Raw genomic sequence first — 54,972 nt, 5'->3', positions numbered from 1 at the left:
CAGGCACGCACGCGGGACAACGCGGGCGCACCCCACATCGACGTCATGCCGATGACCGTAACCTGTGCAGGGACGCCCGCCACAGGCAAGGGGAGCACGGATGGGGAGCAAGCTGATCATCGACACCGACCCCGGTGTCGACGACGCTTTCGCGATCGCGCTGGCGGCGGTTTCCGCCGACGTCGAACTGCTGGGGGTGACGACGGTCTTCGGCAACGTGCCGCTGACCAGCACCACCGCCAACGCGCGGCGATTGCTCCAGCTGTGCGACCGCCCCGACGTGCCGGTCGCCGCCGGGGCTTCACGGCCGTTGGTGCACCTGAACAAACGCGGTTCGAGCCACGTCCACGGCAACGACGGGCTCTCGGGCCACGCCGCGACGCTGCCCGAGGCGAAGCGGCCGTTGGAGTCGCTGGACGCCGTGGGGCTGATGGTCTCGCTGCTGGAAGCGTCCGACGAACCGGTGACGATCGCGCCGATCGGACCGCTCACCAACATCGCCGCGCTGCTCGCCGCGCACCCCGGCGTCAAGTCGAAGATCTCGCGCATCGTGCTGATGGGCGGCGGCGTCGCGCGCGGCAACAGCACGGCCGTCGCCGAGTTCAACATCTGGGCCGACCCCGAAGCCGCGCGCCGCGTGATCGCCGAGGACGACGTGCCGTGCGTGATGGTCCCCCTCGATCTCACGCACCGCTGCGCCGTGGACAGCGCGTGGCTGGCGAAGCTCGCCTCGTCGGGGCCGCTGGGCCAGACGCTGGAAGGGCTGACGCCCGACTACCTCGCCCACTACCGGCAGGTCCTGGGCTTCGACGGCATCGTGATGCACGACGCGGTGGCCGTCGCGGAGGCGATCAACCCCGGGATTCTGCAGACGGAGACCTACCCGGTGGACATCGACGTGACCGCGGGGCCGGCGCGCGGAATGACGCTCGTCGATCGCCGCGCGGTGCCGATCGATCCGACGGGACGGCCGATCGAGGTCGCTGTCGACACCGACCTCGACGGGCTGCGGGAGTTCGTGCTTTCGAGACTTGCCGGGGGCCGGTGATGGCGGGGTCGCCGGGCGGTTCGCAGCCGTCGCCGCTGGGTGGCGACGGTGAGAACGCGGTGTCGCCGATCAGCGGCGATGGCCAGGTCAGCGGGCCTTCGCCGATTGAAGGCGACAACTCGGCCGGCGCCGAGTCGCCCGTCAATGGCGACCAGATCACCGAGCCGTCGCCACTCAGAGGCGACGACACGGCGAGCACCGAGTTTTCGCCACTCGCTGGCGACGCCCAGGCTGACGTGCCGTTGGATGGCGACGACCAGACCATCGCGGCGTCGCCGATGAAGGGCAACAGCAGGGAACCCGCCGGACTGTCGCCTCTGGATGGCGACGAGAGCGGTGGCGCGTCGCCGCTCGATGGAGAAAAGGCCGGCTTGGAAACGTCGCCAGTCAGCGGCGACGGCCAGGTCGGGCGCGTGTTTTCGGCTCCGGTCGAGCCGCTGCCGCCGTTCTCCTCGGCGATGACGGAGCACCTGTCGCCGCTGAGTGGCGACGGCGAGAAGCCCCAGGTCGGGAAGCGGAAGTCGCGGCGGGGGCGGGCGGCGGTGGTGGTCGCGGCGGTCGTCGTGGCTGTCGCGGCGCTGGTGGTGGCCGTGCAGTTCGCGCCGGGGTCGGAGCAGGTCGCGACCACGGCCGCCGAGCCGTCGTCGTCAGCGCAGGCGCCGGTGCCGTCGGTGGCCGCGTCGAGTGCGGCGGTGCCGACGACGCAGCCGAACGTGCCGCAACCCAGTGAGTTCGACGCGTGGGCGTCGAAGACGAGCCAGTGGCTGGACATCCCGCTTCGGGCGATGACGGGGTACGCGCAGGCGACCGTCACGCTCACCAAGGAACAACCCGCGTGCCACCTGTCGTGGGTGACGCTCGCGGCCGTCGGCAAGGTCGCGAGCGACCACGGGCGGGCGCAGGGCGATCACGTCGGCACCGACGGCGTGCTGACCAAGCCGCTGGGCACCGTCGAGGTCCGCGACTTCTACGGCCGCGTCGTGTCGACGGCCAACGCGTCCGGGCCGATGCAGCTGGCGCCGGCGGTGTGGTCGAAGTGGCAGCGCAGCGCGTCGGGCGGCAAGCCCGATCCGCAGAACATCGACGACGCCGCCCTCACCGCGGGTCGCGCACTGTGCGCGGGTGGCCGCGATTTGGCGACAGACTGGTGGAACGCCGTTTCGTCGCTGCAGGGCGCGCCCGTTTCGCTGCACCGGATCCTGGCGACAGTGAACGTGTACGGCACCGTCGGGCAGAGCGGCCAGGCGCCGAACCCCGCCGTGCTGAGCGCGGTCGACTTCGCGATCGACCAGATCGGTCTTCCCTACGTGTGGGGCGGCAACGGCAGCGGCGACCCCGATCCGGGCTTCGACTGCTCCGGCCTGACGACGGCCGCGTACGGCAGCGCGGGCGTGAAGCTCATGCGCACGGCGGACACGCAGTTCCACAGCGTCGCCCACGTAAGTGAACCCCAGCTGGGCGACCTGATCTTCTACGGTGAACCCACCACGAAGATCCACCACGTCGGCCTCTACATCGGCAACCAGCAGATGATCGACGCCCCGCAGACGGGCCAGGCCGTGCAGGTGCACCCGTACCGCAAGCCCGGCGACGACTACGCCGGCGCGGGGCGGCCGACGGCCTGACGGTCACGGCGCGTCGGACCCCGCGATCCAACCCCAGGTCAGTGCGGACGCGATGGTGATGCCGCCGGCGATGGTGCCCGGCCCGAAAACGGCCGCGGCGGCGTTGCCTGCCGCGTACAGCCCGGGGATGGGCTGACCGGTCCAGTCGAGCACGCGGGCGCGGTGGTCGGTCCGGGCGCCGCCCTTGGTGCCGACGGCGCTCGCATGCACGGGCAGCGCGAAGAACGGCGGCTCGGAAACCGTGCCGAGGTTGGGGTGTGGCGCGGTGGTGTCGCCGAAGGCGCGTTCGTAGGCCGTTTCGCCCCGGTGGAAGTCGTCGTCGCAGCCGGCGTCGACGGCGGCGTTGAAGCGGGCGACGGTGTGCTGCAGCGCAGCGGCGTCGATGCCGATCAGGGCGGCGAGCTTGTCGAGGCTGTCGGCGCTGGGAAGCCAATCCGGCAATGGCTGGTGGGGCGGCACGCCGCCGACGGGGTAGCGGGCGCGGAACTGCGCGTCGCCGATCGCCCAGGCGGGGAGGTTGCGCGGGCGGTGGGTGTTGGCGTCGAGCTCGGCGAAGGAGACGGCGCAGTTGTGGCTGGCCTCGTTGACGAATCGACGGCCGGCGGCGTTCACCCAGATCACGTGCGGCAGGTAGCGCTCGGCCATCACGAGCTGGGCTTGCGGCGTGCCGGCGTCGTCGGGCCAGCGCCGGTCGGGTGCCTGGAACGCGGGCCAGGACCAGTATTCGCCGGTGCGGGACAACTGCGCGCCGGCGTCGGCGGCCAGACGAAGGCCGTCGCCGTGCTGGACGGGCGGGGTGACGGGGTGGCTGAGCGGGCCGGCGAGCAGCTGTGACCGCAGGTCGTTGTCGTGCTCGAACCCGCCGGTCGCGAGCACAACGCGGCGCGCCTGCAGCCGCCACGGGGTGCCGTCCCGTTCGGCCTCGACGCCGGTGATCCGCCCGTCGGTCCGGATCAGCCGTCGTACGCGGCAGCCGCGGACCAGCTCCACGCCCGCGGCCCGGCAGCCGTGCAGCAGCCCGACGACGAGGCCTGCGCCGAGCGCGACCTCCCCCGCGGCGAGCCGCCGCTGCATCAGCTCGAAGGGCGGCTCGCCGCCGGCGAACATGCGGTGCTCGAAGAACTCGTCGTTGGTGAGCACGGCCGCGCCGTACGGCGGGGGCCACAGCAGCTCGTCGGGCGTGCCCAGGCCGTCGGTGGTCAGCGGCTGAGCCTCGAGGTGCCGGGCGGGTTTGCCGCCGGGGAGCTCGGCGAACGTGTCGGGGTAGCCGTGGACCACGGTGAAATGGATCGGGCTGTTTTCCTCGACGAAGCGGACCGCCTCCGGCACGGACCGCACGAAGGTTTCGACCAGCTCCGGATCGCGGCCGGGCGCGGCGGCGCGGCAGTACGCCAGGGCCTCGTCCTCGCTGTCGGCCAAGCCGGCTTCGGCCTGCAGGTGGTTGTTCGGCGCCCAGACCTGGCCGCCGGACACCGCCGTCGACCCGCCCCAGCGCGGCGACGCCTCCAGCACGACCACGTCCTCGCCGCAGCCGGCGGCAGCCAGCGCCACGGCCAGCCCCGCGGCGCCGGAGCCGACGACCACCACGTCCGTCGTGTCTCTCATGGACCACACCTCCCAGGTTTGCGTACTAGTACACAAACCTGGGAGGTGGATGTCAAGCGCGTGGGAGGAGGCCGTCCAGCAGGGCGTCGAGGCCCTCGGCGTAGTTGTCCCAAGCGTGCGGCCATTCGCCGGCCAGGGACGAGATCAACGGCAGCTCCGCAGGGTCGGCGTCGAGGAGCATGGTGCGTTGCACGGGCGGCGCGTCCTGGTCGCGCTCGGCCGCATGCGTCGTCGTCGCGTGGCGAATGGTCAGCACGCCCACCGTGTACTGCCAGACGATCCGATACGCCGCGGCGGCCTGCCGGAGGGCGAGACCGGAGGCGACGAACCCAGCCAGGATCTCCTCCACCAGCCACAGCACGGACGGGCCGGCCAGGTCGCCCTGCGCCAGCACGCCGACCACCCACGGGTGCTCTGCCAGGGCATCGTGCAGCTGTCGCCACAAAACGACCACGCGCCGGCGCGGGTCTTCCGGCAACGTCGGCCGGGGCAGTGTGGCGGCGACGTGGTCGAGCAGGAGCAACAGGAGCTCGTCCTTGTCGCGGACGTGCCGGTAGAGGGCCATCGGGGAGCAGCCGAGCTCACGGGCGACCCGGCGCATGGTCAGCGCGTCGACGCCCTCGGTCGTGACGATCCGGCGGGCCGCCTCGACGATGTCGTCACGCGACCAGCGCGCGGGACGGCCCGGCCGGCCTGGTGCTGTCTCAGCCATGTGCGCAGTCTCGCATCGTTCGATCATCCACCCCGGCTACACACGCGTATAGTCGGCTGTACGTTTGTATAGTGAGGAGGATGCCGTGGCCGAACCCGAGGACTTGACGGCGCGCGCCCGGATCCGCGACGCGGCGATGCAGCTCTTCGGCGAGCACGGGTTCGAGGGCGCGACGATCCGTGGCATCGCTGAGGCGGCGGGAGTGTCGTCGGGCCTGGTGCGACACCACTTCGGGTCCAAGCAGGCGCTGCGCGATGCGTGCGACGCACACCTGGTGAAGCTGATCCACCGCCTCAACGACCAGGCGCTCGCGGGCGCGGGCGGCAACCACGTGGCGGCCGCGCGGATCGCCGTCGGGCCGTACCAGGCGTACCTCTCGCGGGCGTTGGTGGACGGCGGCGCCGCGCCGTTGTTCGACGAGATGGTGCGGTTGGGGGCGCAGTGGCTGGCCGACGTCGATCGGACGCGGCCGGACGCGCCGGACGTCGCGCCCGAAGTGAGGGCGGCGGTGAGCACCGCGATGGCGCTGTCGATCACAGTGCTGCACGAGCACGTGTCGCGCGCGATGGGCGCCGATGTGTTCAGCCCCGAGGGCGACGTGCTGCTCGCACGCGCCCTGATCGACCTTTATTCGCACCCGATGCTCAGCGCCGAGGACGCGCGGAAGGCGCTCGACGGGATCGAGCGGCATCGGTGACTTTGGGAGGAACCTGTCATGCCTCATGCAACCCATCCCCGGATCGCGCCGCTTCCGTTGGAGGAAATGGCGCCGAAGGAGCAGAAGCTCGCGAAACTCGGTGCCGACGAGGTGATCCGGGTGCTCGCGCGGAACCCGTCGTTGATGAAGGCTTCGTCGAGTCTCGGCGAACACCTGCTGTCTCAAGGCAAGCTGCACCCGCGTGTCCGGGAATTGGCGATCTTACGGGTCGCGCTGCGGTGTGAAGCGCCGTACGAATGGGCCAACCACGTGCCCGCCGCGCTCGGCGCCGGCGCGACGGCGGACGAGATCAACGCGTTGTCGGACCCGGCCGCGTCGTGGTCGCCGGAGGACGACGCGGTGCTGCGGGCGGCCGACGAGTTGTGCACCGCGGCGTTCGTCTCGGACGAAACATGGGCGGCGCTCGCGTCGACGCTCGATGAGGCGACGATCCTCGAGGTGCTGTTCCTTGTCGGCTACTACCGGATGATGGCGGGGTTCCTGAACTCCGCGGGGGTCGAGGTGAAGCCGGGGCAGCCGGTGCTGGGCGAGCGTGTGGCGCCGGCGGTCGTCGCGGAGGCGGTCGTGGCCGGCGCGTTGCCGTTCAGCGGCGAAACCGGCGCCGACGGGACGTGGCACATCACCTTCACGCACCCCGCGGGGAGCAAGGAGCTGGTGCTGAACCTCGAAACCGTCGCCGACGGCGTGGCTGGGTCCATCGTGGACACTCAGCTGGGCGTGACGGTCCCCATCGTGTCGGGCAGTGTCGCCGGTGATCGGCTGGAGTTCACCGCCGTGGTGACCGATCCGGCGCGGTTCGACATCGGCGTGGTGGGCACGGTCGACGGTGACGTGTTCACCGGATCGGTGACGATTTCAGGTGGCGGGACATTCCCGTTTTCGGGTGTGCGCGCGAGGTGACGTCGCGAAAATGGCGCGCTTGAGGTGGTGCTCGGCTGCTAGCGTCGGGATCGTTCGTTCCGACTCCCGGATGGAATTCTCACTATGCGCGCCAGCCTTCGTGCCGGCCTGACGACGGCACTCAAGAACCGCGACCGCGTCGCCACCACCGCCCTGCGCTCGGCACTGGCGGCGATCGACAACGCCGAGGCCGTGCCGGTCGATCAGCTGTCCACGGCGACCGGGACGGAACACGTCGTGGGTGCGGCGCTGGGTGTCGGCGCCGCCGAGGCCGAGCGTCGTGATCTGACGGAAGCCGATGTGCGCGCGATCGTCGAGAACGAGGTGCTGGAGCGCACGACTGCCGCGGACGAGTACGAGAGGCTCGGCCGGACCGAGGCCGCGGAGCGGCTGCACGCGGAAGCCGACGTGCTGAGGCAGCACCTGGAGCCGGCCTCCTGAGGTTGGATCCGGCGACGACCGCGGGCCGGAAATCGGCGCTGACCTCGGTGTCGCCGATTTCCGGCAACGACCTCGGCGAGGCGCCAGCCGCTTGCCGGTGACGTCGGATTCCCTTTGGCCATTGCGGAGTTTCGCCAGATCCAAAGCCCGTTCTGCCTGCGGTGATACCGCTTGGACAGCACCGTCGGGAAGCCGGAGCGCCCGGTACCGTGGTGACGTGAGCGGCAACGAGCTGGGAGAATTCCTGCGCGCGCAGCGGGCCCGGCTGGCGCCCGAGGACGCGGGCGTGACCAGTCATCGCCCGAGGAGGGTGAGCGGGCTGCGGCGCGAGGAGGTCGCGGTGCTGGCGGGCGTCAGCGCGGACTACTACGCGCGCCTCGAGCAGGGGCGCGAGCGCAACCCGTCCGGGCCGGTGCTGGACGCGATCGGGCGGGCGCTGCGGCTGAACGCCGATGGCCTCTGGCACGCCTACCGCCTCGCCGGGCTCGTGCCGCGGGTGCCGGAGCACCGGCGCGACGACGTCTCCCCCGAGCTGCTGCGGCTCATGGACACCTTCCCCAACGCGGTCGCATACGTCACCAACCGGCGCCTCGACCTGCTGGCGACCAACGCGCTTGCCGACGCGCTGCTGTCCCCCGTCGGCAAGCCGGCGAACATGGTGCGCACGCTGTTCGACGACCCGGCAGCGCGCGAGCTGTTCGTGGAGTGGGACGACATCGTGGCCAGCGCCGTCGATGCGTTGCGGCTCGCGAGCGGCTACGACCGCGAGGAGGTCGGCGAGCTCGTGGACGAGCTGCTGGCCACGAGCGAGGAATTCGCCGTTCTGTGGCGAAACCACGGTGTGAAGGGGCTCGCGGGTACGCGCAAGACGTTCCACCACCCCGCCGTCGGGCGGATCGTGCTGGACTACCAGACGTTCGACGTGCGCGACGCGTCCGGCCAGTACCTGCTGGTGGGCATCGCGGAGCCGAACAGCGCGAGTGCCGACGCGCTGGCGTTGCTGGGGTCGTTGCACGAGGTGGCCGACCTGCGGCGCTGAGCCCGGCCAGGGTGTGCCACTCCTAGGCAATGGCGTCCTTCCGGAGGCGTTTCGCCGCGGGCAGCCTCGAGGTCACGACGGTCCCCACGACCGCGCAGACCTCACGAGGAGTACGCATGAACGGCAAGATCACGCTGATCACAGGCGCGAGCAGCGGCATCGGGGAGGCCACCGCGCTGCGCCTGGCCGCCGACGGTCACCACGTCGTCCTGGGCGCGCGCCGCACCGACCGGCTCGCGGCGCTCACGGAGAAAGTCCGCGCGAACGGCGGTGATGCCGACTTCCGGCAACTGGACGTGACCAGCCTGGAGAGCGTGCGCGCGTTCGTGGCGGCCGCGCACGAGACCCACGGCCGAGTGGACGTGCTGGTGAACAACGCCGGCGTGATGCCGCTGTCCACTCTGGACAAGCTCCGCGTCGACGACTGGAACCGCATGATCGACGTGAACCTGCGCGGCACGCTGCACGGGATCGCCGCCGTGTTGCCGCTGATGGGCGAAACCGGGGGGCACATCGTGAATGTCGCGTCGACGTCCGGCCTGCGCGTGGACCCGACGGCGGCCGTGTACTGCGCGACGAAGTTCGGGGTGCGGGCGCTTTCCGAAGGCCTGCGCCAGGAGAACACGAACATCCGCGTCACCATCGTCAGCCCGGGCTTCACGCACTCCGAGCTCGCCGACCAGGGCGGCGACCCCGAGACGCAGGCGGCGGCGCGTGCGGCGAGCGAGCAGCTGGGCATCCCGGCTTCGGCCGTTGCGGACGCCATCGCTTACGCCGTGAGCCAGCCGGCGGCGGTGGACGTGAACGAGATCGTGGTTCGGCCGACGGCCCAGACCTGAGCCGTCGCGCGCCCGCTCGGCGCGGCGGGACCCGTCGTGCCATTCGGCGTGGCGGGACCCATCGTGTCCGCTTTCGACACGGTGGGTCCCTTCGCGACACCGGACTCGAAGCCGGGCAGAATCCGGTGCCGCAGAACAGATTCGCGAGTCAGGCAAGCGAGGCGGCCAGCTCCTCCAGCAGGTCCATCTGCTCCTGCATGCCACCCTCCATACCGGACTCGATGATGGCGTCGCGGACTTCCCGGCTGCCAGTCTCCATGAGGATCGACAAGCTGGTGCGGTCGCCCGAGCCGGTGAACGTCGTGGTGGTGATGGCGGCGTCCTCGTCGGACGCGCCGGGGGTTTCGTAGACCTCGCTGCTGACGATGCGTTCGTTCGGGACGATCTCGCGGTACTCGCCGTGGAACGCGACCTCGAAGCCGCCGTTGGCGTCGAGGACGTAGCGCCACCGGCCGCCGACGCGCAGGTCGATCTCGACGGACCGCATGGTGCCGCGGTGACCCGCCCAGAAGCGTTTGACCAGCTCAGGTGTGGTCCACGCGCGGTAGACGAGGTGCCGCGGGGCGGCGAACTCGCGGGTGATCAGGATCTGGTCATCGGCCGGCAGGGTCACCTTCGCCGTGCCCGTTGTCGTCTCGGTCATGGTCGCTCTCCTCGCCCGTGGATCGGTCGTCGGTGCGTTCGAGTTCCTCCAGCACGGAATCCAGCAGCTCGAACCGCTCCTCCCAGGAGCGCTCGAACTGCCGCACCCAGTCGTGGATCGGCTTCAGGGCACGGCCGTTGAGCCGGTACAAGCGCTGACGTCCTTCGTCCCGGACGTCGACCGCGCCCACTTCGCGCAGCACGCGCAGGTGTTTCGACACCTGCGGCTGCCCCATGCCGAGCAGCCGGACGAGGTCGTTCACGGGGTACTCGCCACCGGCGAGCACATCGAGGATCTCCCGTCGCCGCGGTTCGGCCACGGCGTTGAACACGTCGGTCGTCGTCGCTGCTCGTGCCACGCCCACCATCGTATTCCCATATGGGTATGTGTCAAGAGGACGCCGGCCGGGCGCGGACGTGGAACCGCTCGCCCTGTGGCCCGAAAAGGGCGAGAACCTCGCACGGCACGTCGCCGGGGTTGCCGAACCAATGCGGAACGTGCGTGTCGAACTCCACGACTTCACCCGGTTTGAGGATCACGTCGTGCTCGCCGAGGATGAGCCGCAACTGTCCGGAAAGGACATAGGCCCATTCGTACCCCTCGTGCACGCGCGGATCGGGGTCCGTGTCGGGCCAGTGCGGCGGGAAGATCTGCTTGTACGCGCGCAGCCCGCCGGGCCGGCGCGTGAGCGGAAAGAACGTGATGCCGTGGCGCACGAAGGAGTTCTCGTGCAGCCGTGGGTCACTGGTCGGCGCGGTGCCGACGAGCTCGTCGAGCGGCACCTGGTGGGCACGCGCAAGGGCGAGCAGGATTTCGAGCGTCGGCTTGCGCTGGCCGGATTCGAGGCGCGACAGCGTGCTCACCGAGATGCCGGTGGCCTCCGACAGCTGGGCGAGCGTGGCGTTGTTCTGCTGGCGGAGCGCGCGCAGCCGCGGTCCCACCGATTCGAGGACGCCGTCGACGTCCGGGAGTTCACCGTCCATGTCCCCATTTGCTACTTCGGCAAACGTATTTGTCAAGTCGGCGAGATCTGCGGATAGTCCGAGAGGAGGGACGAACTACAGGAGGACCAGGTGAACGAGAACTACGACGTCGTGGTGGTCGGCGGCGCCGCCGCGGGCCTCAGCGGCGCGGTGGCGCTTGCGCGCTCACGGCGTTCCGTGCTGGTGGTGGACGCCGGCGAGCCGCGCAACGCTCCGGCCGGCCATGTGCACAACTACCTCGCCCGCGAAAGCACGCCGCCCGGCGAGCTGCTGGCGGCCGGGCGCGAAGAGGTTATCGGGTACGGGGGCGAGATCGTGGCCGGCGCGGTGACCGCGGCCGTCGCGCTGGACGGCGGCGGGTTCGCCGTGACTCTCGCCGATGGGAGGACCACGCGGGCGCGTCGCCTCCTGGTGGCAACGGGGCTCGTCGACGAGCTGCCGGACGTCCCGGGCGTCGCCGAGCGGTGGGGCCGCGACGTGCTGCACTGCCCGTACTGCCACGGCTGGGAGGCGCGTGACCAGGCGATCGGCGTGCTGGCGACGAACCCGATGGCCGTCCACCAGGCGCTGATGTGGCGGCAGCTGTCGGACGACGTCGTCGTTTTCCGGCACACGGCTGCGTTCGACGAGGAACAGCTCGCGCAGCTGACCGCGCGCGGGATCCGCGTCGTCGACGGCGAGGTGGCAGCGCTTCGCGTGGAAGACGACGCGCTCACCGGAGTCGTGCTGCGCTCGGGCGAGGTGGTGGCGCGGGAGGTCGTGGTGGTCGCGCCGCGGTTCACGGCGCGGGCCGACGTGCTCGTGTCGCTGGGGCTGGAGCCCGTGGAGCTCGAGGTCGACGGGCATGTGATCGGCAGCTCGGTGCCGGCCGACGCGAACGGCGCCACCTCGGTGCCCGGGGTGTGGGTGGCCGGGAACGTGACCGACATGAAGTCGCAGGTCGTCGTTTCCGCGGCGGCCGGGCTGACGGCCGGCGCGGTGATCAACGGCGATCTCGTGGCCGAGGACGTACGACGCGCGCGGGAGCCTTTCGCGCACGAAATGGAACGACAGGTTGCCGCGCTGGTCGGCGGCTCGACGAAGCACGGGGTGTGACGATGGCTGAGCAGCACGAAGAAGTCCCGTTCGACCAGGATTCCTGGGACGAGCGGTACCGGTCGAAGCCCGCGATCTGGAGCGGGCGGCCCAACGCGCAGCTCGTGACGGAGGCCGCCGACCTACTGCCGGGCAGCGCGCTCGACGCCGGCTCCGGCGAAGGCGGCGACGCGTTGTGGCTCGCGCAGAACGGCTGGCGCGTGACGGCGGCGGACTTCGCGGCCACCGCCCTCGACCGGGGTGCGGCGCAGGCGGCTGAGCTGGGCCTGGGCGACCGGATCCGATGGCTCACGACCGACCTCACTACGTGGGTGCCCGACGAGAAGTACGACCTCGTCACGTCGCACTTCCTGCACCTGCCGACCGCCCAGCGCGTGCCGATCTTCGCGCGGCTCGCGGACGCGGTGGCGCCGGGCGGGACGTTGCTCATCGTCGGCCACCACCCGACGGACGTGGAGGGCGCCGCGCATCGGCCGAACGTGCCGGACATGTTCTTCCTGGCGGAGGACGTGGCGGCGACGTTGGACGAGTCGTGGCAGTCCGTGGTGACCGATGCGCGGGAGCGGGCGCACGTGATCGAGGGGCACGAAGTGTCTATTCGCGACACTGTATTGGTGGCGCGGAAGCGGTGATTCTCTCGGCCGGGCGCCTGTTGCCGTTTGGCGGCGATGGGTGTCCGGCCGGGGTTTTCGCCGGAGGCTGACGGTTGTCGCCGTTCAGTGGCGACGGCTCGCGCCGTTCGCCGTTCAGTGGCGACGCCGTTCGCCGTTCAGTGGCGATGGGCTGGTGGACGGGCGAAAAACGGGGCCGCGCGGGGGAAGCCGGGTTAGCCTGGGCGGCATGTCGACTTGGGATGACGTGGCGCGACTGGGGGCGCAGCTGCCGGGGACGGAGCTGGTCGTCAAGAGGGATACGCGGTCGTGGGGTGTCAAGGGCAAGGCGTACGCGTGGGAGCGGCCCTTGCGCAAAACCGATCTGGACGCACTCGGGGACGCGGCGCCGGCGGGCGACGTGCTGGCGGTTCGGGTGCCGGATGTCGGAGCGAAGGAGGCGTTGCTGGCGGACGAGCCGGGCGTCTTCTTCACCACGCCGCACTTCAACGGCTACCCGGCCGTGCTCGTGCGGCTGGCCGAGATCGGTCTGCCGACGCTTGAAGAGGCGCTCGTCGAGGGGTGGCTCTGTCGGGTGCCGAAGAAGGTCGGGAAGCAGTATTTGGAGGAGCGCGGCACCGGCTGACATTGTCCAGCTCTCCTTAACGATTCGTCCAAGATCTTTCACTTGTCCTGTCGATCGGGCTGGGGCAGCGTGGAAGGCGAATCGACCAGGGGGAGCGCGGGTGTCCGGCAGCGGCACAGTGGTGCGGATGGCGGCGCTGGCCGTGCTCTGGGGCTCGACGTTCCTGTGGATCAAACTCGCCCTCGAAGGCTTTTCGCCGGTGTTCGTGACGGTGATCCGGTGCGCGCTCGGATCGTTGGTGCTGCTCGGACTCGCGGTGGCGGCGCGGCAGAAGCTGCCCCGGGACCGGACGACATGGGGGCGGCTGACGGTCGCGGCGCTGTTGTGCAACGCGGTGCCGTTCGCGTTGTTCGCGGTGGGCGAGCGGACCGTTGACTCCGGCGTGGCCGGCGTGCTGAACGCGACCACTCCCCTGTGGTCGCTGCTCATCGGCCTCGCGCTCGGTGGCGAGCGCGGCATCCGGCCGACGCGGCTCGCGGGTCTGCTGATCGGGTTTGCGGGGACGTTACTGATCTTTGCGCCGTGGACGCAGACCGGGCTGGCGAGCTGGGGTTCGCTCGCGCTGCTCGGGGCGGCGGTGAGTTATGCGGTTGCGTACGCGTACATGGGGCGGAAGCTCGTGGGTCGCGGGACGGAGCCGTTGGCCCTGTCGGCCGCGCAGCTGCTGGCGGCGACGGGGCTGAGTGCGCTGGCGTTGCCGGTCGGTTCGTCGTCTTCGCCGCACGTCACGGTGTTGTCGGTGGTGGCCGTGGTGGTGCTCGGGGTGTTCGGGACCGGTGTGACGTTCTACTTGAACTACCGCCTGATTGCCGATGAGGGGCCGACGACGGCGGCGACGGTCGGGTATCTGCTACCGGTGGTGTCAGTGGTGCTCGGCGCCGTGGTGCTGGGCGAGGAGATCGGGCCGCGGGTGGTGGTGGGGATGGTCGTGGTGCTCGTGGGTGTCGCCGTTTCGCGGCGACGGAGGCAGGCGGTGGCGTTGTGCGTCGAGTGAACCCCGAACTCCGGGAAAGCGGCTAAACTTCGCCCGCTTGTCCGCGAGTGCGGACGGAACTGGTCGAGGGAGGCGCGGATGCGCAGGCTCGTCGTTGTCCTTGCCGTGGTCGTCGCGTCGTTCGGGGCGACGGGGGTGGCGTCGGCTTCGGCCTCAACCTCGGCCGAGAAGTCGGTGAGCGTCGGCGGCGCCGTGGCGAATCCGCGGGCGTTCTCGGCGGCCGAGTTGGCGGGCGCGGATCTGGATCAGGTGGTGACGGGTTCGTCGCCGATGTTGCCGCCGGGCAAGAACACGATGCTGCGCGTGACGGTGGAGGTTCGCGGGGAGAGCCGTGCGGTGACGTTCGCGCTCGCGGAGATGGATCCGTCGTTCGGTAACCATCCGGCCGTGTTCCGGGCGGGCCGGCACGGTGTGGACCTGACGGTGCCGGGCGACCGCAATGGGTCGCGGACGGTGACGGACGTCCGGTCGGTGACGGTGCTTGTCTCCGACGCTGCTCCGGCGACACGCGCGGTGCGCGTGACGATGGGGCGGCGCGTCGTGACTCTGCCGCCGGAACTGCTCGCCCACCTGCCGCGGCGGACGGTGACCGCGAAGTTCGGGTCCGACGCGGGGCAGCAGACGCACACGGAGTCGGGACCGTCGCTTTCGCTGGTGCTGCTGCTGGCCGGCGTGCTGCCGACGTCGGACAAGACGGTGGTCGCCGTCGGGTCGGACGGGTACGGGGCCGCGGTGACCCTGGCCGAGGCTTCGGTGGGCGGGCGGCCGCTGCTGCTGTCGACGGTGGAGGACGGGAAGGCGCTGGACCTGCCGCGGTTGGTGCCATTGGGGGATGTGAAGGGCGGGCGGTATGTCTCGGGGGTGACTGCGCTCGCTGTTGGGTGACGTCGGTTGGGGTGCTCGGGTTGACGGCGGGGCTGCGGGGCTCGCGGAGCTGATGGGCGCTGCCGGGTTATGGCGGCGCGAGGGCCCGGTTGGCTGTGGTCGAGTTGGTTGGGGATGGGTTGTTGGTGGCTCGCTGAGTTGGCGGGCCGGGTTCTTCGCGGCGGTCAGCGGCAATGCGATCGTGGCTCGAGGTCGCCTGGGCTGGTGGCTATTGCTGCGGATCGCGTGGGTTGGCACGGTCTCGGTGGATCTCGCCTGGCGTAGTCGAAACTGTGCTGAGTACTCGGCGCTGAGGCGCGCCCTGTGACGCTGCAACCCGCGCGGTGGCAAAGACCCACCCTCCCGGGGGCCGCCCATGATCCATTTTACCGGGGTGGACCGACAGGAACTGGTGTGCGCCGGAGTTATCCACATCCGAGGTCGGGTTGTGGATGGTTGGGATGGGGCCGCCGAAACACGGTGATCCGCCGACGGGAGAGGTGAAATCCCGCGAGGTCATCGGCCCACCGGGGCGGAATCAGGGGCACGCGGCGGTGTGGCGTTCGCCGGCGGTGCCCGGCGCAATCGCCGCACTTGGCCGGCGCCGTGGGCAAGATAGCGGCGATGGGCCTCGGCCAGTGATGGCGGTGGGCAGTGCCCGCTGCAGTCGCCATGTTTCGCCACGAGCCAACAGCGGATGTCGGCCGCGCGAGCGCGGATGCGCGCAGGGACGAGAGCGGGGCTTGCGGCGAAGACTTCCGAGCGAGACGCGCGGGCTGTGCGGAGATAACCCAGACAGAGCCGCAGCGAAGGACGCTCAAGTCACAGTCGAACTGCGGCGAAGACTTCCGAGCGGGCGCAAAGCAAGCAGGCAAAGGCCGCTGGGTGCGCGCTGAGCCGGTTGACGAAGGCGCCTAGCGGGCGCGGAGTTGGCGGGCGAAGGCTGTCGAGCCGAGTTGGGTAAAGAGAGTTCGGACAGAGCTACAGCGAGAGTCAATCGAGTCGCGGAGGGACCGCGCGGAAGGTTGACCCCGTCTGAAAGCGCAGGTCAGCGGCATCGTTGCCGGTGATTGGGACGATGTGGCATCCGAATGGCCTATGGCCCGAGTCACATTATTGGTCTATACCATTTGGACAAGGTTTCCCGCTCTTCAGGTCCCCGCTGTGGAGGTTTCACCATGAGGCTCCCCTCTCCCCGGAAGTTGATTGCTGCGTTGGGTGGATTGGCGGCTGTGGCCGCCGGGTTGGTTGCGCCGGGGGGTGTGGCGGTTGCGGCGGCTGGGTCGCCGGTGCCTGTGGCGCCGTATGTGGATATGGGGGCGTGGCCGACGCCGGTGTTGTCGGCGATGTCGGCGAAGGGTGGTGTCAAAGGGTTCACGCTCGGGTTCGTGACGGGTGCCGGGTGTAAGGCCAGCTGGTTCAACGCGTATGACCCGCGGTCGGCGTGGCAGGCGAGTGAAATCGCGAAGATCCGGTCGGGCGGGGGTGACGTGAAGGTGTCCTTCGGGGGTGCGTCGGGGATTGAGCTGGCGCAGGCGTGCAGCAGTGTGTCGTCGCTGGCGGCGGAGTACGACGCCGTAGTGAAGGCGTACGGGCTGAAGTACATCGACCTCGACATCGAGGGTGCCGCTGTGGCGGATACGGCGTCGATTCAGCGGCGGTCGCAGGCACTCAAAACCGTTCAGAGCAACAACCCCGGGCTGAAGATCTCGCTGACGCTGCCGGTGCTGCCCAACGGGCTCGACAGCAACGGCCTCGGCGTCGTCAACGCGGCCAAGGCCGCGGGTGTGAACCTGGACCTGGTCAACGTGATGGCTATGGACTACTACCAGGGCGCCGGCGACCAGGGTGCGAAGGCGATCTCGGCCGCCAAGGCGACGCAGGCGCAGCTCAAGTCCATCTTCGGCCTCTCGGAGGCGGCCGCGTGGAAGAAGGTCGGGCTGACGCCGATGCTGGGCGTGAACGACTCGCAGAACGAGATCTTCTACCAGAAGGACGCCACCGCTGTGGTGAACTTCGCGAAGAGTGTGCACCTCGGCATGCTGTCGTTCTGGGAGGCCGGCCGCGACGCGAACGCGTGCAACGGCGCGCTTTACCGCTGCACCAACGTTTCCCAGCAACCCTACGAGTTCTCGAAGATCTTCTCCGGGTACAACGGCTGACCGGAGGCCCGGCCTGGTTGTCCATTGAGGACGGCCAGGCCGGACAACGCCGTCAGGGCAGGTAGTACATCGGGTTCGGCAGCTTCACCGGGTGGTCGGCGTAGCCGCCCTCGAGGTCACTGAACTGATCCCCCAGGTTGAGCACGATGTGGGCACCCGTCGCCTGGATGTGGGCGCGGGTGCCCGACTTGTACTGGATCGTGGTGCAGGTCAGACCACACGGCAGGTAGCCGGGCGCCGTGCCGGCCGGCTTGAAGAACGCGTCCGCCGGGGCCGGGTAGCCCTCGTTGGCCAGGTTCTTCAGCGACTGCGGGCCTTGCGGGGTGCTGCGGCCGGTGAGGAAGTAGATCTTCACGCCGCGCTGAGCGGCCCAGTTCGCCAGCTCCAGCACGGGCTTGTTGGCCACGAAGGTGCCGTTGTCGATCGCCTGCTGCTGCTTGACCGGGTCGAACCCGAAGTCGTTGTCGGCTTCCCAGCCGTAGGTGACCTCGGACGTGTCGTCGACGTCGAGGACGATCGCCGGGTTCTTCACCTTGCCGAGCTTCTGCGTGAGATAGCGCTTCGCGTCGGCCACTACGCGCTGGGTCTCGGTGACGAACCGGCTCGAGTCGGAGTAGTGGTGCTTGCCCGACGCGTCGAGGTAGTCGCCGTAGTAGGCCTTCACGTCGTTCTTGACCTGGCCGATGTTCGCCGGCTCCCGGCCGTGGGCGGCTGTCACGGCGTCGGAGCCGGCCAGCGCGGTCGCGCCACTCGCGACGGTGGCGCCGATCGCCGCGGCGGCGGCGAGCTTGAGCAGGGCGGGAAAACGGGACACGGCGACCCCTCCAGGGTGAACTTCGGGTAAACTGCGCCCGAAATCTACGCCACCTCAGGCGCCAGGAGAACCCTCCGAATGGATGCGTTCGGCGCGGCAGACGAAGGCCACCGGCGACCGGCCGATGCGCGTGAGCACCACAGTGGACTCGGCACCACCGCGCAATTTCAGGCGACGGCGCAGGGCGTCCGGGTCGATGTCGAGACCACGGACGAGGATCTCCAGCCGGCCGACGTCGTGGCGTTTCAGCGTGGCGCGCAGGGACTTTTCGCTGTACGGGCCGTGTTCCAGCACGCGGAAGGCGCGCACACCCGGAGGCGGGGTGTCGCCCGTGAGGTACGCGATGCGTTCGTCCAGCTGCCACAGGCCGTGGCGCGCCGCGTAGTGGCGGACGAGGCCGGCGCGGACGACGGCGCCGTCCGGGTCGATGATCCACTCCCCCGGCGGCGAACCAGGCAGGTCGTCCGGTTCGGTGTCGGTGACCGTCCACTGAGTACCGTCCGAACGCAACACCGTGGCGCGCCGGGAGACGCCAGTGTCCAAACCACGCCAGAGACAGGCTTCGCGGACCTGGCCGTCGAGCGAGACCAGCTCCACCTCCTCGGCCCACGGCGCGATGGCGAAGTCCAGGCCTGGCGCGCACTTCACCGACAGAGTGCGCCCGGCGTAGGCGTCGACGAGCTCGTCCAGCGGAGGCAGGAAGTCCGCCGGTTTCCACGTGCGCCGTCCGGCCGAGTCGCGACGGGCCGGGTCGGCGACCACGACCGTGTCCCGGCTGACGGGGCACAGAGCGTCGGCCTGCACCACACCGACCGAAACCGATGCCGCGGAAGCGTTGTGCCGCGCCATCTCCAGCCGCACGCGGTCCACATCGGACCCCAGTGCCCGCGACGCGACCCGCGCCAGCTCCACCAAGTCGGCGCCGACGGAGCACGTCACGTCGTGCACATCACGCCCGGCCAATCTGGCCGCCCGGTGCCGCGCCACCACCGTGGCACTCGCCTGTTGCAAAGCGTCGCCGGTGAACAGCCACGAGTCCGCGTCCGCGAGCTTCAGAGCCGATTTCCGCCGCAGCACCACCGTTTCCAGCACTGCTGCGGCAAACCGCTCCCCCACCGAACGGCGCACAGCGGCGACGTCGGCAATGCGGGAAGCGTCCGTCAGCGGCAGCGCCGCGCAGTCGGCGAGCGCCGCCCGTCCCGCGGCGGAGCGCAGGAAGGCGACGTCGTCGAGCGAGAACCCGTAAGCCAATTCAGGAAGGCCGCTTGGTCCCGGTGATCATCACGTTGTAGAACAGCTCGCGCGGCAGCACCTTCGAGAGCACCTTCTTGTCCAAAGCGGACAGTCGCAGCCACAGGTGGTAGGCGAACAGGCGCCACCGCACCGTGAGCTTCTCCTGAGGCACCGCGGCCTCGAACGTCCGGATCGGCCATCCGGCCAGCGCGGCCGAGAACTCGTCCGTCACCGCGCGCACGTCCTGGGCACCCGCGCCGCGCGCCATCCCCTCGAGCTCCGACGGGTCGAAGGTGTGGATGTCCACCACGGCTTCCAGGGCCGCCGCGCGCGAGGATTCGTCCAGTTCGGACTGCGGGCGCCGCCAGCCGTTCAACGCGGGCAGCTTCGTGACGCGCGTGGTGAGATACCAGGTGATCTGGCCCAGCTTGCGCGCGTAGAAGTCGCCGACCTTGGTCGGCTCGCCCGCGAAGACGAAGCGCCCGCCGGGCTTCAGCACGCGCAGGACCTCGCCGAACGCCTGGCGCACGTCCGGGATGTGGTGCAACACGGCGTGGCCCACCACGAGGTCGAAAGTGTTGTCCTCGTACGGGATCCGCTCCGCGTCGGCCACCCGGCCGTCGACGTCGAGGCCCAGCTTCTCCGCGTTTCGCAGGGCCACCTGCACCATGCCCGGTGAGAGGTCCGTGACGGAGCCTTTCTTCGCGACGCCGCCCTGCATGAGGTTCAGCAGGAAGAACCCGGTGCCGCTGCCCAGCTCCATCGCGTGGGTGTAGGGCTGGCCGTCCTCGCCCGCGACGGCGTTGAACACGTCGGTGGCGTAGGAGATGCAGCGCTCGTCGTACGAGATCGACCACTTCTCGTCGTACGTCCCGGCTTCCCAGTCGTGGTAGAGCACGTTGGCGAGCTTCGGGTCGCCGTAGGCCGCCTTGACCTCGTCGGCCGTGGCGTGCGGGTTCGGGGCCGGGTCGGCCACGGCCGTCACTTCCCCTCGAAAGTGGCCTTGCCGGGGCCGTTCTCGACGAAGGACTTCATCCCGTTCTTCTGGTCCTCGGTGGCCCACAGCGCCGTGAACAGCTGCGTCTCGATCTTCAGGCCGGTGGCCAGGTCGACGTCGAGGCCCGAGTCGATGGCGGCCTTCGCGGCCTTGAGCGCCACGGCGGGACCGTTCACGAACTGCGCGGCCCACTTGTGCGCGGCGGCGTACACGTCGTCCGGGGCGACGACCTCGTCGACGATGCCGAGCTTCAGCGCTTCGTCGGCCTTCACGAACCGGCCGGTGTAGATGAGGTCCTTGGCCTTGCTCGGGCCGATCAGGCGCGAAAGCCGCTGTGTGCCGCCGGCGCCCGGGATGATGCCGAGCTGGATCTCCGGCTGGCCGACCTTCACGTTGTCGCCCGCCACGCGCCAGTCGGCGGTGAGCGCCAGCTCCAGGCCGCCGCCGAGGGCGTAACCGGTGATCGCGGCGACGACCGGCTTCGGGATGGCCGCGATGAGCGAGCAGGACGCGGTGAGCTCGGCCCCGAACTTCGAGATCTCCGGGTAGGTGCGGTCGCCCATCTCCTTGATGTCCGCACCGCCGGCGAAGGTCTTCTCGCCGCCGTACAGGATCACCGCACGCACGTCTGCGCGGTTCGAAGCCTCGCGCGCGGCCTCAGCCAGCTCGGTCTGCAGCTGGTTGTTGATCGCGTTGACCGGCGGCCGGTTCAGCCGGATCGTGCCGACCCCGCCCTCGACCTCGAGGTTTACGAACTCTCCCACGCGACTTCCTCCTCGTTGACGGATGCCGGCAGGCTACCGGCCGGTACGCCCGAACTTACCGGCGCCGGGCGAAGAACCGCTCGCCCGAACGCTGCAGCACCAGGTCCTGGTCGAACGTCTTCGACAGGTTCTCGCTCGTGATCACGTCGTCCATCAGACCCCCGACCACGGCGTGCCCGTCGCGCAGCAGCAACGCGTGGGTGAAGCCCGGCGGGATCTCCTCGACGTGGTGCGTGACGAGGACCATGGCCGGTGCGTCCGGGTCCATCGCGAGGTCGGACAGCCGCGCCACGAGGTCCTCGCGCCCGCCCAGGTCCAGACCGGCGGCCGGCTCGTCGAGCAGCAGCAGCTCCGGGTCGGTCATCAGCGAACGCGCGATCAGCACGCGCTTGCGCTCGCCTTCGGACAGCGTGCCGAAGGTGCGCTTCGCCATGTGCGCGATGCCGAGCGTGCCCAGCAACTCGGCGGCACGGTTGAGGTCGAGGCTGTCGTAGGCCTCGCGCCAGCGGCCCATCACGGCGTAGCCGGCGCTCACCACCACGTCTTCCACGCGCTCGTCGCCGGGGATGCGCTGGGCGATGGCGGCGGAGGTGAACCCGATGCGGGGGCGCAGGTCGAAGATGTTCACGCGGCCGATGCGGTCGCCGAGCAGGTCGACGGTGCCGGCCGTGGGGTGCAGCTCCGCGGCGGCCAGCCGCAGCAGGGTCGTCTTGCCCGCGCCGTTGGGCCCGAGCACGACCCATCGTTCGTCGAGTTCGACGTTCCAGTCGAGGTCCGCGAGAAGGTCGTTTCCGCTGCGGCGGACGCCGACACCGGACATCCGCACCACGAGGTCGTCAAGGTCGCTGGGCAGGATCGGCTCGCTCACGAGCCCATTGTGGCCGTCCACGCGCGCGCGTCCGCACCCGCCCGGGGTTGACAACGCACCCGCGCGCGTGTGACCCCGCGACGGCGTCCAGCGGATGGGACGACGCAGCGTACAAACCGCGAGCTGTGGCACGATCGGCGACGTGTCCAGGTCCGCGTCCGCCGCCGTCCCCGCAGCCCGGGGCTCGTTCTGGCGCCGGCGCACGATCGACCTGCTCCTCGTGGCCTCGTGCGGGTGTACGCGAGCGCGGCACGCCTGCTGAACGCGGGTTTCGTGCCGCGCTGTGCCGTCTTGCCAGCCGTCACCCCTGCTTGAGGAGCACCCGCGTTGACCACGTCGATCACCCGTCCCGACTTCGAGATCCACCCCCGTCTGACCGATCCCCTGCTGGCACAGCTGCTGCAGCCCGAGCGCCTGCTGTGGACGCCGCGTGAGCTGGCCGACCTCACCAAGACCGTGACCACCGAGCTCACCTCCAGCCTGCGCGAGGTGCTGCGCTTCGACGAGGAAAGCCGCTGGTGGGCGCGGCTCGCGCTCACCGACGGGCTCGAGCTGTGGCTGTTGTCGTGGCTGCCCGGCCAGCACACGAAGCCCCACGATCACGGCGGCGCGGCCGGCTCGTTCACCGTGCTGCAGGGCGAGCTGGGTGAGGAATACCGCTATCCCGGCGGTCCGATCCGGCGCCGCACGCACACGGCGGGCGAGAGCATCGGCTTCGGCGCCGGGCGCGCGCACCAGGTCACCGGCCTCGGCGACGAGCCGGCCGCCAGCGTCCACGCCTACTCGCCGCCGCTGGTGCCCACGCGCGAATACACGACGCTGGCCGACGTGCCCGGCGAAATCCCGCCGCTGCCGGTCATACTCGGCCGATGAGCTCGATCGACGACTTCCTCGCCGGCGCCCGGTCCTCCCTGGACCGGGTTCCGCCGGCGCGCGCGGCCGCGCTGCAGGCCGAAGGCGCGCTGATCGTGGACATCCGGCCGCACGCCAACCGCGCCGCCGAGGGTGAGATCCCCGGCGCCGTGGTCGTCGAGCGGATCCACCTGGAGTGGCGGCTCGCCCCGGACAGCGACTGGCGGCTGCCGGATGTGACTCCTGACACGACGGCGATCGTGGTGTGCAACGAGGGCTACTCGTCGAGCCTGGCCGCGGCGGATCTGCAGCGGTTGGGATTGAAGAACGCTACGGATCTCGCGGGTGGGTTCCGGGCGTGGGCGGCTGAGGGGTTGCCTGTGGTGGAGGGTGGGTCGCCGGCGGTTCCGTAAGTCGTCGGGGAAGTCGGCGGTGACCGGTCAAAGGCCTGGGTCCGCCGGCTCGATCCAGTAGCGCCGGCCCGGACCGCCGCCGGTGTCGCGGGTGTCCTCGAAGACGCCGCCGAGGCACTCGATCGTCTTCATCGAAGCGGTGTTGCCCGGATCGCAGACGAGCAGCAGGCGGTTCATGCCGAGGTTCCGCGCCTGGTCGAGAACCTGGCCCAGCGACCACGAGGCCAGCCCCCGCCGCCGAGCGGTCGGCCGGATGCCGAAGCCGATGTGGCCGGCCTGGCGCACGTAGCCGTCGAGCCCGTGCCGCAGCGCGATTCCGCCGAGCACCCGGTCGCCCTCGACGATCCACCGGTACGTGACCTCCTCCGACTCGGCGGCCAGCCGCGCCACCGAGGCAGCGAACCCGGCCGCCGTGCGGACCTCGTCGGCCGGTTTCAGTCCGAAACCGTCTTCGTGGCTGCCGGGGCCCCACTCGGCGTGCGCGTCGAGCCAGGCGCGGTGCAGCCGGGTCGTGGGGGCGATCAGCGCCGGCACTACGCGAGCACCACCCGGGCCAGTTCCGCCGGGCTGGCCAGCAAGGGGTGCTTCGGCAGCACCCGCACCGTGTAGCCCACCGAGCCGGCGCGGGGCAGGCGCAGTGAAGCGGAGAACGCGCCGATGCCGTCTCCGTGCATGGGGACCGTGACGGTGTCCGTGAGTTCGTCGCCGTCGCCGACCTGGCCGACGACGGCCTGGATGTCCACTTCGGACGGGTCCAGGCCGGCGAGGTCGATGCGGGCACGGACGGTGACCTCGGTGCCGACAACCAAGCGCGAGGAGTGGTCGTAGAGCAGTTCCGAGTCGAAGATCCGCAGGCGGGGCCACGAGACCTCGAGCTTGGTGCGGTAGTCGGCGAGCGACAGGGCGCCGCGGTAGCCGTCGTCGACGGCGGCGGCGACCATGCGCGACGCGGGCAGGTAGCCGGAGTCCACGTACTCGCGGACCATGCGCGATGCCTGCACCCGCGGACCGAGCGTCTCCAAGGTGTGCCAGACCATCGACAGCCAGCCGGAGGGGACGCCCGAAGCGTCGGTGTCGTAGTAGAGCGGCGCGATCTGCTGGCCGAGCAGGTCGTAGAGCGCCGCGGCCTCGAGGTCGTCGCGGCGCAGGGGATCCGTGACGCCGTCGGCGGTGGGAATGGCCCAGCCGTTTGAGCCGTCGTAGCACTCGTCCCACCAGCCGTCGCGGATGGAGAGGTTGAGGCCACCGTTGAGGGCCGACTTCATGCCCGACGTGCCGCACGCCTCCAGCGGCCGCACGGGGTTGTTGAGCCACACGTCGCAGCCGCGGTAGAGGTACCGGGCCATGGACATGTCGTAGTCGGGCAGGAAGACGATCCGGTGGCGCACGGCGGGGTCGTCGACGAACCGCACGATCTGCTGGATGAGCTGCTTGCCGTTCTCGTCGGCGGGGTGCGACTTGCCGCCGATCACGATCTGGATCGGCCGCTTCTCGTCCAGCAGCAGCGCACGCAGGCGGTCGGAGTCGCGCAGCATCAGCGTGAGGCGCTTGTAGGTCGGCACGCGGCGAGCGAAGCCGACGGTCAGCACGTCCGGGTCGAACACGCGCTCCGTCCAGCCCAGCTCCAGCGCCGAAGCGCCACGCTGCATCCACGCCGCCCGCACGCGCCGGCGGACCTCGGCCACGAGCTTCTCCCGCAGCTCGCGGCGCAGCTCCCACAGCTGCTGGTCCGTGACGCCGTCACGCAGTGAGCTATCAGGCGTGCGGCCCTCGTGGCCGAACTCGTCGTGGTTGCCGCCCAGCAGCGCGCTCAGCTCGCGCGCGACCCACGTGGGCCCGTGCACGCCGTTGGTGATGGACGAGACCGGCACCTCGTCGTCGTCGAACCCGGGCCACAGGCGGGAGAACATGCGGCGGGTGACGCGGCCGTGGAGCTCCGAGACGCCGTTGGCGCGCTGGGCGAGCCGCAGCCCCATGTGGGCCATGTTGAACAGGCCCGGGTTGTCCTCCGCACCCAGCTGCAGCACGCGGCGCACGTCGATGTCGGGCACGAGCCGGCCGTCGGAGAAGTAGCGCTGCACGAGGTCGACGGGGAACCGGTCGATGCCGGCGCTCACCGGCGTGTGGGTGGTGAACACGGTGCCCGCGCGCACGGCCGGGAGCGCCTCGTCGAAGGCGAGCCGGTCGGCCTGGATGATCTCGCGGGCGCGCTCGAGGCCGAGGAACCCGGCGTGGCCCTCGTTGGTGTGGAACACGTTCGGCTGCGGGTGGCCGGTGAGCTCGCAGAACTTCCGCACGGCCCGGAAGCCGCCGATGCCGGCGAGGATCTCCTGGCGGATGCGGTGGTCGGCGTCGCCGCCGTACAGCCGGTCGGTGACGGGGCGCAGGTCCTCGTCGTTGGCCTCGATGTCGGTGTCGAGCAGCAGCAACGGGATGCGGCCCACGCGGGCGCGCCAGATCTGCGCGTGCAGCGTGCGCCCGCCCGGCATGGCGACCTCGACGAGCACCGCGTGCCCGCCGTCGGTCACCAGCTCCAGCGGGAACGCGTTGGGGTCGATCACCGGGTAGTGCTCGACCTGCCAGCCGTCGAGCGACAGGCTCTGGCGGAAGTAGCCCGACCGGTAGAGCAGCCCGACGCCGACCATCGGCACGCCGAGGTCCGAAGCCGCCTTCAGGTGGTCGCCCGCGAGCACGCCGAGGCCGCCCGAGTAGTTGGGCAGAGCCTCGGTGACGCCGAACTCCATCGAGAAGTACGCGACGGCCGCGGGCAGGCCTTCGTCGGTGCGCCGCTGGTACCAGCGCGGCTCGGTGAGGTACTGCTCCAGCTCCGCTGCGGCTTCGTGGGTGCGGCGCAGGAAGTCCTCGTCCACGGACAGCTCCCGCAGGCGCTCCTGCGGCAGCGCGGTGAGCATCCGCAACGGGTCGCGGATGGAGTTGAAGAGCTCGGCGTCCATCGACGCGAACAGGTCGCGGGTCGGTGGGTGCCACGTCCAGCGCAGGTTCGTCGCGAGCGCACCAAGCCCCGCGAGCGATTCCGGCAGGCTGGCTCGGACGGTGAACCGGCGGACAGCACGCATGGTCAGCGACCATATCGGGCCGCCCGTTCCCGCGCTCGCGACCCGTTCGGGGATAACGCTCACATCGGGCACAACTGCTGGGTAGGGTCCCGGGCGTGATGAGGCGAGGGGGAGCGCTGCTGGCGCTCGCGGTGGTGGCGGCGCTGGGCGCGGCGGCCTGCGGAACTGGTTCGGCCGGACCGGTGACGCCCGGGGCCGGCAACGTCGCGGGCCTGCCCGTGACCCACTTCGACAGCGGCCTGAAGAGCGGCGCGCCGAAGCCGAACCTGACCGTGAAGAACGCCGAGGGCGGCCAGGACGACCAGCTGGCCACGGCCGCGATCGCCGACGTCGAGGCCTTCTGGGGCGAGGCGCTCCCGACCGACTTCGGGCAGGACTTCAAGCCCGTGACGTCGCTGCTGTCCTACGACTCGCACACCGACACCGAGCAGACGGCGTGCGGCAGCGTGAAGAAGCTCGTGAACGCGTTCTACTGCTCCGCCGACGACTCGGTGGCGTGGGACCGCGGCGTGCTGCTGCCGATGCTGCGCCAGCGCTTCGGGCCGATGTCCGTGGTCACCGTGCTGGCGCACGAGTTCGGCCACGCGATCCAGTACCGGCTCGGGCCGAAGGCCGGCATCACGAAGAGCACGCCGAGCGTGGTGAAGGAGCAGCAGGCCGACTGCTTCGCGGGCAGCTACTTCCGCTGGGTGGCCGAGGGGAAGAGCAAGTACTACCAGGTGTCCACGGCCGAGGGCCTCGACCAGATCATGGCCGCGATGTTCTTCATCCGCGACCAGGCCGGCACCAGCGCCACCGACCGGCAGGCCCACGGCACGGCGTTCGACCGAACGTTCGCGTTCCAGTCCGGGTTCGAGAAGGGCCCGAAGGAGTGCGCGGGCATGAACGCGCAGAACGTGCAGGCGCGGCTCACGGAGCGGCCGTTCGACAGCAAGGACACTGGCAAGGGCGACGCGAAGATCTCCGAGCAGACGCTGACGTTGCTGAAGGCGAGCCTGGACTCGGCGTTCGGCGGCGCGGGGGTGAAGGCGCCGACGATCGTGCCGGGCAGCGGCAGCTGCCCGGGTGGGCCGTCGACCCCGCCCGCGTCTTACTGCCCGGCCGACAACACCGTGAACATCGACGTTTCGCGGCTCACGGCGCTGGCCCAGCCCGTGGACCCCGACGCCGAGGCGTCCGGACAGCAGAGCACGGGTCTGGGCGACTTCGCGGCGTTCGCGGAGGTGGCTTCGCGGTACGCCATGGGGATCCAGAAGGGCGTGGGGGCGTCGCTGGACAACCCGAACGCGGGGCTGCGGACGTCGTGTCTGGTGGGCGCCTGGGCGGCGTTCACGAACCGGCCGGGGAGCCTGCGGCTCTCGGCGGGTGATCTCGACGAGGCGATCGCCGACCTGCTGCGCCCGGAGGGCCTGGTGTCGGCGGACGTGAACGGCAAGCGGCCGGACAGCGGTTTCGACCGGGTCGAGTCGCTGCGACGCGGCTACCTCGAGGGTTCCGCTGTCTGCTCGAAGCAGTACGGCTGAGCATCTGGAGAAGGGTTTTCCACGCGGGCTGGAAATCAGCGTGAACGGAGTTTCCAGGCATCCTGGAAACGCGCCTGGCGGGTCAGGAACATGACGAAGGCCCCCGATCGCGGATCGGGGGCCTTCGTCGTGGAACGGCTCAGAACAGTGCGCTCGCCAGGTTGCGGCGGGCCTTCATCACGCGCTCGTCGGCCGGGTCGAAGAGGTCGAACAGCGCGACGAGGTGTTCGCGGACGCGGTTGCGGTCGTCACCGGCGGTGCGGCGGACGGTGTCGATCAGGCGGGTGAACGCGGCGTCCACGTCCTGCTCCGCGATCTCCAGGTCGGCGGCCGCGAGCTGGGCGTCGAGGTTCGACGGGTCGGCGTCGGCCTTGGCGCGGGCGTCCGGGTCGGCCGCTTCGGCGCGGGCGGTGAACTTGACTTGGGCCAGGGCGTTCTTCGCGAGCTCGTTGGCGGGCTCGGCGTCGAGGATGCGCTCGTAGGCGGCCTGCGCGGCGGCGAAGTCGCCCTGCTCGAAGGCTTCCTCGGCCTCGGTGAAGCGCGGGTCCTCGGGCTCCTCGATCGGGCCGCGGACCTCCTCGGCGGCGCGGGTGCCGGGGAGCTTGTCGCGCAGGGCGTCGAGCAGCGCGTCCAGCCACTTGCGGATCTCGGGCTCCGGCAGTGCGCCGGAGAACGCGTCCACGGGCTGGCCGCCGCCGACCGCGACGACCGTGGGGATCGACTGGGCGCCGAACAGCTGCGCGATACGCGGGTTGGCGTCCACGTCGACGCGGGCAAGGACCCAGGCGCCGGCGGCTTCCGTGGCGAGGCGCTCCAGGACCGGGCTGAGCTGCTTGCACGGGCCGCACCAGTCGGCCCACAGGTCCACGAGCACTAACTGGTTGAGCGAGCGCTCGACGACGTCGGCCTGGAACGTGGCTTCCGTCACATCCAGGATCACGTCTGACGACGGCGCGCCGCTCCCGGCCGGCGCCGCACCCGCGGGCGGCGCGGGGGGCTGGCTCCGGGACGCTTCGGCCCGGGCCTTGAGCGCGGACAGGTCGACCGCGCCGGACAGTGCGGCGGACATGGCCGCTGAGTTCGCTGCAGATCCGCGTGGGTGTGTCACGCCCTCCATCCTGGCACGGGGCGGCGGGACATTTCACCGCCGGTGCCCGGGTGTCGCAGTCGCGCCGCGATTGGCAGGAGCGCCCGGCTCGTGCATGCTCACGGCGGAAAGATCAGGGAGGCCGTGATGCTGAGCCGGCGCAACGCCACCGTGGCGGTGGCCGTCGGGGTGGGCGTGGCGTGGGTCGTGGCGATCACGGTGCTCATCGCGAACCAGCCGGACCCGGGCGCGCCCTCGCCCGTAGTCCTGCGTGATTCGCTGCGCAGCGCCCTGGTCGCCCGCGACTCAGGCGAGCTCGAAGACCTGCTCGACTACCCGGGCTCCGGCGCCTCCGACTTCGCCGACGACTACGTGGCCGTGCTCGGCGAAGAGGACGTTCGCGACATCGCCGTGCAGCTCGTCCCCGACGAGCACTCCCCGACGCGCGCGGTGGTCAGCGGGGTGACGCACGGGTCGCGGTTCACCTACTCCCTGGCGGTGACCAGGGAGGAAGGCCGGTGGACCGTGGCGTTCACCCCGCCGCTCCCGTAGGCGCTCAGTCCTCGCGCAGGTGCGCTTCCACGCGGTCGACCTTCGCGGTGAGCTGGCCCGTGTCGTAGCCCGGGCGGATGTCGGCCTTGAGGACGAGGCCGACGCGCGCCGAGCCCTCCCCCGCGGCTTGCACGGCCTGCTTCACGACAGCCATCACCTCGTCCCATTCGCCCTCCACGTTCGTGAACATCGCGTTGGTGGAGTTGGGCAGCCCGCTGTCGCGGACGACCTTCACGGCGCGGGACACGGCTTCGCTCACGCCGGCGTCCGGGTCGCCGCCGGAGGGGCTCACGCTGAACGCGACGATCATGTCGGGATCCTTTCGTCGGGGGAAAACAATGGCGGTGCGAGCAGGGCGATCGCCGTGTTCCGGGTACCCGCTGGTAACTTCGTTTGTCATGAACCGACCGCTGCCGTTCGACCCGATCGCCCGTGCGGCTGAGCTCTGGGAGGACCGGATCGGTCCCGCCGGAACCATGGCCGCGGTCACCGGACTGATGCGGGTGCAACAGATCATCCAGTCGGCGGTCGACGGCTCGCTCAAGCCGCACGGCCTCACCTTCGCCCGCTACGAGGCGCTCGTGCTGCTCACCTTCGCCCGCAACTCGCGGCTGCCGATGCGGGTGATGGGTGAACGGCTGCAGTTGCACCCCACCAGTGTCACCAACATAGTCGACCGCCTCGAGCGCGACGGGCTCGTGAAGCGCGTGCCGCACCCCACCGACCGCCGCACGACGCTGGTCGAGATCACCGACGACGGCCGCGCGCGCCGCGAAGCCGCGACAGCTGCGGTGACGGGCATCGACTTCGGGCTCACGGGGCTCACCGAGCGGCAGGTCGAGCAGCTCACCGACCTGCTCACCAAGGTCCGCCGCTCCTCAGGCGACTTCACCGAATAACGCCGAAACCGCGTTCGCCCCTGCGAACACGCCCGGGCGAACGCGAACGGGCCCGCACGACACGAGGTCGTACGGGCCCGTCGAAAGCGGGGAAAATCAGGCGTTCACGGTCTCCGGCACGCGGGACTCGAACAGGCCGACGCCGCCGTGGGTGAGGCGCTGCGGGCCGTCGAGGCGGCCGTTGCGCAGGGCCCACTTCTCAAAGATCCAGGTGAACAGCGGCGGGATGCTGGACAGCAGCGCGAGCACCAGGGTCTTCGGGCGCCAGCCGAGCGGCTTGGCGACGGACAGGGAGATCACGACGTAGAGCACGAAGATCACGCCGTGGACCATGCCGATGACGGGCACGCCGCCCTCACCGGAGGAGTGCACGACGTACTTGAGAAACATGCCGATCAGCAAACCGGCCCAGGACAGGGCTTCGGCGACTGCGGCCACGCGGAACACGATAGCGGCCTTGCTGGACACGACTTCCTCCTGTGCGTCACACGGGTGCGTGCTGCCTGCACACACAAAAACGCGTCCGGTGCACTGTCCAAGGGGGACTCACCCGCTTGACGTCAACAGCACTGTCGGACGCGTATGACACCAGTGTGAGGCGTGACGGCCCTCACCGGAACACCGGGGCCCGTGACCATCCTCACGACCAGTCCGAAATATGGTCTGGACCACTCCTGGAAACCGTGGGGATATGCCCGGAAAACCGTGAAGGCCCCTTCCCGGTCTCGCATTCCGGGAAAGAGCCTTCACGGATAGTTCTCAATCAGACACTAACCGGCACAAGGTGACGGCGGCGCCGACGAAGGTGATGTTGCCCACGTGGCCTGCGTAGCGTCGGCGGTCAGGGTGAAGTCCAGCGTGGTCCCGCGCCGCAGCTGCTCGACGCTCACGTAGGACTTGTCGGACGACCGCGCCTGCCACCAGTCGCCCACCTTCAGGCCGCGGACGTACTGGAGCTTCGCCCCGTCGGCACCCGGTGCCTTGATGGTGACCGAACGCCCGTTCTGCAGGTGCAGCACGGACTTGGCGAACTGCGGCGCGTTGAGCACGAAGTTCCCGGTACCGGGAACGGCCGGGTAGAGACCGAGCGCGCTGAAGACGTACCACGCCGACATGGTGCCGAGGTCGTCGTTGCCCGTGACGCCATTGGGGGCGTTCGTGAACAGCGTGTGGGCCGCGCGCACCACGGCGGAGGTCTTCCACGGCTGGCCGGTGAGCGTGTACATCCACGGCGAGTGCAGGTCGGGTTCGTTGTTGGGGTTGTAGCGGAACTGGTTGTAGTAGGAGTACGGCCCCACGACCCATTCCTCCCGGACGGTCTTCGCCGGGTCCTTCACGAGGTCGTCGTAGGCGAAGAAGTCGTCGAGGCGCTGGTGGGTGTTGTCGGCGCCGCCCATCTCCTTCATCAGCCCGGGCACGTCCTGCTGCACGAGCCACTGGTACTGCCACGCGGTGCCCTCGTGGAAACCGTCCTGACTCTGGGGGCTGTACGGCTGGCCCGGCGGCGTGAACCAGTCACCGCCGGAGACCTTCGGGCGGAAGAAGCCCGTGAAGCCGCGGTCGGTCACGGTCGGGTCCCACAGCGTCTGGTAGGTGCGGCCCTTCGCGGCCAACGCCGCCGCGTCCTGCTTCTTGCCCAGCGCCGCGGCCATGGCCGAGAGCGAGCAGTCGCCCAGCGCGTACTCGAGCGTGGCCGAAGCGCCGTGGTTCGGGTCGGTGTCCTGTCCCTTCTTCGGGAAGTTCGGGTCGTACTGCACGAACCCGTCGGCCTGGTAGCTCGCGTTGCCCGAGCGGCCCTGGAACGGCGAGGACGCCGGCGGGATCTGCTGCGAGTTCTGCAGCAGCGCCTCATACGCCTCGACTTCGTCACCCTTCAGCGCGCCGAAGCGCCACAGGTCGACCAGGAACGGTGTGACCGGGTCGCCGGTCATGGTGTTGGTCTCCTGGCTCGCGTACGCCCACCGCGGCAGCCAGCCGCCCTGTTCGTGGATCGCGATGATGCTCTTCGCGATGTCGCGCGCCCGGTCGGGCTTCAGCAGCGCGAGCAGCTGGTTCTGGCTGCGGTAGGTGTCCCACAGCGAGAAGAAGTCGTAGTACGTCCAGCCGATCGCGCGGTGGATCTTCTTGTCGAAGCCGTAGTAGCGGCCGTCGGCGTCGTTCGCGGTGAGCGGCTGCAGGAACGCGTGGTAGAGCGAGGTGTAGAACACCGTGCGCTCGTCGGGTGTGCCGCCGGTGATGTCCACACTAGACAGTTCCTGGCGCCACGTGCGCTGGGCGTCGGCCTTCACTGCGTCGAACGGGCGCACCCGCGAAGCGGCGAGGTTCACGTCGGCGCCGTGGGCGTCCACCTGGGAGATCGACGTGGTGGCGGTGATCTGGTCGCCCTTCGGGAAGGTCAGCCACGCGCCGCGCAGGCCCGCGCCGCCCGCCGAGGACTTGCTCGAAGGCGTGCCGCCGGTCGGCGACCAGGTGCCGTAGCCGGAGAACGGCTTGTCGAACTTCGTGGTGAAGTACGTCGTGTAGGCCTTGCCGCCGCAGAAGGCCTGCGACTCGACGGTGCCGGAGATCGTGTGGTCGTCGACGATCCGGACGCTGCTGCCGGTCACGGGTTCCTTGGCGTTGGCCTGCCCGACGTTCACGAACACGTTGGCCGGACCGGACTTGTCGAACGTGTAGCGCTCGACACCGCTGCGGGTCGAGGCCGTGGTCTCCACGTCAACACCGCCATATCCGGTCAGGTGCACCTTGTAGTAGCCGGGTTTCCCGACTTCGCCGTCGTGGGTGTACGCCGCCGCGTAGTTGGCGTTGTCGAACGTGGCGGGCTTGGTCGTGTCGAACGCGGCTCCCGGACCGACGTCGCCCGTGGTCGGCAGCGTGGACACCAGGCCGCCCTGCTCCCAGCAGCCCGCGCCGGAGAGGAAGAAGTGGCCGAAGCCGCGGATCGCGGTGTCGGTGTAGAGGTACCCGGCGTAGTGGGTCGTTTGCGGACTCACCTGCGTCATGCCGAAGGGCACGGACGCGCCGGGGAACGTGTTGCCCTCGTCCTGCGTGCCGATGAACGTGTTCACGGACTCCAGCGCGTCGGCCGGTCTGGCCGAGGCGGTCACCGGCGTGAGGCCGGCCGCCGCGACGGCGAGCGCGACCGCGCCCGCCAGTGTTCTGCTCCTCATCGAGCTCCCTCCCGAGACGGGTCCATGGAGGGCCCCTCGGGTGAGGAGCCCTCCACGGATCACGGACTGGCGAAGATCAGCCGACGGCGATGGCGAAGACGTGCATCGCGCCACCGCTGACGTTCGACGGCAACGTCACGCTCGCCACCGTCTTACCGGCGTCGAGGGTGATCGGCGCGGTGCCGAACACCATCGTGCGAATCTGCTGCGGGTCGGTGCCCGAAGCGTTGCGGTACGGCGTGGACAGCACGATCCGGTTGCCGAACGACGGCTGCGCGGCGCCGCCGCCCAGCGTCCAGTCGGACACGCCGACCGTGGCGGTGGACATGGTGCCGTCGGTGTAGGTGATGGTGAGCGTGCCCTGCGCGTTGCCGTTGGAGCCGGCGCCGAGCAGCGCGAGCCGGCCCGAGCCGGTCACGGTCACCTTCTGGCCGTTGGCCACCACGTTGTCCGGGTCGCCCGCCGGGAACGACGGCCATGTGAAGTTGAGGCCGTCACTCGTCACCGTGCCGCCCGGCTTGGCTCCGGCCGCGGCCAGCGCGTCGGCCGAGTAGCTCCAGCCACCGCCGTCGAAGTTGGCCTTGGTCGAGTCGGAGTCGGGCGAGATGCCGGCGTTGTCCACTGTGGCCAGCCAGCTGCCCGGCTGCGCCACGAGCACCGTGAGCACGGCCTCGGTGCTCGCCAGTCCCGGCGCGGAGAACGTGACCGAGATGCGGCGGGCGCCGTCGGCGGTGCCCGCGGGAACGGTCACGTTGACCGTGGCCTGTGCCTTGCCGTTGGCGGGCACGGCGACCGAGCCCGACGCGGGCGAGAGAGTGATGCCGTCGGCGCTACCCGCGGTGTAGGTCCACGTCTTCGCGGTGCCGGACAGGTCCTGCACTCCGACGCTCGCCGTCGCGGTCGAGCCCGCCGGGGTCACCACGCGGGCCGGGTTGGCGAACGCCAGGCTCGGCTTCTCCTGCTCGCGGAACGACGGCGGGGCGTCGGCCGCCGCGGCACCCCACTGGGTGGCCGTGGCCGAGCGGGTGAAGTCGAGCGTGCCGCCGGTCGAGATCAGGGCCTCGGGCAGCCACGACTTCGAGGCCGCGCCACCGTTGACCTTCAACGAGCCGACGTAGTCACCGGTGCCGGGCGCGTTGATCGTGATCTTCTTGCCCGCGCCGGTCGTGAGCACGGCGTTTTCGAACCGCGGCGTGGACAGCAGCACCTCGGCGCGGCCCGGGATCTCCGGGTAGACGCCCAGCGCGGACCACACGTACCAGGCAGACATCTGGCCGAGGTCGTCGTTGCCGATCAGGCCCTCGGGACGCGGGTTGTAGAGCTCGTCCATCGACCGGTGCACGATGGCCTGGGTCTTGGCCGGGGCACCCGCGTAGGAGTAGACGTAGGGCGCGTTGGAGTTCGGCTCGTTGCCCATGAAGGCGAACGGCTCCTGCGTGCCCGCGTTCAGCTGCGTGAAGAAGGTGTCGAGCCGCGACTGGGTCGCCGTGTCGCCGCCGAACGCCGAGACGACGCCGCCGAGGTCGTAGGGAACCATCCACTCGTACTGCGCGCCGTTGCCCTCGACCCAGCCCTGCGAGCTGGCCGGGTCGTACGTGCCGGCGAAGGAGCCGTCGGCGTTGCGCGGCTGCAGGTGGCCGGTGCCCGGGTTGTAGAGGTTCTGCCAGTTCTGCGCGCGCTTCATGAACGTGGTGCACGTGGCGCTGTCGCCGAGGCGCTTCGCGAACTGCGCGATGGCGAAGTCGGCGCTGGTGTACTCGAGCGTGTCCGCGCCGGCGCCGGGCACGTAGCCGAGACGCATGTAGTCCGCGAGGCCGGGACGCTCGGTGTAGCCCTGGGTGGGCTGCGTGGCGCCCTTGATCATCAGCAGCAACGCCTTCTGGGCGTCGAAGTCACGCGCGCCGAAGGCGTACGCGCTGGAGACGATGATGTGGTAAGGGTCGCCGTTCATCACGCCGGTGTAGTCGTTGGCCACGGTCCAGCGGTCCCACGAGCCGCCCTGCTCGGCGTAGGCCATCATCGAGCGCACGATGTCCGACGTCTGGGCCGGGTCGATCGTGGCCAGCAGCGGGATCTCCGAGCGGTAGATGTCCCAGCCGCTGAAGTTGGTGTACATCGCGTGGCCCTTGTCGGCCTTGTGGATCCGGCCGTCGAAGCCCGGGTAGGAACCGTCCACATCGGAGAACACGTTCGGCTGGATCAGCGAGTGGTACAGCGACGTGTAGAACGTGGTCATGTCCGCGTCGGCGCCGCCGCTCACGGCGACCTTGCCGAGCTGGTCGTTCCACGCCTTGCGCGTGCCGGCCGCGATCTGGTCGAACGACTTCTTGCCGTTGTTCTCGGCCTTCAGGTTCGCCTTCGCGCCGTCCACGGACACGAACGACAGGCCGACCTGCACGTTGACCTGCGCGCCGTCGAGGTTCGCGAAGGTCACGTAGCCGCCGCTTCCCGGGCCGCTCACGGTGGTGTCCTGCGTCTTGGCCTTGGCCGGGCGCGCGATGGCGGCGTTCACGCCGTTGGGCTGCGCCACCTTCGCCTTGGCTCCGCCGGTCTCCGACGTTTTGCCGGGCGTCACCGCGCCGTTCTTCCACGTGCCGATCGAGGCGAACGGGGTGTCGAATTTCGCGGAGAAGTACACGCGGTAGGTGTTCTGCGCGCCGCAGAAGCGGCCGCTGGTCGCCCAGCCGCTGATGGTGTCCTTGCCGATGGTGATCGACGCGTCGTCGGTGCCGTTGACCGAGCCGGACGTGTTGACCAGCAGCGTCGAGGACGCGCCGGCGGGGTAGGTCAGGCGCGCGGAGCCGGTGCGCTGCGTCGCGCTCAGCTCGACCTTCGCGCCGCTGTCGAGGGTGACGTCGTACTCGCCCGCGGTGGCGTGCTCGTTGTCGTGGCTGAACTTCGACGTGTAGTGGCCCGGGTCCGTCGCGGGCGAGGTGCTGACCTCGCCGACGTACGGGATGAAGGGGATGTCCTCGTACGTCGAGCAGCCCGCACCCGAGAGGTGCGTGAGGCTGAAGCCCGTGAGGGCGTTGTCGTCGTAGAAGTAGCCGCCCGGCTGCGACTTCACCGTGTCCGGGCTCCACTGCACCATCCCGAACGGCGCCACCGCGCCCGGGAACGTGTTGCCGGCACCGCCACCCGTGCCCTGGTCCTCACCGCCCGGCCGGGTGCCGACGAAGGGATTCACCCACTTCGCGAAATCAGTGTCCGGGGCTTTCGCGGCCACCGCCGCGGTGGCCGGCGCGACCGCCGCCACCACCGCCGTGGCCAGGAAGATCAGTCCGGCTCTCCAGCGCGCTCGCGCCATCGCCATCGCCTCTCCAGTCGTCGGCGCGACTCGGCCGTCAGGGCCGCGGAGGAGTGGGATGACAACCTTGTCGCGCACACCGTCGATGCGGGCAACCTTGGGCAATCCCTCACGAAAACGTCAAGCCTGCCGTGAGAGCCTGTCCGGTTCAGGACACACTGATCAGCCATCTGCCTCACAACTTTCGCAGGCTGAATCCCATTCGGCGCGAAGCGGGCATTGACAGCGACCCGGCTTTTGGTGTGCAATCTGCGCCACTATGACAACGTTGTCTCCTCATGGCCGGGAAGCGGACGGGCTTCCCCGCCCGGCAAGCCGACGGGCCACGATGAGCGATGTGGCCCGGCTCGCCGGCGTCAGCATCAAAACCGTGTCCCGGGTGGTCAACGACGAGCCCGCGGTGCACCCCGACACCGCCGAGCGCGTGGTGGCGGCCATCGAGCAGCTCGGGTTCCGCCGCAACCTCGGCGCCCGCAACCTGCGTCGCGGCTCGACCACGGGCACGATCGGCCTCATCGTCGAAGACGTCGGCAACCCGTTCTACTCCGAGCTCAACCGCGCGGTGGAGCGCATCGCCACGTCGTTCGGCCGCCACGTGCTCACCGGTTCGTCGGAGGAGAACTCCGACCGCGAACGCGAGCTGGCGCTGGAGTTCTGCGCGCGCCGGGTCGACGGGATCCTCGTGGTCCCGGCCGGCATGCAGCACGGCTACCTCGTGCCGGAGATGCGCGCGGGCACGCCGGTGGTGTTCCTCGACCGCCCGGCCGGCGACATCGTGGCCGACACCGTGCTCGTCGACAACCTCGGCGGCACCATCGACGCGGTCACGCACCTGGTGCGGCACGGCCACCGCCGCATCGCGTTCCTCGGTGACAGCCCCGACATCTTCACCGCGGCCGAGCGTCTGCGCGGCTTCCGCGAGGGCTGCGTGCGCAACGGCGTCTCCTACGACGAGAGCCTCGTCGTGATGCGCACGCCGACGCCGGAGACGATCGCCCACGCCGTGGCGACGCTGCTGACGGGTCCCTCGGCCGCGACCGCGGTGATCGCGGGCAACAACCGCGTGGCCGTGCACCTGCTGCGCGCGCTGGCCCACGCCGATCACCGGCCCGCCATGGTGAGCTTCGACGACTTCGAGCTGGCGGACCTGCTGGACCCGCCGGTGACGGTCGTCGCACACGACGTCAGCGCCCTGGGGCACGCGGCGGCAGAGCTGCTGTTCGCGCGGATCCAGGGGGATCAGTCCGCACCCAGAAAGGTAGTCCTGCCCGTGCATCTCGTAGCCCGTGGTTCCGGTGAGGTCGCCCCGTGAGCACGCACCTCGAACCGATCCGGCTCCCGGCCAACCAGCCGCCGCAGTTCTACCGCGGTGGCGACGCGATCGCCGCGCTGCGCGGTGCCACCGGCACGGACTCCGGCCCTTCGAAGGCAAAGTTCGGCCCGGAGGACTGGGTCGGCTCCGTCACCACGATGTTCGGCCAGGACACCAACGGCCTCACGAAGCTCCCCAGCGGCGTCTGGCTGCGCGACGCCGTGCGCGAGAACGCCGAGGCGTGGCTGGGTTCCGCGCACGTCGCCAAGCTCGGCGACTCCACCGGCCTGCTGGTGAAGCTGCTCGACGCGGGCCAGCGGCTGCCCGTGCACTTCCACCCGTCCGACGAGTTCGCCAAGCAGCACTTCGACTCGCACTTCGGCAAGACCGAGGCGTGGATCGTGGTGGGCACCTACGGCGACGACCCGCGCGTGTACCCGGGGTTCAAGGAGACGGTGAGCAAGGCGACCGTCGCCGAGTGGACGCGCGAGCAGGACGCACCGACCATGCTGGGCGCGCTCAACAGCGTGGCAGTGCAGGCCGGCGACACCGTGTACATCCCGGCCGGGCTGCCGCACGCGATCGGCGAGGGCGTGTTCGTGGTGGAACTGCAGCAGCCCACCGACTTCTCGCTCACGCTGGAGTGGCGTGACTTCCTGGCCTCGCCGGAGAAGGGCCACCTCGGCATCGGCTTCGACACCGCGATCGAAACGCTCGACACGTCCGGCTGGGACGCCGAGCGGCTCACCACGATCGTGAAGCACACCGCCGAGGACAAGGCCACGTCGGTCGATCTGCTGGCCGCGGGTTCCGACGAGTTCTTCCGCGCCGACCGCGTGCAGCTGACCGGTGGCTCCCTGGCGTTCGACCCGTCGTTCTCCGTGCTCGTGGTGCTCGACGGTGCCGGCACGCTGCGCACCGAACACGGCGGCGAATTCTCCCTCGCCAAGGGCGAGACCTATGTGGTGCCGTTCGACGCCGGGCAGGTCGAGGCGTCAGGCACGCTCACCGCGATCCGCTGCCGCCCGCCCGCACTCGAGAAGAGGTAGGCCCAAGAGCGAGATCCTGCTGGACGCGGACCTCACGAAGCACTACGGCTCGGTGGAAGCGCTTCGCGGCGCTTCCTTCCAGGCCCACGCGGGTGAGGTCACGGCCCTGATCGGCGACAACGGTGCCGGCAAGTCGACGCTCGTGAAGTGCCTTTCCGGCGCCGAGCAGCCGACGTCCGGCAGGATCCTGCTCGACGGCTCCGAGGTTCAGCTCGACTCCTCCGTGACGGCGCGTCGGCCCGGGATCGACACGGTGTACCAGGACCTGGCCGTCTCGCCGGAGCTCGACCCGGCGGCGAACCTGTTCCTGGGCCGCGAAATCCACCGCAAGGGTTTCCTCGGCAAGATCGGCATGCTCGACAAGGCGGAGATGCGCCGCCAGGCCGTGGAGGAGTTCCAGCGGCTCGGTGTGACGCTGCAGAGCACCTCCGTGCCCATCGGCTCGCTGTCGGGCATCGCCGTGGTGCTGATCAGCCACAACATGCCCGAGGTGCTGCGGCTGGGCAAGCGCGTGGCCCGGTTCGCAGGGGCGGCCACGAAGCTCGAAGACCTCGTGGCGGCGATGACCGGCGCCCTCGTTCAGGAGGAGGCCGCGTGAGCACGCCCACGAAGGACATCCAGACCACTGTGGACGGTGGATTCGCCAAAGTGCCGCTGGGCGAGCGGCTGATCGGCGCCAACACGTTCTGAATCGCGCTCGTGCTGCTGGCGCTGATCATCGTGTTCACGGTGCTCGCGCCGGCCGAGTTCGCGACGCTGTTCACGCTCCAGACGACGCTGATCGAGACGTCGGTGCTGCTCGTGCTCTCGGTGGGCATGACGTTCGTGATCATCACCGCCGGCATCGACCTGTCCGTGGGCTCTGCGCTGATCTTCGCGGGCATGGTGGCCGGGAAGACGATGGAAGCGTCAGCCCCGGTAGCAACGCGACCGGCGCGGGCTGGGGCGTGATCTTCGCCGGGCTGGTGGCGGCGGTGCTCGCGGGCACGATCTGGGGCCTGATCAACGGCTGGCTCATCGCCGTCGCCGACATCCCGCCGCTGGTCGTCACGCTCGGCGCGGCGTTGCTGCTCAACAACGGTTCCGACGTGCGCAGCGTGCCGACCGCGCTGAACAAGACGCTGGGCTACGGCACGTCGTTCGCCGGGGTTCCGAACCTCGTGCTGGTGGCCGTGGTGATCACGCTGACCAGGTTCCTGGCCGGCGTGGCCGGGGGTGATCGGCGTGTTCATCCCGGTCGTGCTGAAGAAGGGCTTCAACATCACGCACGTGCGGGACTTCTGGCAGATGATCGCGGCCGGCGCGCTGGCTTCGGCGGCTTCGCTTCTGGCCGCGTGCGGCTCCGGGCAGGTGGGCCAGAGCAGCGACTCGGGTGGCGCGGCGAACTCAGCCAACAGCAAGAAGCTCACGCTGGTGCCCGGCGTGCAGGCGGAGCCGTTCTACATCTCGATGCAGTGCGGCGCGCAGGAAGAGGCGAAGAAGCTCGGCTACGAGCTCACCACGCAGGCGCCGCAGAAGTTCGACGCGACCATGCAGACCACGATCGTCAACGCGCTGGGCGCCAACCCGCCGGCCGCGCTGCTGATCGCGCCGACCGACGACCAGGCGATGCTCGCGCCGATCCAGCAGGTGAAGAACCGCGGCACGAAGATCGTCGAGGTCGACACGTCGCTGCAGGACAAGAGCGTGGCCGAATCGTCGATCTCCTCGGACAACACCGCGGGCGGCAAGCTCGCCGCGCAGACCATGGCCAAGCTCGCGGGCGACAAGCCTGGCTCGGTGCTGATCCTCGACACGATCGCGGGCACGTCGACCACGGCGGCGCGCGCGAAGGGCTTCGAGGACGAGCTGAGGAACCACCCGAACCTCAAGTCGGCCGGCATCCAGTTCACGCAGAACGAGCCGGAGCAGGCCGCTTCGAAGGTCACCGCGGCGCTGGCCTCGACGCCGGACCTGATCGGCATCTTCGCCACCAACCTCAACACCGTTGAGGGCGCGGCGACCGGCCTGCGCAACGCGGGCAAGATCGGCCAGGTCAACCTGGTCGGCTTCGACGCGAGCCCGTCCGAAGTGGACGGCCTGCGCAAGGGCGAGTACCAGGGCCTCATCGCCCAGGACCCGGCCGCGATCGGCACCCAGGGCGTGCAGCAGGCCGTGGCGGCGCTGGAGGGCACGCCCGTGACACGGACCCTCACCGCGCAGCTGCACTCCATCACCAAGGACGACATGGACGCGAACTCGCAGTACTTCTACAAGCAGAGCCGCTGACCTTCCCGGATTCTCGAAGGGGACTTTCCCGCGCGGAAAGTCCCCTTCGCCGCGTTCGGGGCTAGGATCTACTCCCCCAGACTCCGTCGCCGAGGGGAGCCCGCCGATGACCGAGGGTGTCCGGCTGCCGTGGCGCGCCGCCGCGCGCGCCGACCCCGTGCCGGTGCTGGCCGCGGCGCGCAAGATCACCGACGACCTCATCGACGGCCTGGCCGGCACCCACGCGCGGCGCGCGGCCCACGGGCTGCGGCGGCTGTTCGGCGCGGCCGGCCTGGGGCTCACGGACCTGCCGGGCTCGCTGCTGTGGTCGGGCCGGCCGGGGCCCGACGCCACCGTGGCCCACGTGCTCGACGAGGTACTGCACAGCGAGGAGCCCGCTTCCGCCGACGGGGTGGAGGCGGTGCCGCTGCACGTCCACGACGAGCTGGCCGGCGCGTTGCTCGTGGTGGGCGCGCGCGGTTCGGAGGTGGTGCAGCAGGCGGCGGACGTCGTGGTGCAGGCACTGGAGCGCGGCCGGCTCGAGGCGTCGGCCGACCACGCGGCGCAGGCCGAGCTGCGGGCGTTGCGGGCGGAGATGTCGCCGCACTTCGTGTACAACGCGCTGACGGTGATCGCTTCGCTGGTGCGTTCGGAGCCGGACCGCGCGCGGGATCTGATGCTCGACTTCGCCGACTACACGCGCTACAGCCTCGCGCGCCACGGCGAGTACACCGTGGTGGCCGAGGAGTTCCGCGCGGTGGAGACGTACCTGGCGCTGCAGCGCGCGGTGCTGGGCGAACGGCTGAAGGTGCAGGTGCGCGTGGCGCCGGAGGTGCTGGCGGTGGCCGTGCCGTACCTGGTGCTGGAGCCGCTGGTGGAGAACGCCATCCGCCACGGCGTCGAGCCGCGCGCGACCACCGGGCTGGTGCAGGTCCACGGGCAGGCGGAAGGGAACGACTGCGTGATCAGCGTGGAGGACGACGGGGTCGGCATGGACCCGAAGCTGGCCGCCGACATCCTCGCCGGCCGGGTCACCGAGGGCAGCGGCCTCGGGCTGGCCAATGTGGACAGACGACTGCGCAACGTCTACGGCGCCTGGTACGGGCTGACCGTGGAGACGGAAGTGGGTGCCGGCACGCGCGTGGTCGTGCGGGTGCCGCGGTTCCAGCCGGGGGTGCTGCCGTGAGCGGGCTGCGGGTGCTGGCCGTCGACGACCTGGCGCCGGCGCTGGACGAGCTGTGCCGGATGCTGCGCGAGGCCCCGGAGGTCGGCGAGGTCGTGGGCGCGGGCGATGCCTTGCACGCGCTGAAGCTGTTGCAGGCGGACCACTTCGACGCGGTGTTCCTCGACATCTCCATGCCGGGTCTGGACGGGCTGGAGCTGGCGACGCTGCTGGCCCGCCTGTCGGAGCCGCCGGTGATCGTGTTCGTGACCGCGCACGACGGTCATGCCGTCGCGGCGTATGGCATCGGCGCCGTGGACTACCTGCTCAAGCCGGTGCGGACGGAACGGCTGGCGGCGGCGTTGGCGAAGGTCGTGCGCATGGCGCCTTCGGAAGCCCAGCGCGCGGCGCCGGACGCGATGGCCGCCCTGCCGGTCGACGCCGGCGGCCGCACGCGGTACGTCCGCCGCGACGACGTGTTGTTCGTCGAGGCCCACGGCGACTACGTCCGTCTCCACACCCGCGGTGGGGTGCACCTCGTGCGCATGCCGATCTCGCGGCTCGAGGAGTACTGGGAGGGCACCGGGTTCACGCGGGTGCACCGGGGTTATCTGCTGTCCGTGTCCGCCGTACTGGAACTGCGCAGCGACACCACGGGTGGACTGCTGGCCCACACCCCCGTCGGCGACGTTCCGGTGAGCCGAAGGCACGCGCGGGAGCTGCGGGACCGATTGCTGGAGGCGGCGCAGCAGGGGCAGCTGGGGTCGTCCTGGTGAGGGCCGACTTGGCGAGAGCCCTGTGAGCCGGGTCCGGCGGGTCGTCGTGATGAGCCCGCAGACGCGCCTCGCCCGCTCCCGCAGGCAGGCGCGCGGCCGGTGGCGGATGCCGCGCCTGAGGACCTCGGACGCCGAACGTGCCGCCGTGCTTTACCGAACGCAACGCAAGCGCGGCATCCCCGCGCTGGTCGCCATGTTCGTGCTCGTGCTCGGGCTGCCCGTGGTGTTCGCCGCGGCGCCGGGGCTGGACGGGGTGCGAGTGTGGGGCATTCCGTTGTCCTGGTTGATGATCGCGCTGCTGCCCTACCCCGTGATGGCCGGGCTGGCGCGCTGGCAGCTGCGGCGCGCGGAGAAGGCCGAGGAGCGGTAGATGGACCTCGCGCTGGCCGTGACGCCCGTCGTGCTCATCACGCTGCTCATCGGCGTGCGCGGGGTGGCCGCGATGCGCACGACGTCGGACTTCCTGGTGGCCTCACGGCGGATCTCGCCGTTCGTGAACTCCGCGGCGGTGTCCGGGGAGTACCTGTCGGCCGCGTCGTTCCTCGGGGTGGCGGGGCTCGTGGTGAAGGACGGCGTCGGCGCGCTGTGGTACCCGGTCGGGTTCACGGCGGGGTACATCGCGATGCTCGTGCTCGTCGCGGCGCCCATGCGGCGGTCCGGGGCGCTGACGGTGCCGGACTTCGCCGAAGCGCGCCTGGCCTCGCCGGCGCTACGACGGATCGCGGCAGTCGTGGTGCTGGTGATCGGCACGATCTACGTCGTCCCGCAGTTCCGCACGGCCGGGCTGGTGCTCACGGCCGTGGGCGGCACGCCGTACTGGGTCGGCGTGGTCATCGCGGGCACGGCCGTGAGCGTCACGCTCGCGCTGGGCGGCATGCGCGCGGCGACGTACGTGCAGGCGTTCCAGTTCTTCCTGAAGCTGCTGCTGTTCCTCGTACCCGCGCTGTGGCTGGTACTGCACGTGAGCGACGCCGACCGCGACGCCGCGCTCACGCCCGTGGAGTTCACCCGCTTCACCCACGAAACGCCGGTGGACTTCGAGCACGACGTGACCGTGGTCCTGCGCGAGCCCACCACCATCGTCACCGCGACCGGGCCGCGCACGCTCCCGCCGGGCGAGCTGACCGTCCACAGTGGAGAGCGCCTGGTCTTCGCCACCAACGCGCCCGTGCCCGACGTCAGCGACGGCGCCGCGCTCGGCGGCCCCGACTGGCAGCGGCCGCTGCTCGACCTCGACAAGGGCTATCCGCTGCTGGGCACGTGGGCCGTGCTCATCGCGACGATGCTCGGCACCATGGGCCTGCCCCACGTCCTGATGCGCTTCCATACCAGCCCGGACGGTCGCGCCGCCCGCCGGACCGCCGCGATCACCGTGGCGCTGCTGGGCGTGTTCTACCTGTTCCCCGGCGTCTACGGCGTGCTCGGCCGGGTGCTGGTGCCCGAGATCTACCTCTCCGGCGACACGGACACGGTCGTCGTCGCGCTGCCGGCGCAAGTGGACACCGGCTGGGCCGGCGAGCTGTTCACGGCGCTGCTCACCGCGGGCGCGTTCGCGGCGTTCCTGGCGACGTCGCTGGGCCTGCTCCTGGTGATGTCCGGTGCCATCGCCTACGACCTCATGCCCGGGGGCCTGCGCCGCCTGCGCGTGACCGTGGTGTTCGCCGCCGCCGTGATGGTGGTGCTGGCGCTGCCGTCGGCGCAGCTCGACGCCGGGGTGCTCGTGACGTGGGGCTTCACCGTGGCCGCGTCGACGTTCTGCCCGCTGCTCGTGCTCGGCATCTGGTGGCCGCGCCTCACGGCCGCGGGCGCGATCAGCGGTGTGGTGACGGGGCTGGTCGCGTCGTCCGGCTCGATCCTGTTCGCACTGGCCGGGCCGCGGCTCGACGGCTGGGTGGCGATCTTGGTGTCACAACCGGCACCCTGGTCGGTACCACTCGCGTTCGGCGTGATGGTGGCCGTCTCCCTGCGCGGCCGCCCGCCGTCCTGGGCCGGCGCGGCGATGCTCCGCCTGCACCTCGACGAGCGAGCGCCCGGCCCGGAGCCGCCCCATTCGTCCGCGCCCGCGTACCGCTCGTCGACCGTTCGTCGTGTCGCCCGGCGTTTGAACCGCTGACGCTTCCTCACGGGCGCTCGCCTCCCTACTGTGGCGCGGACCACAATCCGCAGCGTCGCGAGGGAGTGACGATGAGTCCCACCGACACCGACCTGACCGGTGACCCGCCGGACATGGACTGGGAACACGTACAGGAGAGCGCCGAGTTCAGGCAGCTGCGCGGCCGGTTGCGCCGCTTCGTCTTCCCGATGACTGCGCTGTTCCTGGCCTGGTACCTGCTGTACGTGCTGCTGGCGGACTACGCCCACGGCTTCATGAGCACGAAGATCGCCGGCAACTTCACCGTGGGCCTGCTGTTGGGCCTGCTGCAGTTCGTGTCGACCTTCCTCATCACGTGGCTGTACGTGCGCTACGCCAACCGGAAGCTCGACCCGCTGTCCGAGCGGATCCGTGAAGACATCGAGAACCCGGCCGCCGCCAAGGAGTCCGAATGAAAACCCTCGCGGCAGGCGTCGAGGGCAGCAACCCGACGCTGAACATCATCATCTTCGCGGTGTTCGTGCTGATCACGCTCGTGATCGTGTTCCGCGCGAGCCGCAACACGAAGACGGCCTCCGACTACTACGCCGCCGGGCGCGCGTTCACCGGCCCGCAGAACGGCATCGCGATCAGCGGTGACTACCTGTCGGCCGCGTCGTTCCTCGGCATCGCGGGCGCCATCGCGGTGTACGGCTACGACGGCTTCCTGTACTCGATCGGCTTCCTCGTGGCCTGGCTGGTCGCGCTGCTGCTCGTGGCCGAGCTGCTGCGCAACACGGGCAAGTTCACGATGGGCGACGTGCTGGCGTTCCGCATGCGGCAGCGTCCGGTGCGGGCCGCGGCGGCGATCTCGACGCTGATCGTGTCGTTCTTCTACCTGCTGGCCCAGATGACCGGCGCCGGCGGCCTGGTGGCGCTGCTGCTGGGCATCGAGGGCAAGGCCGCGCAGTCGGTGGTCATCGCCGTGGTGGGCGTGATCATGATCGCCTACGTGCTCATCGGCGGCATGAAGGGCACCACGTGGGTGCAGATCATCAAGGCCGTGCTGCTCATCGTCGGCGCGCTCGCGATGACGCTGTGGGTGCTCGGCAAATACGGCTTCAACTTCTCGGCTCTGCTGCAGGGCGCCGTCGACAAGGCGGGCAAGGCCGGTGAGACGCTGCTCGGGCCGGGCAAGCAGTACGGCGCCACGGGAACGTCCAAACTGGACTTCTTCTCGCTCGGCATCGCGCTGGTGCTCGGCACGGCGGGCCTGCCCCACGTACTGATGCGCTTCTACACCGTGCCGACCGCCCGCGAGGCCCGCCGCTCGGTGGTCTGGGCGATCGTGCTGATCGGCGTGTTCTACCTGTTCACGCTGGTGCTCGGCTACGGCGCCGGCGCGCTCGTCGGCCCGGACGACATCAAGGCCGCCCCCGGCGGCGTGAACTCGGCGGCGCCGCTGCTGGCGTTGAACCTCGGCGGGCCGGTGCTGCTGGGCCTGATCTCGGCGATCGCGTTCGCCACGATCCTCGCCGTGGTGGCCGGCCTGACGATCACCGCGTCGGCCTCCTTCGCCCACGACGTGTACGCGAACGTGGTGAAGCGCGGCAAGCCGACGCCGGGTTCGGAGGTGCGCGTCGCACGGATCACCGCCGTGGTCATCGGTGCGGTCGCGATCGTCGGCGGCATCCTGGCCAACGGCCAGAACGTCGCGTTCCTCGTGGCGCTCGCCTTCGCGGTGGCGGCGTCGGCCAACCTGCCGACGATCCTGTACTCGCTGTTCTGGAAGCGGTTCAACACCCAGGGCGCGCTGTGGAGCATCTACGGCGGGCTCATCGTTTCGCTGGTGCTGATCGTCTTCTCGCCGGCGGTGTCGGGCAAGCCGATCGACGCGAAGACGGGCAAGAGCGCTTCGATGCTGCAGGGCGTGGACTTCCACTGGTTCCCGCTCGACAACCCGGGCCTGGTGTCCATCCCGGTCGCGTTCTTCCTCGGCTGGCTCGGCACGATGCTGTCGAAGGAGCACAACGCGAAGAAGTACGCGGAGATGGAGGTGCGGTCCTTGACGGGGGCGCATGCGGAGAAGGCTGTGCAGCACTGAGGTTTGCACGCTGAGGTTTGCGTTGTAGGAGCGGGCCGGGACCGGTTTGGTCCCGGCCCGCTTTTTGCCTGGGGTCCTACAACCCGAGCGGCAGCACCAGTTCCAGGTTGGTCTTGCGGACCGGCGTTCCGTCGACGGCGCCGCCCTCGTTCGGCACGATGCCGCCGGCGGCGACGCGGTCGAGGGTGCGCAGGCCGAGCGGGCCGACGGTGCCGAACACGGTGTAGTCGGGGCGCAGGGTGGAATCGCCGTAGACGAGGAAAAACTGGCTGCCGTTGGTGTCGGGGCCGGCGTTGGCCATGGCGACCAGGCCACGGGAGTAGATCCGGCCCGGGCCCGACGGGTTGGTGGTCGAGGGCGGCAGGTCGGTGGGCAGTTCGTCGCGGAAGCTGTAGCCCGGGCCGCCTTCGCCGGTGCCCGTCGGGTCGCCGCACTGCAGGACCTGCAGCGTCGGGTACGCGGTGAGGCGGTGGCAGGTCGTGCTGTTGAAGAAGCCGTGGCGGGCCAGGTGCAGGAAGCTCTGCACCGTGCACGGGGCTTCGGCGCGGTCCAGTTTCAGCGGTAGCAATCCCTGGTTGGTGATCACGGGGACGTCGACCTTGCCGCGGTCGGGGGTGTGCTGCGGGTCGGGCGGCAGGGGCACGGGACGGGCAGCGGGTTCGTCGGGCGTTTCGGTGTACTGGCACGCACCGTGGGTGGTGGTGGGCGAAGCGGCCGGCGTTGCTTGCGCTGCCGGCGTGAACGCTGCGCACAGCGCACCGACGGCCAGTGTGGTGACGAGGAGCCTCTTCATGCGATATCCCTCCCAGTGAGAGGGGCAGTATACGAACGGTCCGGACCATTCGGCTTCCCGCGAAAGTCGGGCGCTCACGAAACGCTGACGGGCTCCTGACAACTGTTCCCTAGCGTCCCGGGTCATGATCACTCGCCTCTTCCTCAGCGTGGTGGCGGTCGGCGCGGTGGCGGCTGTGCTGCCGGCCGTCGCGTCCGCCGCGACCGGACCGGTCGTGCAGCCCCTGGCCGTCTCCGCGGCCGAACAGCAGGCCGTGCTCGACTACTGGACCCCCGAACGGATGAACGCACTCACGCAGCCTTCGTCGGACAACCCGCCGACGGGCGGCCCCGACGGCGCGCCCTGGACCACCGGCAACGCCGTGTCCAAGACGGTCGGCCGGCTCTTCTTCACCGACCATGGCGAAGATTCCAGCTGCACGGCCACCGTGGTGGCCGGCGCGAACCGCAGCACCGTCGTCACGGCCGGGCACTGCGTGAACAACACCGACCTCCTCGGCGAGAACAACCAGTGGAACGCCCACTCGATGTTCGTCCCGGGCTACCACGACGGGCAGGCGCCGTACGGGAAGTTCGTCGGCCGCTTCGGCGTCGCGGACAGCACGTGGCTCGCGAACGACCAGATCGACGCGCAGAAGTTCGACACCTTCGACCAGGCCTTCGTGGTCCTCAACCGCGGCGCGTATGGCGTTTCCGTGCAGGACAAGGTGGGCGCGGCGCAGAAGATCGGCTTCGACCGCCCCGGCGGCGCCGACGTGTACCAATTCGGGTACCCACGAGCTTCGGCCGACCCCGCGCGTGAAGGCCTGCCGGAGTACACGGGCGCGCGCCTGGCGTTCTGCACGGGCCCGGCGCGCGAATGGCCGGGCACCCCGGACTTCCCCGACTCGCCGAACCAGTGGGGCACGGCGTGCGTGATGGGCGGCGGCTCCAGCGGCGGCCCGCGCCTGCGTGACTTCGACGCGAAAACCGGCCTCGGCACGGTCGTCGGCGACAACACGCAGGCGGGCTTCTTCGACGCCGCGGGCAAGCCGTGCGAGCGCGACGCGGGGTGCACGAGGTATCTGGTGGGTCCGCAGTTCAGTACGGCGGTGACGAAGCCGTTGTTCGAAGCGGCTCAGCACGCCTGACGCTGGTGAACGACGAAAGGCCGGGCAGCTTGCCCGGCCTTTCGTCGAGAAAACGCTACTTCGCGGCCGGAACCCGCAGCAGCAGAGCGTCGCCCTGGCCGCCACCGCCGCACAGGGCCGCGGCACCCAGGCCGCCGCCGCGGCGGCGCAGCTCGTGGATCAGGTGCACCGCCAGCCGAGCGCCCGAGGCGCCGATCGGGTGGCCGAGAGCGATGGCGCCGCCGTTGACGTTGACCTTCGACGGGTCCAGGCCGAGCTTGTCCGACGACACCACGCCGACCGCGGCGAACGCCTCGTTGATCTCCACCAGGTCGAGGTCGCTCACGTCGAGCTTGGCCTTCGCCAGGGCCTTGCGGATGGCGTTGGACGGCTGCTCGTGCAGCGACGCGTCCGGGCCCGCGACGACGCCGTGGGCGCCGATCTCGGCCAGGGGCGTGAGGCCCAGCTGGGCGGCCTTCTCGGGGCTGGCGACGATCACGGCCGCGGCGCCGTCGGAGATCTGCGACGACGAGCCGGCGGTGATGGTGCCGTCGGAGGCGAAGGCGGGGCGGAGCTTGCCGAGGCCGTCGACGGTGGTTTCGGCGCGCACGCCCTCGTCGGTGGAGAAGACGATCGGGTCGCCCTTGCGCTGCGGGATGGTGACGGGCGCGATCTCCTCGCGGAAGAAGCCGGCCTCGATGGCGGCGGCGGCACGCTGGTGGGAGCGCGCGGAGAACTCGTCCTGCTGCTCGCGCGTGATGCCGTAGCGGGTGTTGTGCTTCTCCGTCGAGGCGCCCATGGCGACCTGGTCGAAGGCGCAGAACAAGCCGTCGTGGGCCATGTGGTCGAGCATCGTCACGTCGCCGTACTTGAAGCCGCCGCGGGACTTCGGCAGCAGGTGCGGCGCCTGCGTCATCGACTCCTGGCCGCCGGCCACGACGAGGTCGAACTCGCCGGCGCGGATCAGCTGGTCGGCGAGCGCGATGGCGTCGAGGCCCGAGAGGCACACCTTGTTGATCGTGAGCGCCGGGACGTCCATCGAAATGCCCGCGGCGACAGCGGCCTGGCGGGCGGGAATCTGGCCGGCGCCCGCGGTGAGGACCTGGCCCATGATCGTGTACTCGACCTCGGACGGCGAAACCCCGGCCTGCTCCAGCGCGGCCTTGATCGCGATGCCGCCGAGCTGCGCCCCGGTGAAGTCCTTCAGCGAGCCGAGCAGCCGCCCGATGGGGGTACGGGCCGCACCCAGGATCACGGAACCGGACACGTCGTCCTCCCAAGAATTCTGAACACCGACAGTCTCATGACTGTACCCGGGCCCGCGGCTTCTTGATGGAGCCAGTGTGAGGGGGCGCACGTCTTGGATGGACTCAGTGGTTTTCAGGGGGCTTCACCAGGGTGGTGGCCCTTATCCTGCCCCCATGAACACTGAGTCCATCCAAGCCGTGCTCACCCCGTTCGTGACTGCGATCGACCACGTCGGGATCGCGGTACCCGACCTCGACGAAGCGATCGCGTTCCACAAGGAGCACTTCGGCCTGGAGGTCGCGCACGAGGAGGTGAACGAGGAGCAGGGGGTCCGCGAAGCGATGCTGCGCGCGCCTGGCACCGCGGGCACCGAGACGATGATCCAGCTCCTCGCACCCCTGCGCGACGACTCGACGATCGCGAAGTTCCTCGGCCGCAACGGGCCCGGCCTCCAGCAGCTCGCCTTCCGGGTGTCCGATGTGGACGCCGCCGCGGCCGCCCTGCGCGAGCAAGGCCTGCGACTGCTGTACGACGACGCCAAGCGCGGCACGTCGAACAGCCGCGTGAACTTCGTGCACCCCAAGGATGCGGGCGGTGTGCTCGTGGAGCTGGTGGAGCCGGCTGCGCGTTAGGACTCTTTCGCCTTCAGCCACTTGCAACGAGAGTGCGGGTTCCTGGTGCAGGGCCGACGCGTCATACTTGATCTCCGTTACGCGCCGCCACCAGACAGCCCGGAGGACCCGCCGGATGGCCAGCCAACTCCAGGAAGCTGCCAGCCGGCTCCAAGCCCTCGCGACCAGCCTGCCGTTGGCCGCTGCCCAGGCCCTCACCCAGGAGCTGGACAGCGTCGCGACCGTCGCCGCCGCGATCGCCGGCGGCTCGTAGATTCGCTCCGGAGCGCGTCCGGCAGGATCGCCTGGAAAGCCTTCGCCAGCGTCGGCACCCGCGGATCAACAGCGAGTGCAGCGGGCCCGTGATCGCGTCGGCAATTCACCCATCGGATCTTCGCCGGCGAAGGGCGAGTGGGTGCGCTCCGACGGCACGATCGTCCCGATTCGCAGCGGTACCGTCGACGACTACTACCAGCGGGTCAACGAGTTCGTTGCCGCGAACCTTCCGCCTGCTCGGCGGAAGGTCGCGCGGCTGGCCTCGCACATGGAAGTCAAGGTCGCGATCGAAATGCGCAACCGGGGCCTGACCGAAGAGACGGTCGTCGTCGACCGTTCGGTATGCGGCACCCGAGACTTCGACAGCTCAGCACCACTGACCTGCGACAAGCAGCTCGAGACCACGTTCCTCGCCCCCGGCTCGATACTCCACGTCGCTCAACCGGACGGCAGTACCATCACCTACACAGGACGGGAGGAACACGCGTGACCCTCACCGCGTACGGCCCCACCTTCCAGAACGGCGAGGAAGGCGGGTTCAACCACGAGCTCACCACCGAAGACGACGTGCGCCAACTGGTCGATCTGCTAGCCCGGGACGGCGTCTTCACCGCCACTGTGGAAGCCGAACACGGCGTCGTGGACGCTCACGTCCAGCACGGCTACGGCTATCTCCTTTACAACGGTGAGGAGATGATCGCCGCCTACACCAACGGCGACCCTGCATCACCGGAAGTCACCGATTCTGAAACCGGCTTCCCCGCAGGATCTGGAATCCCGCTCGGCCAATTCACCGACGCTCTCCTCGAACTGCTGAAGACAGGGCGACTCCCTCAGGTCGTCCCATGGAACGGCACCCAGATGATCGTCACCGACTGACACTGCCCCGCCGTAAACGCCATATCCTCCCCACGGTTCCGCTCGAGGCGCACCCGCCGGAGCCGCACACTAGGACTCCTTCGCCTTCGCCGACAACGCGTTGGCCAGGAAGGTGAGCTCACCGTCGAACTCGGCGGGGCGGTCGTCGCCGGAGTGGCGGGCGGTGGCGTGGCGGTGGCTGACGGCGCGGGCGAGCAGGCCCGACGCGCTGTCGAGGTCGGCGACGGCGAGGCGGCCGCCCGCGGCGCCCACGATCACCGAGCGGACCAGGCGCACGAGGTGCTGGAAGCGTTCTCCGAGTGCGTCGCGCACGACGTAGTGGGTGTCGGCTTCGCGCCAGAGCACGTGGGACAGGCCGAGCGACCCGGCGAAGCGGCGGTCGAGCTCCGAGACGAGCCGGCGCAGCGACCCGGCGAGATCACCGGGCACCACCACCGCGGCGGGCTCGATGTTCTCGTCGGGCAGCCGGGCGACCAGCGCCGCCAGCAGGTCGGACTTGCGGCGGAAGTAGTAGTGGACCAGACCCTTCGGCACCCCGGCGCGCTCCGCGATGCGGGACGTCGGGGTGGCGTCGAAGCCGGACTCGGCGAAGAGCGCCTCAGCCGCGCAGAGGATCCGCTCCTTCGCCGAGTCATCCGTCATGTCAGCTCCTTCAGTGCGGCATCGCCGTCCGGTGGGCGGCGGTGGCCATCGGCATCGCGGCGGCGCCGGCGATGATCGTGAGCGCACCGGCGACCCAGGACGTCCAGGACGCCCCGTTGAACTCGGTGTACCCCATCACCCACGGCGCGATGAACAGCAACGCCCCGAGGACGACCTGGACGCCCTCGCCGTAGACGACACCGGGCGCCGCGAGCGACACCAGGCCGTCGATGGCGATCAGCGCACCGAGGATCACCATCGTCCACATCGTCATCGTGTCCGTGCTCAGCCAAAGGGGTGAAAGAGCGGCGACAACACCGATGACGACCTCGGCCCAGTCGTGGGGCCGGGTCCAGGCGCGCGTCGAGACTTCACTCATTCGTGCTCACCTCCGCAGAGAACCTGCTGTTCAGAAAGTTTCCCTGCTTCGATCATGCGCCTTGATTGGCCGGCCGGTCAAGATTTGTAGGTCACAGTTGCGCACAACCGGTTCCGGCGTGGTTTTCAGCCATCGGGCTACTGTGTTCCGCCGCTCGGCGCAGGCTCGTCCGGACACCGTGGGTGCTCACCCGTCCGTGACCCCGTAGCGGCTACGGTAGGGCCATGAGCCTTGGCGAGGAACGGGAGCTTGTGCCGCTGGGAGCCGGCTTCGACGTGGCGAAGCGCGGGTACAGCCGAGCGCAGGTCGACGAACACCTGGAACGGCTGGACTCCGACCTGAAGATGCTCACCGGCGACCGCGACGCCGCCATCGCTCAGGCGGGTGATCTCGCCCGGCAGTTGGAGATCGCGCGCGGTGAGATCGCCGACCTGCGCGGGCAGGTCGACCGGCTGGCGCAGCCGCCGACGAGCGTCGAGGGCCTGTCCGAGCGCCTGCAGCGGATGCTGCGCCTCGCGCAGGACGAGTCCGCCGACACGCGGGCGCGCGCCGAGGCCGAGGCCGGCCACATCCGCGCCAAGGCGGAGACCGACGCCAGCGCCATGCGCGCGCGGTACGAGCAGCTGCTCACCGAGCTCGACCTGCGCCGCAAGGAGATGGAAGCCGAGCACCGCAAGGTCCTCGAGGACGCCCGCGCCGAGGCGAAGTCGATCACCGACAAGGCCGAGGCCGAGCGCAACAAACTCGACGCGGAGTCCGAGGCCCGCCGCACGCAGGTCGAAGAGGACTTCGAGATCGCCATGGCCGCCCGCCGCACCGAGGCGATGCGCGTGCTGGCCGAGCAGGAGGCCGCGTCGAAGGCCGAAGCCGAGCGCCGCGTGCGCGAAGCCGCCGAGGACGCCGCCGCCATCCGCGCCAAGGTGCTCGAAGAAGAAACAGTGGCCCGCGCCGACATCGAGCGCCGCCAGCGCGAGTCCGTCGCCGACGCGAACAAGCGCAAGCAGGACTCGATCACCGAGGCCAACGCCCGCCTCGCCGAAGCCGCCGACGAGGCCCGCCGCCGCGTCCGCACGGCCACCGACGAGTCGAACCGCCGCATCACGCAGGCCAACGAGCGGGTCGAGGCGCTGCGCAACGTCCGGACCAGCCTGGCCGAGCAGGTGCGCCAGGCGCGCACGGTGCTGGCCGAGGCCCACCACGTGCTCGGCGAGGCGGACACGCTGGTGCCGGCGGACATCAAGGCTTCCACCGAGCCGAAGACCCCTGTCCCGGCTGGCGCCCCCGCCGGTTCGGGTTCGGGTTCGGCCTCGGGCGACGTCGAGAAGACAGTCCGCCTCCGCACCAACGACGTCCCGAAGCCCCAGCCCCAACCCGCTTCCGGCCGGGCCGGCAAACCCACCGGCGACTGACCTCCTCCGAACGAGGCTCGTCTGTTCCCAGCAACCCGGGTCCCCGACCCGGGTTGCTTGCCGTCCCGACCACCCACGATCCCCCGGCCCGGACCTTCCAGCCCCGCAGCGCGACCCCAGAAAGCCCCCAGCGCCGAGCCACCCCGGCACACCCAACGCGACGGACCGCCGCCCGACCCACGCCCCAAATTGGTCACTGTCCGGGCCAGACGCACTCGCACTGCCCGGAGTTTCCGGCCCCCCGCCCAACCCCGCGAAGGCGCCCGAATACCCGAGCCGACCCGGGCGCACCTCGGGCCAGCACACACCCAACACGACAGATCGAGCCCCGGGTCCTGGAGGCGACCACAGCGCGAGATCGCGCCGGTGTTGGGATAGAGCGGTGCGATCGGCCGCCAGGGCCATAAGACCCCACAATACCAAAACCCGCGCAAAAGCCATATAGG

56 protein-coding genes and 1 pseudogene (1 of these 57 only partly in view) are annotated in these 54,972 nt (G+C 70.2%); 35 read left to right on the top strand and 22 right to left on the bottom strand.

Translation table 11 applies throughout. From position 1 onward, the window contains the following. Nucleotides 1-47, bottom strand: the beginning of a protein-coding gene (locus AB0H62_RS38885; RefSeq protein ID WP_220237559.1) for an acyltransferase. It extends 709 nt beyond the left edge of the window; only the first 47 of its 756 coding nucleotides appear in the window; its start codon is at nt 45-47; its stop codon lies off the left edge, out of view. Between the two features lie 53 nt (nt 48-100). Here AB0H62_RS38885 and AB0H62_RS38880 point away from each other — a divergent pair, with 53 nt between their 5' ends. Together AB0H62_RS38880 and AB0H62_RS38875 are read left to right on the top strand one after the other, a co-directional pair. After that, complete coding sequence (locus AB0H62_RS38880; RefSeq protein ID WP_220237558.1) at nt 101-1,048, top strand: nucleoside hydrolase; 948 nt, start codon at nt 101-103, stop codon at nt 1,046-1,048. Nucleotides 1,049-1,506: 458 nt separating this feature from the next. Continuing rightward, nucleotides 1,507-2,673, top strand: coding sequence for a C40 family peptidase (locus AB0H62_RS38875; protein WP_220247434.1), 1,167 nt, complete (start codon nt 1,507-1,509; stop codon nt 2,671-2,673). Nucleotides 2,674-2,676: 3 nt separating this feature from the next. On the opposite strand, the gene AB0H62_RS38870 is transcribed toward AB0H62_RS38875, so the two are convergent. Continuing rightward, nucleotides 2,677-4,278 carry an FAD-dependent oxidoreductase gene (locus AB0H62_RS38870; protein WP_360591667.1) on the bottom strand — a complete coding sequence of 534 codons (1,602 nt, stop codon included), beginning with the start codon at nt 4,276-4,278 and terminating at the stop codon, nt 2,677-2,679. Between the two features lie 52 nt (nt 4,279-4,330). Next, nucleotides 4,331-4,990 (bottom strand): TetR/AcrR family transcriptional regulator, encoded by a 660-nt coding sequence (locus tag AB0H62_RS38865; protein ID WP_360591665.1) that lies wholly within the window; start codon nt 4,988-4,990, stop codon nt 4,331-4,333. Between the two features lie 85 nt (nt 4,991-5,075). Here AB0H62_RS38865 and AB0H62_RS38860 point away from each other — a divergent pair, with 85 nt between their 5' ends. From AB0H62_RS38860 to AB0H62_RS38840, 5 genes are all read left to right on the top strand, one after another. Then, entirely contained in the window at nt 5,076-5,687 is a 612-nt protein-coding gene (locus AB0H62_RS38860; RefSeq protein WP_360591663.1) for a helix-turn-helix domain-containing protein, read from the top strand. An 18-nt stretch (nt 5,688-5,705) separates the two neighbouring features. Next, complete coding sequence (locus AB0H62_RS38855) at nt 5,706-6,608, top strand: carboxymuconolactone decarboxylase family protein (protein ID WP_220237555.1); 903 nt, start codon at nt 5,706-5,708, stop codon at nt 6,606-6,608. A gap of 84 nt (nt 6,609-6,692) precedes the next feature. Beyond that, nucleotides 6,693-7,049 (top strand): GatB/YqeY domain-containing protein, encoded by a 357-nt coding sequence (locus AB0H62_RS38850; RefSeq protein ID WP_360591661.1) that lies wholly within the window; start codon nt 6,693-6,695, stop codon nt 7,047-7,049. Between the two features lie 217 nt (nt 7,050-7,266). Next, the gene (locus AB0H62_RS38845; protein WP_360591659.1) at nt 7,267-8,088 is read left to right on the top strand and encodes a helix-turn-helix transcriptional regulator; all 822 of its coding nucleotides are present in this window, start codon (nt 7,267-7,269) and stop codon (nt 8,086-8,088) included. A 116-nt stretch (nt 8,089-8,204) separates the two neighbouring features. Then, a complete protein-coding gene (locus AB0H62_RS38840; protein ID WP_360591657.1) occupies nt 8,205-8,927 on the top strand; it encodes an SDR family oxidoreductase in 723 nt (240 codons plus the stop codon). Nucleotides 8,928-9,075: 148 nt separating this feature from the next. Here AB0H62_RS38840 and AB0H62_RS38835 read toward each other — a convergent pair whose 3' ends face one another. The 3 genes from AB0H62_RS38835 to AB0H62_RS38825 are packed head-to-tail and all read right to left on the bottom strand — an operon-like array spanning nt 9,076 to nt 10,553. After that, on the bottom strand, nt 9,076-9,570 hold the full coding sequence (locus AB0H62_RS38835) for an SRPBCC family protein (protein ID WP_220237551.1): 495 nt from the start codon (nt 9,568-9,570) through the stop codon (nt 9,076-9,078). Continuing rightward, nucleotides 9,521-9,928 carry a metalloregulator ArsR/SmtB family transcription factor gene (locus AB0H62_RS38830; RefSeq protein ID WP_220237550.1) on the bottom strand — a complete coding sequence of 136 codons (408 nt, stop codon included), beginning with the start codon at nt 9,926-9,928 and terminating at the stop codon, nt 9,521-9,523. The genes AB0H62_RS38835 and AB0H62_RS38830 overlap by 50 nt, the downstream gene beginning before the upstream one ends. A 31-nt stretch (nt 9,929-9,959) precedes the next feature. Continuing rightward, the gene (locus tag AB0H62_RS38825; protein WP_360591655.1) at nt 9,960-10,553 is read right to left on the bottom strand and encodes an XRE family transcriptional regulator; all 594 of its coding nucleotides are present in this window, start codon (nt 10,551-10,553) and stop codon (nt 9,960-9,962) included. A 90-nt stretch (nt 10,554-10,643) separates the two neighbouring features. On the opposite strand from AB0H62_RS38825, the gene AB0H62_RS38820 reads away from it, so the two are divergent. From AB0H62_RS38820 to AB0H62_RS38795, 6 genes are all read left to right on the top strand, one after another. Further along, nucleotides 10,644-11,648 carry an NAD(P)/FAD-dependent oxidoreductase gene (locus tag AB0H62_RS38820; protein ID WP_360591654.1) on the top strand — a complete coding sequence of 335 codons (1,005 nt, stop codon included), beginning with the start codon at nt 10,644-10,646 and terminating at the stop codon, nt 11,646-11,648. A 2-nt stretch (nt 11,649-11,650) separates the two neighbouring features. Then, nucleotides 11,651-12,280 carry a class I SAM-dependent methyltransferase gene (locus AB0H62_RS38815; RefSeq protein ID WP_360591652.1) on the top strand — a complete coding sequence of 210 codons (630 nt, stop codon included), beginning with the start codon at nt 11,651-11,653 and terminating at the stop codon, nt 12,278-12,280. 208 nt (nt 12,281-12,488) lie between these two features. Next, complete coding sequence (locus AB0H62_RS38810) at nt 12,489-12,884, top strand: MmcQ/YjbR family DNA-binding protein (RefSeq protein WP_360591651.1); 396 nt, start codon at nt 12,489-12,491, stop codon at nt 12,882-12,884. Nucleotides 12,885-13,011: 127 nt separating this feature from the next. Further along, nucleotides 13,012-13,878: a DMT family transporter gene (locus AB0H62_RS38805; protein WP_360591805.1), complete on the top strand. Its 867-nt coding sequence runs from the start codon at nt 13,012-13,014 to the stop codon at nt 13,876-13,878. A 78-nt stretch (nt 13,879-13,956) separates the two neighbouring features. Then, nucleotides 13,957-14,763 carry a hypothetical protein gene (locus AB0H62_RS38800; RefSeq protein WP_360591649.1) on the top strand — a complete coding sequence of 269 codons (807 nt, stop codon included), beginning with the start codon at nt 13,957-13,959 and terminating at the stop codon, nt 14,761-14,763. Between the two features lie 1,292 nt (nt 14,764-16,055). Further along, a complete protein-coding gene (locus AB0H62_RS38795) occupies nt 16,056-16,904 on the top strand; it encodes a chitinase (RefSeq protein WP_360591647.1) in 849 nt (282 codons plus the stop codon). Between the two features lie 52 nt (nt 16,905-16,956). Here AB0H62_RS38795 and AB0H62_RS38790 read toward each other — a convergent pair whose 3' ends face one another. The 5 genes from AB0H62_RS38790 to AB0H62_RS38770 are packed head-to-tail and all read right to left on the bottom strand — an operon-like array spanning nt 16,957 to nt 21,580. Further along, a complete protein-coding gene (locus AB0H62_RS38790) occupies nt 16,957-17,718 on the bottom strand; it encodes an HAD family acid phosphatase (RefSeq protein ID WP_360591645.1) in 762 nt (253 codons plus the stop codon). Between the two features lie 54 nt (nt 17,719-17,772). Then, entirely contained in the window at nt 17,773-18,969 is a 1,197-nt protein-coding gene (locus AB0H62_RS38785) for a class I SAM-dependent methyltransferase (protein ID WP_360591643.1), read from the bottom strand. Between the two features lies 1 nt (nt 18,970). Continuing rightward, nucleotides 18,971-19,936: a class I SAM-dependent methyltransferase gene (locus AB0H62_RS38780; RefSeq protein WP_220237541.1), complete on the bottom strand. Its 966-nt coding sequence runs from the start codon at nt 19,934-19,936 to the stop codon at nt 18,971-18,973. Continuing rightward, complete coding sequence (locus AB0H62_RS38775) at nt 19,933-20,712, bottom strand: enoyl-CoA hydratase-related protein (protein WP_360591641.1); 780 nt, start codon at nt 20,710-20,712, stop codon at nt 19,933-19,935. The genes AB0H62_RS38780 and AB0H62_RS38775 overlap by 4 nt, the downstream gene beginning before the upstream one ends. Nucleotides 20,713-20,767: 55 nt before the next feature. Then, nucleotides 20,768-21,580 carry an ABC transporter ATP-binding protein gene (locus tag AB0H62_RS38770; RefSeq protein ID WP_220237539.1) on the bottom strand — a complete coding sequence of 271 codons (813 nt, stop codon included), beginning with the start codon at nt 21,578-21,580 and terminating at the stop codon, nt 20,768-20,770. Nucleotides 21,581-21,907: 327 nt separating this feature from the next. On the opposite strand from AB0H62_RS38770, the gene AB0H62_RS38765 reads away from it, so the two are divergent. Further along, nucleotides 21,908-22,453: a cysteine dioxygenase family protein gene (locus AB0H62_RS38765; protein WP_360591639.1), complete on the top strand. Its 546-nt coding sequence runs from the start codon at nt 21,908-21,910 to the stop codon at nt 22,451-22,453. After that, nucleotides 22,450-22,845, top strand: a complete 396-nt coding sequence (locus tag AB0H62_RS38760) for a rhodanese-like domain-containing protein (RefSeq protein ID WP_220237537.1) — start codon at nt 22,450-22,452, stop codon at nt 22,843-22,845. The genes AB0H62_RS38765 and AB0H62_RS38760 overlap by 4 nt, the downstream gene beginning before the upstream one ends. A gap of 27 nt (nt 22,846-22,872) precedes the next feature. Here the strand turns inward: AB0H62_RS38760 and AB0H62_RS38755 are convergent, their stop codons facing one another. Then, on the bottom strand, nt 22,873-23,379 hold the full coding sequence (locus AB0H62_RS38755) for a GNAT family N-acetyltransferase (RefSeq protein ID WP_360591637.1): 507 nt from the start codon (nt 23,377-23,379) through the stop codon (nt 22,873-22,875). Beyond that, complete coding sequence (gene glgP, locus AB0H62_RS38750) at nt 23,379-25,922, bottom strand: alpha-glucan family phosphorylase (protein ID WP_360591635.1); 2,544 nt, start codon at nt 25,920-25,922, stop codon at nt 23,379-23,381. The genes AB0H62_RS38755 and glgP overlap by 1 nt, the downstream gene beginning before the upstream one ends. 98 nt (nt 25,923-26,020) lie before the next feature. On the opposite strand from glgP, the gene AB0H62_RS38745 reads away from it, so the two are divergent. Next, complete coding sequence (locus AB0H62_RS38745; protein ID WP_360591804.1) at nt 26,021-27,445, top strand: neutral zinc metallopeptidase; 1,425 nt, start codon at nt 26,021-26,023, stop codon at nt 27,443-27,445. Between the two features lie 139 nt (nt 27,446-27,584). Here the strand turns inward: AB0H62_RS38745 and AB0H62_RS38740 are convergent, their stop codons facing one another. Next, a complete protein-coding gene (locus tag AB0H62_RS38740) occupies nt 27,585-28,514 on the bottom strand; it encodes a tetratricopeptide repeat protein (protein ID WP_255637600.1) in 930 nt (309 codons plus the stop codon). Nucleotides 28,515-28,679: 165 nt separating this feature from the next. Here AB0H62_RS38740 and AB0H62_RS38735 point away from each other — a divergent pair, with 165 nt between their 5' ends. Continuing rightward, a complete protein-coding gene (locus AB0H62_RS38735) occupies nt 28,680-29,084 on the top strand; it encodes a hypothetical protein (protein WP_220237533.1) in 405 nt (134 codons plus the stop codon). A 4-nt stretch (nt 29,085-29,088) separates the two neighbouring features. On the opposite strand, the gene AB0H62_RS38730 is transcribed toward AB0H62_RS38735, so the two are convergent. Beyond that, complete coding sequence (locus tag AB0H62_RS38730) at nt 29,089-29,394, bottom strand: thiamine-binding protein (protein WP_220237532.1); 306 nt, start codon at nt 29,392-29,394, stop codon at nt 29,089-29,091. An 88-nt stretch (nt 29,395-29,482) separates the two neighbouring features. Between AB0H62_RS38730 and AB0H62_RS38725 the strand changes: the two genes are divergently transcribed. Beyond that, nucleotides 29,483-29,983 (top strand): MarR family transcriptional regulator, encoded by a 501-nt coding sequence (locus AB0H62_RS38725; RefSeq protein ID WP_220237531.1) that lies wholly within the window; start codon nt 29,483-29,485, stop codon nt 29,981-29,983. 96 nt (nt 29,984-30,079) lie between these two features. Here the strand turns inward: AB0H62_RS38725 and AB0H62_RS38720 are convergent, their stop codons facing one another. The 3 genes from AB0H62_RS38720 to AB0H62_RS38710 all read right to left on the bottom strand — a co-directional run bounded on the left by AB0H62_RS38720 (nt 30,080) and on the right by AB0H62_RS38710 (nt 36,466). Beyond that, a complete protein-coding gene (locus AB0H62_RS38720) occupies nt 30,080-30,451 on the bottom strand; it encodes a DUF3817 domain-containing protein (protein WP_220237530.1) in 372 nt (123 codons plus the stop codon). 302 nt (nt 30,452-30,753) lie between these two features. Then, entirely contained in the window at nt 30,754-33,153 is a 2,400-nt protein-coding gene (locus tag AB0H62_RS38715) for a GH92 family glycosyl hydrolase (protein WP_360591632.1), read from the bottom strand. Nucleotides 33,154-33,229: 76 nt separating this feature from the next. Further along, complete coding sequence (locus AB0H62_RS38710; protein ID WP_360591630.1) at nt 33,230-36,466, bottom strand: GH92 family glycosyl hydrolase; 3,237 nt, start codon at nt 36,464-36,466, stop codon at nt 33,230-33,232. 322 nt (nt 36,467-36,788) lie between these two features. On the opposite strand from AB0H62_RS38710, the gene AB0H62_RS38705 reads away from it, so the two are divergent. The 11 genes and pseudogenes from AB0H62_RS38705 to AB0H62_RS38655 all read left to right on the top strand — a co-directional run bounded on the left by AB0H62_RS38705 (nt 36,789) and on the right by AB0H62_RS38655 (nt 47,181). Continuing rightward, complete coding sequence (locus tag AB0H62_RS38705) at nt 36,789-37,772, top strand: LacI family DNA-binding transcriptional regulator (protein ID WP_220237528.1); 984 nt, start codon at nt 36,789-36,791, stop codon at nt 37,770-37,772. Further along, nucleotides 37,769-38,821: a class I mannose-6-phosphate isomerase gene (locus AB0H62_RS38700; RefSeq protein WP_220246900.1), complete on the top strand. Its 1,053-nt coding sequence runs from the start codon at nt 37,769-37,771 to the stop codon at nt 38,819-38,821. Before AB0H62_RS38705 ends, AB0H62_RS38700 begins: the two co-directional genes overlap by 4 nt. Nucleotides 38,822-38,834: 13 nt before the next feature. After that, complete coding sequence (locus AB0H62_RS38695) at nt 38,835-39,419, top strand: ATP-binding cassette domain-containing protein (RefSeq protein WP_360591802.1); 585 nt, start codon at nt 38,835-38,837, stop codon at nt 39,417-39,419. After that, nucleotides 39,416-40,129: pseudogene (locus AB0H62_RS38690) on the top strand (ABC transporter permease); the annotation flags it as partial. The gene AB0H62_RS38695 and the pseudogene AB0H62_RS38690, both read left to right, overlap by 4 nt. Then, nucleotides 40,109-41,089, top strand: coding sequence for an ABC transporter substrate-binding protein (locus AB0H62_RS38685; protein ID WP_360591801.1), 981 nt, complete (start codon nt 40,109-40,111; stop codon nt 41,087-41,089). The pseudogene AB0H62_RS38690 and the gene AB0H62_RS38685, both read left to right, overlap by 21 nt. Nucleotides 41,090-41,195: 106 nt before the next feature. Further along, complete coding sequence (locus AB0H62_RS38680) at nt 41,196-42,254, top strand: histidine kinase (RefSeq protein WP_360591627.1); 1,059 nt, start codon at nt 41,196-41,198, stop codon at nt 42,252-42,254. Further along, nucleotides 42,251-43,006, top strand: a complete 756-nt coding sequence (locus AB0H62_RS38675; protein WP_220246897.1) for a LytTR family DNA-binding domain-containing protein — start codon at nt 42,251-42,253, stop codon at nt 43,004-43,006. The genes AB0H62_RS38680 and AB0H62_RS38675 overlap by 4 nt, the downstream gene beginning before the upstream one ends. 22 nt (nt 43,007-43,028) lie before the next feature. Beyond that, complete coding sequence (locus AB0H62_RS38670; protein WP_220246896.1) at nt 43,029-43,376, top strand: hypothetical protein; 348 nt, start codon at nt 43,029-43,031, stop codon at nt 43,374-43,376. Continuing rightward, nucleotides 43,377-45,119 (top strand): cation acetate symporter, encoded by a 1,743-nt coding sequence (locus tag AB0H62_RS38665; protein WP_220246895.1) that lies wholly within the window; start codon nt 43,377-43,379, stop codon nt 45,117-45,119. It abuts the gene before it with no gap. Nucleotides 45,120-45,190: 71 nt separating this feature from the next. Then, nucleotides 45,191-45,553, top strand: a complete 363-nt coding sequence (locus AB0H62_RS38660; RefSeq protein ID WP_220246894.1) for a DUF485 domain-containing protein — start codon at nt 45,191-45,193, stop codon at nt 45,551-45,553. After that, nucleotides 45,550-47,181 carry a cation acetate symporter gene (locus AB0H62_RS38655; protein WP_266118322.1) on the top strand — a complete coding sequence of 544 codons (1,632 nt, stop codon included), beginning with the start codon at nt 45,550-45,552 and terminating at the stop codon, nt 47,179-47,181. The genes AB0H62_RS38660 and AB0H62_RS38655 overlap by 4 nt, the downstream gene beginning before the upstream one ends. 76 nt (nt 47,182-47,257) lie before the next feature. On the opposite strand, the gene AB0H62_RS38650 is transcribed toward AB0H62_RS38655, so the two are convergent. Next, nucleotides 47,258-47,974 (bottom strand): peptidylprolyl isomerase, encoded by a 717-nt coding sequence (locus tag AB0H62_RS38650; RefSeq protein ID WP_360591624.1) that lies wholly within the window; start codon nt 47,972-47,974, stop codon nt 47,258-47,260. A 124-nt stretch (nt 47,975-48,098) separates the two neighbouring features. Here AB0H62_RS38650 and AB0H62_RS38645 point away from each other — a divergent pair, with 124 nt between their 5' ends. Then, nucleotides 48,099-49,103: a hypothetical protein gene (locus AB0H62_RS38645; RefSeq protein ID WP_360591622.1), complete on the top strand. Its 1,005-nt coding sequence runs from the start codon at nt 48,099-48,101 to the stop codon at nt 49,101-49,103. Nucleotides 49,104-49,158: 55 nt separating this feature from the next. On the opposite strand, the gene AB0H62_RS38640 is transcribed toward AB0H62_RS38645, so the two are convergent. Beyond that, nucleotides 49,159-50,349 carry an acetyl-CoA C-acetyltransferase gene (locus tag AB0H62_RS38640; protein ID WP_220246890.1) on the bottom strand — a complete coding sequence of 397 codons (1,191 nt, stop codon included), beginning with the start codon at nt 50,347-50,349 and terminating at the stop codon, nt 49,159-49,161. Nucleotides 50,350-50,503: 154 nt separating this feature from the next. On the opposite strand from AB0H62_RS38640, the gene mce reads away from it, so the two are divergent. The 4 genes from mce to AB0H62_RS38620 all read left to right on the top strand — a co-directional run bounded on the left by mce (nt 50,504) and on the right by AB0H62_RS38620 (nt 52,096). Continuing rightward, on the top strand, nt 50,504-50,962 hold the full coding sequence (gene mce / locus AB0H62_RS38635) for a methylmalonyl-CoA epimerase (RefSeq protein ID WP_360591619.1): 459 nt from the start codon (nt 50,504-50,506) through the stop codon (nt 50,960-50,962). 115 nt (nt 50,963-51,077) lie between these two features. Then, nucleotides 51,078-51,215, top strand: a complete 138-nt coding sequence (locus tag AB0H62_RS38630; protein WP_220246888.1) for a hypothetical protein — start codon at nt 51,078-51,080, stop codon at nt 51,213-51,215. A gap of 75 nt (nt 51,216-51,290) precedes the next feature. Then, nucleotides 51,291-51,707 (top strand): DddA-like double-stranded DNA deaminase toxin, encoded by a 417-nt coding sequence (locus tag AB0H62_RS38625; protein ID WP_360591617.1) that lies wholly within the window; start codon nt 51,291-51,293, stop codon nt 51,705-51,707. Next, nucleotides 51,704-52,096 carry an Imm1 family immunity protein gene (locus AB0H62_RS38620; RefSeq protein WP_360591615.1) on the top strand — a complete coding sequence of 131 codons (393 nt, stop codon included), beginning with the start codon at nt 51,704-51,706 and terminating at the stop codon, nt 52,094-52,096. The genes AB0H62_RS38625 and AB0H62_RS38620 overlap by 4 nt, the downstream gene beginning before the upstream one ends. 69 nt (nt 52,097-52,165) lie before the next feature. On the opposite strand, the gene AB0H62_RS38615 is transcribed toward AB0H62_RS38620, so the two are convergent. Beyond that, nucleotides 52,166-52,738: a TetR/AcrR family transcriptional regulator gene (locus AB0H62_RS38615; RefSeq protein WP_360591613.1), complete on the bottom strand. Its 573-nt coding sequence runs from the start codon at nt 52,736-52,738 to the stop codon at nt 52,166-52,168. 10 nt (nt 52,739-52,748) lie between these two features. Then, nucleotides 52,749-53,117 carry an SPW repeat protein gene (locus AB0H62_RS38610; RefSeq protein ID WP_220246884.1) on the bottom strand — a complete coding sequence of 123 codons (369 nt, stop codon included), beginning with the start codon at nt 53,115-53,117 and terminating at the stop codon, nt 52,749-52,751. 224 nt (nt 53,118-53,341) lie between these two features. On the opposite strand from AB0H62_RS38610, the gene AB0H62_RS38605 reads away from it, so the two are divergent. Next, nucleotides 53,342-54,526, top strand: a complete 1,185-nt coding sequence (locus AB0H62_RS38605) for a chromosome segregation protein (RefSeq protein ID WP_360591611.1) — start codon at nt 53,342-53,344, stop codon at nt 54,524-54,526. The last annotated feature ends 446 nt before the right edge of the window (nt 54,527-54,972 follow it).

Source organism: Amycolatopsis sp. NPDC050768 (assembly GCF_040654155.1).
Classification (GTDB): domain Bacteria; phylum Actinomycetota; class Actinomycetes; order Mycobacteriales; family Pseudonocardiaceae; genus Amycolatopsis.
Note: the sequence above shows the minus strand (reverse complement) of the source record. Positions and strands in the feature narration are given on the sequence as shown.

What these genes read in the sequence shown, in the direction of transcription:
- AB0H62_RS38715 (WP_360591632.1), bottom strand. Translation starts at nt 33,153, where the DNA reads ATGAGGAGCAGAACACTGGCGGGCGCGGTCGCGCTCGCCGTCGCGGCG.
- AB0H62_RS38825 (WP_360591655.1), bottom strand. Translation starts at nt 10,553, where the DNA reads ATGGACGGTGAACTCCCGGACGTCGACGGCGTCCTCGAATCGGTGGGA.
- AB0H62_RS38685 (WP_360591801.1), top strand. Translation starts at nt 40,109, where the DNA reads ATGATCGCGGCCGGCGCGCTGGCTTCGGCGGCTTCGCTTCTGGCCGCG.
- AB0H62_RS38760 (WP_220237537.1), top strand. Translation starts at nt 22,450, where the DNA reads ATGAGCTCGATCGACGACTTCCTCGCCGGCGCCCGGTCCTCCCTGGAC.
- AB0H62_RS38655 (WP_266118322.1), top strand. Translation starts at nt 45,550, where the DNA reads ATGAAAACCCTCGCGGCAGGCGTCGAGGGCAGCAACCCGACGCTGAAC.
- glgP (WP_360591635.1), bottom strand. Translation starts at nt 25,922, where the DNA reads ATGCGTGCTGTCCGCCGGTTCACCGTCCGAGCCAGCCTGCCGGAATCG.
- AB0H62_RS38660 (WP_220246894.1), top strand. Translation starts at nt 45,191, where the DNA reads ATGAGTCCCACCGACACCGACCTGACCGGTGACCCGCCGGACATGGAC.
- AB0H62_RS38615 (WP_360591613.1), bottom strand. Translation starts at nt 52,738, where the DNA reads ATGACGGATGACTCGGCGAAGGAGCGGATCCTCTGCGCGGCTGAGGCG.
- AB0H62_RS38710 (WP_360591630.1), bottom strand. Translation starts at nt 36,466, where the DNA reads ATGGCGATGGCGCGAGCGCGCTGGAGAGCCGGACTGATCTTCCTGGCC.
- mce (WP_360591619.1), top strand. Translation starts at nt 50,504, where the DNA reads ATGAACACTGAGTCCATCCAAGCCGTGCTCACCCCGTTCGTGACTGCG.
- AB0H62_RS38650 (WP_360591624.1), bottom strand. Translation starts at nt 47,974, where the DNA reads ATGAAGAGGCTCCTCGTCACCACACTGGCCGTCGGTGCGCTGTGCGCA.
- AB0H62_RS38665 (WP_220246895.1), top strand. Translation starts at nt 43,377, where the DNA reads ATGGACCTCGCGCTGGCCGTGACGCCCGTCGTGCTCATCACGCTGCTC.
- AB0H62_RS38835 (WP_220237551.1), bottom strand. Translation starts at nt 9,570, where the DNA reads ATGACCGAGACGACAACGGGCACGGCGAAGGTGACCCTGCCGGCCGAT.
- AB0H62_RS38870 (WP_360591667.1), bottom strand. Translation starts at nt 4,278, where the DNA reads ATGAGAGACACGACGGACGTGGTGGTCGTCGGCTCCGGCGCCGCGGGG.
- AB0H62_RS38645 (WP_360591622.1), top strand. Translation starts at nt 48,099, where the DNA reads ATGATCACTCGCCTCTTCCTCAGCGTGGTGGCGGTCGGCGCGGTGGCG.
- AB0H62_RS38880 (WP_220237558.1), top strand. Translation starts at nt 101, where the DNA reads ATGGGGAGCAAGCTGATCATCGACACCGACCCCGGTGTCGACGACGCT.
- AB0H62_RS38795 (WP_360591647.1), top strand. Translation starts at nt 16,056, where the DNA reads ATGGGGGCGTGGCCGACGCCGGTGTTGTCGGCGATGTCGGCGAAGGGT.
- AB0H62_RS38740 (WP_255637600.1), bottom strand. Translation starts at nt 28,514, where the DNA reads ATGTCCGCCGCACTGTCCGGCGCGGTCGACCTGTCCGCGCTCAAGGCC.
- AB0H62_RS38840 (WP_360591657.1), top strand. Translation starts at nt 8,205, where the DNA reads ATGAACGGCAAGATCACGCTGATCACAGGCGCGAGCAGCGGCATCGGG.
- AB0H62_RS38865 (WP_360591665.1), bottom strand. Translation starts at nt 4,990, where the DNA reads ATGGCTGAGACAGCACCAGGCCGGCCGGGCCGTCCCGCGCGCTGGTCG.
- AB0H62_RS38730 (WP_220237532.1), bottom strand. Translation starts at nt 29,394, where the DNA reads ATGATCGTCGCGTTCAGCGTGAGCCCCTCCGGCGGCGACCCGGACGCC.
- AB0H62_RS38855 (WP_220237555.1), top strand. Translation starts at nt 5,706, where the DNA reads ATGCCTCATGCAACCCATCCCCGGATCGCGCCGCTTCCGTTGGAGGAA.
- AB0H62_RS38630 (WP_220246888.1), top strand. Translation starts at nt 51,078, where the DNA reads ATGGCCAGCCAACTCCAGGAAGCTGCCAGCCGGCTCCAAGCCCTCGCG.
- AB0H62_RS38800 (WP_360591649.1), top strand. Translation starts at nt 13,957, where the DNA reads ATGCGCAGGCTCGTCGTTGTCCTTGCCGTGGTCGTCGCGTCGTTCGGG.
- AB0H62_RS38875 (WP_220247434.1), top strand. Translation starts at nt 1,507, where the DNA reads ATGACGGAGCACCTGTCGCCGCTGAGTGGCGACGGCGAGAAGCCCCAG.
- AB0H62_RS38705 (WP_220237528.1), top strand. Translation starts at nt 36,789, where the DNA reads ATGAGCGATGTGGCCCGGCTCGCCGGCGTCAGCATCAAAACCGTGTCC.
- AB0H62_RS38680 (WP_360591627.1), top strand. Translation starts at nt 41,196, where the DNA reads ATGACCGAGGGTGTCCGGCTGCCGTGGCGCGCCGCCGCGCGCGCCGAC.
- AB0H62_RS38610 (WP_220246884.1), bottom strand. Translation starts at nt 53,117, where the DNA reads ATGAGTGAAGTCTCGACGCGCGCCTGGACCCGGCCCCACGACTGGGCC.
- AB0H62_RS38850 (WP_360591661.1), top strand. Translation starts at nt 6,693, where the DNA reads ATGCGCGCCAGCCTTCGTGCCGGCCTGACGACGGCACTCAAGAACCGC.
- AB0H62_RS38810 (WP_360591651.1), top strand. Translation starts at nt 12,489, where the DNA reads ATGTCGACTTGGGATGACGTGGCGCGACTGGGGGCGCAGCTGCCGGGG.
- AB0H62_RS38725 (WP_220237531.1), top strand. Translation starts at nt 29,483, where the DNA reads ATGAACCGACCGCTGCCGTTCGACCCGATCGCCCGTGCGGCTGAGCTC.
- AB0H62_RS38815 (WP_360591652.1), top strand. Translation starts at nt 11,651, where the DNA reads ATGGCTGAGCAGCACGAAGAAGTCCCGTTCGACCAGGATTCCTGGGAC.
- AB0H62_RS38805 (WP_360591805.1), top strand. Translation starts at nt 13,012, where the DNA reads ATGGCGGCGCTGGCCGTGCTCTGGGGCTCGACGTTCCTGTGGATCAAA.
- AB0H62_RS38605 (WP_360591611.1), top strand. Translation starts at nt 53,342, where the DNA reads ATGAGCCTTGGCGAGGAACGGGAGCTTGTGCCGCTGGGAGCCGGCTTC.
- AB0H62_RS38745 (WP_360591804.1), top strand. Translation starts at nt 26,021, where the DNA reads ATGAGGCGAGGGGGAGCGCTGCTGGCGCTCGCGGTGGTGGCGGCGCTG.
- AB0H62_RS38735 (WP_220237533.1), top strand. Translation starts at nt 28,680, where the DNA reads ATGCTGAGCCGGCGCAACGCCACCGTGGCGGTGGCCGTCGGGGTGGGC.